The following is a 56331-nucleotide window of genomic DNA, read 5'->3' as shown; positions in this document are numbered from 1 at the left end:
TCCTCGCGCATCGATTCCGGATCCTGCCAGTTGTTGGTCGGGCCGGCGTCTTCTTCGCTCTCCGAACAGATGAAGGTGCGCGACTCGACCCGGGCGACGTCGCTCGGCGCGCTGCGGGCGAGGTAGCTGTTGGGGCGCCATTCCGGGTTGAGCTTGATGAGCTTGCCCTCAGTCACCATCTGCTTGGTCAGGAGGTCACTCTCGCGCTTCGAGCCGGTGCACCAGACGACGGAGTCCGGCTGGGCGAGCGCAGCAATGGAGTTCACCCATCCGCGCAGTTCCTGGAGCGGGTCGGATGCCACTGGCGGTGCGTCGGGCGCTGCGGAGAAGGGGGTGACGCGGCTCTCAGCCATCTCGGTGTCGCGGTCGATCTCTGCGATGCTCATGTCGTCCTGGCTCCTCTGCACTGGGGTACTGACTTCAGCCTGATGCAGAAATAGCGAGACCTTCGACCGACTTCGCCGTTAAGAATCGCTGAATTTACGATATTGTGAAGGAATGAACCGAACCGGCTCCGACCTCTCGACCCTCGGGCATCGCATCCGTCACTTTCGGACGTCGCAGGGTCTGACCCTCGACGACCTCGGCGAACGCGTCGACCTGGCGGGGAGCCAGCTCTCACTGATCGAGAACGGCAAACGGGAGCCGAAGTTGTCTATGCTGCAGTCGATCGCCGCTGCGCTCGGCGTCGACCTCACCGACCTGCTCGCGGCCGAACCGCCGAACCCGCGCGCGGCACTGGAGATAGAACTCCGGCAGGCGCAACAGCGACCGCTGTACACCGAGCTCGGCCTGCCGTCGGTGAAACCGACCAAGGGGATGAGCGATGAGGCGCTGACCGCTCTCGTCGGCTTGCATCGCGAATTGCAGCGCAAAGCGGCCGAAGCGATCGCGACACCGGAGGAGGCCAGGCGCGCGAACACCGAGCTTCGTGAATGGATGCGTGAACGCGACAACTACCTGCCCGAGATCGAGGAGCTCGCCGAAGAGAGGATTCACGCCGCCGGTCACGTTCGCGGCGCGGTCACACACCGTACGGTAAGCATCATGGCCGAGCAGCTCGGCCTCGACCTCATCTATGTGAATGACCTGCCGCACTCCGCGCGCAGCGTCACCGATCTTGAGAACGGCAGGATCTACCTGCCACCCGCATCCATTCCGGGCGGCCACGGCCTGCGGTCGATGGCCCTGCAGGCGATGGCACACCGGCTGCTCAAGCACACCCGGCCGACGAGCTACGCGGCGTTCCTCCGCCAGCGCCTCGAGATCAATTACTTCGCGGCGTGCTGCCTGATGCCGCAACGAGCGGCTGTCGATTTCCTCACCCAGGCCAAGAAGGACCGCAACCTCGCGGTCGAGGACTTCCGGGATGCCTTCGGTGTGACGCACGAAGCGGCCGCCTTGCGGTTCACAAACCTCGCGACCCACCACCTCGACATGCCGTTGCATTTTTTGCGGGTGTCTGAGGACGGCTCGCTCGCCAAGGGCTACGAGAACGACGGGCTTCCCCTCCCGATGGACGTGACCGGATCGATCGAGGGGCAGCTGGTCTGCCGCAAGTGGAGCGCACGGAGCGCGTTCGAACGCACGAACCGCACCACCGAGCTGTACCAGTACACCGACACCCCCGCCGGAACATACTGGTGCGCGACCCAGACCGGCACGACGAGCACCGGAGAGTTCTCCATCTCGGTTGGTGTTCCGTTCAACCAGGCCAAGTGGTTCCGCGGCCGCGAGACAACGACGCGCGCCGTGTCATCGTGCCCCGATCCGTCGTGCTGCCGTCGGCCGCCGAGCGACCTCGCTGAACGCTGGCTCGGCAAGGCCTGGCCGAGCGCACGGCTGCACGCCCACGTGCTGTCACCGCTGCCGAGTGGAACCTTCCCCGGTGTCGACGACAACGAGGTGTACGACTTTCTCGAGCGGCACAGCGACGGCTGATCCCGCATCGGGCGTTTACTCACGGTGCTAGGGTCACGTCATGGCTGAGAAATCCCATCAAGAGAACCGTCACGACCAGCTGACGAGCGCGCCGGAGTCCACCGAAGCAGACGCCGCTCCCCGCATCGAGGTCAGCGAGGGCGAGAGCGGTGCGACGCGCGTCGACATCCGTGACGATGCTGAGGTCCGGCCGAGCGACCCGACGGACTAATCCTCTAACTCCCCAGTGCCCACATGGCGACGGCGCTGGCCGCCGCGACGTTGAGTGAGTCGATGCCATGCTTCATCGGGATCTTCACCACGCTGTCGGATGCCGCGATCGCGGCATCCGTGAGCCCGTCACCCTCCGCACCCAGCACGAGGGCGAGCCGTTCGTGGTCGGCGCTGTTCACGTCACGCAAACTGACGGCATCCGGGGTGAGGGCGAGCGCGGCGACGTGGAATCCGTGGCGGGTGAGAAGTTCACGGGTCTCGTCCCAGTCGCCGACGCGTGTCCACGGCACCTGCAGCGCGGTGCCCATCGAGACACGGATCGACCGGCGATAGAACGGGTCGGAGCAGCGGGGCGTGACCAGGATGGCATCGGCCCCGATCGCCCCGGCTGACCGGAAGATCGCGCCGACGTTGGTCGGGTCCGCGACGTCCTCGAGGATGACCACGCGGCGAGCGCCGGCCAGGAGCTCGTCCGGGTCGGGCAGCGGCGGACGGTGCATCGATGCGATGAGTCCGCGGTGCAGCACGTACCCGGTGAGTTCGGCGAGCAGGTCGCCCGGTCCGACGAACACGGGAACCTCGATGTCGCCGAGCAGGTCGAGCGCGTCATCGACGGTGGCCCCGAGCGCGAGGACCGAGCGCGGCCGGTGTCCGGCGCGCAGGGCCCGCTCAAAGACGAGGAGCGACTCCGCGAGGTACAGCCCGTGCTCGGTACCGCGAGCCTTCTTCAGGGCGACGTCGGTGGCGTGGGCATAGTCCGCGAGCCGCGGATCAGCCAGGTCGGAGATCTCGAGAACGGGCACCGGGGAAGTTTACCGAGCGAAAACTCCGGATACGGCGCTAGACTTCCCCCGTCAACAGCACGACGCTGGTGCGCTCGGAAAAGGGGCGCTGGACGATCCGACGGCGGGTCGCGAGACATATACGGATTCCATCTCCCTATATGCACTCGAAGGATCACCATGACCACCGTTGTCGCCCGTATTGCCGACGCTCTCGCACCCTCCGTATCCCACGCTTTCGGCGTGATGGGCAACGGAAACGCCCATGTCATCGACGCCCTCAGCCGTACTTCCGTGAGCTATACCGCCGTGCGCCACGAGGTCGCGACGGTCGCAGCGGCTGACGCGTTCTTTCGCGCGAGCGGCAGGCTCGCCCTCGCCACCGCCACCTACGGCGCCGGTTTCACCAACACCATCACCGCCCTGGCGGAGTCGGTTCAGGCGGCGATCCCCCTCGTCCTTCTCGTCGGCGACGCCCCCACCACCGGCGCACGACCGTGGGACATCGACCAGCGCGCGCTCGCGGCATCGGTCGGTGCCCCCACCTTCACCGTGGGTCGCGCGGATGCCGGTCGGGTCACGATCGCTGCGCTCAGTCACGCGCTCACCCGCCGCACTGCGGTCGTGCTCGCATTGCCATACGACCTCGCGACAGCCGAGGCGGAGGACGAAGGAACTCTCCCTGAGCCCACGCGTGCGGAGCGGATGCAGCCGGGCCGATCGGCGATCGCGGCCGCGGCATCCGCTCTGTCCCGTGCCGAGCGACCGGTGATTCTTGCCGGCCGTGGCGCGTGGCTCGCCGGCGCAGGCGCTCTGCTTAGCCGTCTCGCCGACGCGACCGGTGCCCTCACGGCGACGACGGCGCTCGGCCGCTCACTGTTCGAGCGTTCCGAGTTCAACCTCGGTGTCGTCGGCGGGTTCGGGCAGGACGCTGCCATGGAACTGATCGGCCAGGCCGACGTCGTGCTCGTCGCCGGCGCTGGGCTCAACCAGTTCAGCACCCGATTCGGCACCCTGTTCGCGCCGGACGCGACAGTGATCCGCATCGACGACCGCACCCCTGAGGCACACCCGGCGGTCACGATCCCGGTGCACGGTGACGTTGCCCTCGCCGCCAACGCCCTGCTCGGCGCCCTTCCGCCCACTGGCAACAACAACCCCGGCTGGCGTGAGACGCTGACGGCGGATGCGGCCCGGTTCCGTACCCGGGAGGACGGCGTCGGCATCTGCGACGACGGCCGCCTGGACCCACGCAGCGTCGCCCAGCACCTTGCCTCCATCCTTCCGAACGACCGTGTCGCGGTCTCGGACGGCGGGCACTTCCTCGGCTGGTCGAACACCTACTGGGATACCGCCTCCCCCAACCGCTGGCTGATGGTCGGCACCGCATTCCAGACCATCGGGCTCGGATTCGGCAGCGCCGTCGGCGCCGCGGCTGCCCTTCCGGGTTCCACCGTCGTACTCTCCACCGGGGACGGCGGCGGGCTGATGGCGCTTGCTGACCTCGACACCGTCATTCGCACGACCCGAAAAGGCGTCATTGTGGTCTGGAACGACGCCGCCTACGGCGCCGAAGTCCACGTCTACGGGCGGATGGGAATCGGCACAGGACCCATGCTCATCGACGAAGCCGACTTCGCCGGGATCGCGCGATCCCTCGGCGGCCGAGCCGACGTCATCCGTTGTCTCGACGATTTCGCCGGGTTCGAGGCGTGGCTGGCTTCAGGAGAAGACGGTGTGTACCTGCTCGACTGCCGCATCTCCCCGACGGTCGTTGCCCCGTACCAGGAGGAGATCTTCGACCACGCGATGGAGCGCTGTCGCAGGGAATCGGTTCGCCCGGGGCGGTGAGGGTCCGATATGGTTCGTATACGATCATCGGTGATCTCCCGGGCCTGCCCCGGAGGGATCCACATCCCGAAAGGCCTGGCGCATGCTTGAAAAATCCATCATCGACGGTATCGCCAACGATCTCTACGACGCGGAGCAGTCGCGATCGACGATCCCCCGGCTCACCGCCCGGTATCCCGACATGACCGTCGAGGATTCCTACGCTGTGCAGAACGTGTGGAAAGAACGCGGCCTCGCCGCCGGGCGCCGACTGGTGGGGCGCAAGATCGGCCTCACGTCGAAGGTTATGCAGGTCGCGACCGGTATCACGGAACCGGACTACGGCATCATCTTCGACGACATGGTCTACGAGAACGGTGCGGTGATTCCCCACGACACATTCTCGAACGTACGCATCGAAGTGGAACTCGCGTTTGTGCTCGGCAAAGACCTGTCCGGACCGAACTGCACCCTCTTCGACGTGCTCGATGCAACCGACTACGTGATCCCGGCCCTCGAAATCCTCGACTCTCGAATCGAAATGCAGGGCCGCACGATCGTCGACACCATCTCCGACAATGCCGCAATGGGCGGCATGGTGATGGGCGGCAACCCCGTGCGAATCGGTGACGTCGACCTACGCTGGGTCTCCGCCCTGCTGTACCGCAACGAAACCATTGAGGAGTCCGGCGTCGCTGCCGCTGTGCTCAATCACCCCGCAGCGGGAGTGTACTGGCTCGCCAACAAGCTCGCCCAGCACGGCACGAGCCTCCGGGCTGGCGAAATCATCCTCGCCGGGTCGTTCACTCGTCCGATGTGGGTCGAAAAGGGCGACTCCGTCCACGCCGACTACGGGCAGTTGGGATCCATCACATGCCGCTTCAGCTAGCTCCCACCTTCCGCGACGATCTGGCCGGCTCCGACCGTCCGCTCGTCGGCATGTGGGTCTGCTCAGGCAGCCCCCTCATCGCCGAGATCTGCGCCGGGTCCGGCCTCGACTGGCTTCTCATCGACGGCGAGCACAGCCCGATCGGTCTCGAGTCCATCCTCGCCCAGCTGCAGGCCGTCGCCGGCTACCCGATCACGCCGCTCGTCCGTGCGCCGTCTGGCGATACTGTGCTGATCAAACAGTTCCTCGACCTCGGCGTGCAGAACCTGCTCGTTCCGATGGTCAACACGCGCGAGGAGGCTCGCCACGTGGTCTCCGCCGTCCGGTACCCACCGCGCGGGGTCCGCGGCGTCGGCAGCGCCCTCGCACGCGCCGCCCGGTGGAACCGCGTCGACGATTACCTCGGCCGTGCCGACGAGTACGTCTCGCTCTTCGTCCAGATCGAAACGGCGGATGCCGTGGCGAACGCTGCCGAGATCGCAAGCGTCGACGGTGTCGACGGTGCGTTCGTGGGACCATCCGACCTTGCGGCGTCCATGGGCTTGCTGGGGCAACAGGAGCACCCTGACGTCGTCGCCGCTGTCGAAAGCGCCATCCGCGTCGTCGTCGAGGCCGGAAAACCGGTGGGCGTCAACGCCTTCAACCCGCGGATGGCTGAACGCTACCTCGCCGCGGGAGCGACGTTCGTCCTCGTCGGAGCAGACGTTGCCCTGCTCGCCCGCAGCTCAGAGGCACTCGCGGCGCAGTACATTCCCGCGTCGACCGAGGGCTCTCCGCGCGCCAGTTACTGACCGCGCCAGTTACTGACACTGCGGCACACCAGAAGGGAGGGGCAGCCGCGCGGCTGCCCCTCCCTTCTCGTATGGATCAGACGGTGGCCTTCGACCCGTGGAAGTGCCCGACTTCCTGCGTGGCCTCGTGATCGTGGCCGAGCGGGATGCCCGTGCGGTCTCGCAGGATCAGGGTCGCGGCAAAAGCGACGACGGTGACGCCGGCGATGTAGAACGCGACCGAGATGGACTGCCCGGTCGTCTGTACGAGGTAGGTCGCGATGGTCGGCGCGAACGCGCCACCGAGGATTGCACCGATCGCGTAGGTGATCGACACCCCGGAGTATCGGATCGACGCCGGGAACAGTTCCGCGAAGTACGCCGCCTGCTGCCCGTAGGTGAACCCATTGCCGATCGTGAAAAGTGACAGCCCGAGGAACAACAGCCACACGTTGCCGGTGTTGACGAGCGGGAACAGCATGAACACCGTGATCAGCTGAACGATCCAGCCGATGATGTAGGTGTTGCGTCGTCCGATCCGGTCGGAGAGACCACCGGCAATCCAGGTCATGATCAGCCACACGACTGCGGACCCCGAGACCGCGAGGAGCACGGGAGTGCGCTCGAGGCCCACGAAGCCGTTGGGGTCGGTCGCGTAGTTCTGGATGTAGCCGCCGGTCGTCATGTAGCCGGCGGCGTTGTTGCCGGCGAAGGTCAGGGCGGCGAGGATCACGAGGAGCCAGTGCTTCCTGAAGAGCTGCACCGCAGGCATCCGTGACTGTTCCTTGCGGGCAGCGATCTCCTGGAAGACGGGGCTCTCATCGATCGTGCGACGCACGACCATGCCGACGACGACGAGCACAACGCTGAGCAGGAACGGCACGCGCCAGCCCCACTCGAGGAACGCGTCACCGGGAGAAATCACGCCGGTCATCAGCGCGAGCGTTCCGGATGCCAGGAGCAGACCGATCGGCACGCCGATTTGCGGGAACGAACCGGCGCGACCGCGGCGGTCACTGGGCGCGGTCTCGACAGCCATGAGCACGGCGCCGCCCCACTCGCCACCCGTCGACAGTCCCTGCAGGATCCGGAGAAGAACGAGCATGATCGGCGCAGCGATGCCGATCTGCTGGTAGGTCGGCAGCAGACCGATGATCGTGGTCGCCGCCCCCATCAGGATGAGGGTGATGACGAGCATGGCCTTGCGCCCGACCTTGTCGCCGTAGTGACCGGCGAGGAAGGCGCCGAGGGGGCGGAACAGGAAGCTCACTCCGACGGAACCGAACGACAGCAGGATCGCGATCTGCGGCCCCGCCGGCTCGAAGAACAGCGTCGCGAAGACAAGGCCCGCCGCACTCGCGTAGAGGAAAAAATCGTACCACTCGATGGTGGTCCCGATCACGGTGGCGAGGGCCACCTTGCGTCGTTCGGCCGCCGTTCGCGGGTCGACTTGCCTGGGTTCTGTAGACATCGCTGAATGACTCCTTCGTCATGAATTCGCGCGGATTGGCGGGGTAAATACCCCCACTCCGGGATGATAGACCATATCGTATATCTTTGTAAGGGCTGATATCTGACCTGTTGCAATCCCGCCTTGATTGTATATGATTTGTTATACCGAGCTCGGTTCCACTTCAGACAAGGATGTCGATGACTTCTCCAGCCAGCCCGCTTCCCGGCAAGATTGTCGCCGTGCACCTCAACTATCGGTCGCGCGCCGAGCAGCGAGGACGCATCCCCTCCTTCCCGTCGTACTTCTTCAAGCCGTCGTCATCGATCGCCACGACGGGCGGCGAGCTCGAGCGGCCCGCCGGTACCGAGCTTCTGGCCTTCGAGGGTGAGATCGCGTTGATCATCGGTGAGACCGTCCGCAGGATCTCGCCCGAGCAGGGCTGGGCAGCGATCAGCGGAGTCACCGCCGCCAACGACTTCGGCCTCTACGACCTGCGCACGGCTGACAAGGGTTCGAACGTCCGCTCCAAGGGTGGTGACGGGTTCACCCCGCTCGGCCCTGAGATCCTCCCCGCCGATTCGGTCGACCCTGGTGCCCTCCGCGTGCGCACCTGGCTCAACGGGGTTCTCGTACAGGAGGACACCACCGATGGGCTGCTGTTCCCCTTCGGCCAGCTCGTCGCCGATCTCTCGCAGCTCATGACGCTCGACAAGGGCGATGTCATCCTGACCGGAACCCCGGCCGGGTCATCCGTCGCCCAGCCCGGTGACGTCGTCGAGGTCGAAGTGGATTACCCGAGCGGCGAAGGCTCACCGACGACGGGACGCCTCGTCACGACGATCACGCAGGGTACGGATGCCTTCGGCGATTTCGGGACCCGCCCAAGCGTCGACGACAAACAGCGTGAAGAAGCATGGGGAAGCCGCGAGGAAGCGGGGCTGGCACCGAATCCGGTGTTCGACCTCACCGACGAGCTCAAGGACCAGATCAACTCGGTGGGTACGGCGACGCTGAGCTCGCAGTTGCGCAAGCGCGGCCTCAACAATGTGTCCATCGACGGGCTGCAGTCCACGAAACCGGGCGTCCGCCTCGTCGGACGCGCCCGCACGCTCCGCTACATCCCGAACCGCGAGGATCTCTTCGCGTCGCACGGTGGTGGGTACAACGCGCAGAAACGCGCCTTCGACTCCCTCGGCCCCGGCGACGTCCTCGTTATGGAAGCTCGCGGCGAGCGTGGAACCGGCACCGTCGGCGACATTCTTGCGTTGCGCGCGCAGGTGCGTGGTGCTGCCGGAATCGTCACCGACGGTGGCGTGCGGGATCTCGCGGCCGTCGCTGCCCTCGACATGCCGACCTATTCCGCCGGCGGGCACCCCGCCGTGCTCGGCCGCCGCCACGTTCCCTGGGACATCGACATCACCGTTGCCTGCGGCGGCACCTCCGTCCAGCCCGGCGACGTCATCGTGGGTGACGACGACGGGTTGATCGTGATCCCTCCAGCCCTCGTCGAGGAGGTCGTCCGCGACTCGATCGAGCAGGAGCAGGAGGAGACGTTCATCGCAGAACAGGTCGCTCACGGCGAAGGCGTCGACGGGCTCTACCCGATGAATGCAGACTGGAAATCCCGATACGCCGACTGGAAGGCATCCCGCGAATGAGCGTCGCCCCCGCTACCCGCAGCAAGTCCGAACTCTCCTACATCTGGATCCGGGAAAAAATCGAGGGCGGCGCGTTCGTTCCCGGCTACCGCCTCGTTCTCGGTGCGATCGCCAAGGAACTCGACGTCAGCGTCGTTCCCGTCCGTGAGGCCATCCGCAGGCTGGAGGCAGAGGGGCTGGTAACGTTCGAGCGCAACGTCGGTGCCCAGGTCGCCATGCTCAACGAGACCGGGTACGTCACGACGATGCAGACGCTGAGCATCCTCGAGGGTGCCGCGACGATGCTGTCAGCCCCGTTCATCACGGAGGACGACATCGCCGCAGCTCGCGCCGTGAACTCGAGCATGGCGGACTGCCTCGAGAACTTCGACCCGCACCGGTTCACCGAACTCAACCGCGAATTCCACTCGATCCTGTTCGAGCGCTGCCCGAACGACAACCTGCTCGATCTCGTCCACCGCGGCTGGAACTCCCTCAACATGCTGCGGGACTCGACCTTCAGCTTCGTCCCGGGGCGCGCGCACCAGTCGGTTGCCGAGCACGAAGGCATCCTGTCGCTTCTCGAAAACGGCGCAGACAGCCTCGAGATCGAGTTGGCCGCTCGCGCGCACCGCACGCGCACGCTCGATGCGTTCACCGAGTACCAGTCCACCCACAAACGTCCCCCCGTCCAGCCATAACTGCATCGGAGCATCCACCATGGCCCACTACATTCCGGAGAACCTTCCGACCCGCATCCAGCATTACATCGACGGTGAATTCGTCGACAGCATCTCGGGCGACACGTTCGACGTGCTCGACCCGGTGTCGAACAGGAACTACGCCACGGCAGCATCGGGCCAGAGCGAAGACGTCGACCGCGCCGTTGCCGCCGCGAAGCACGCCTTCGAGACAGGCCCATGGCCACGGATGCTCCCCCGCGCCCGGTCACGCATCCTCAACAAGATCGCCGATGCCGTCGAGGCCCAGGACGCGCGACTCGCAGAACTCGAAACGTTCGACACCGGCCTGCCCATTACCCAGGCACTCGGCCAGGCGCAGCGCGCCGCCGAAAACTTCCGGTTCTTCGCCGACCTCATCGTGGCGCAGGCCGACGACCACTACAAGGTTCCCGGCCGCCAGGTCAACTACGTCAACCGCAAGCCCAAGGGTGTCGCGGGCCTGATCACGCCGTGGAACACGCCGTTCATGCTCGAGAGCTGGAAGCTCGCGCCCGCTCTCGCCTCCGGCTGCACCGTCGTGCTCAAGCCCGCGGAGTTCACTCCGCTGTCGGCGAGCCTGTGGGCATCGATCTTCGAGGAGGCCGGGTTGCCGAAGGGCGTGTTCAACCTCGTTCACGGACTCGGTGAGTCCGCGGGCGATACCCTCGTCAAGCACCCGGATGTCCCCCTCATCTCGTTCACCGGCGAGTCGAGCACCGGGCAGACGATCTTCGCCAACTGCGCCCCGCACCTCAAGGGCATGTCGATGGAACTCGGCGGCAAGTCGCCAGCCGTTGTCTTCGCAGACGCCGACCTCGACTCCGCGATCGACTCGACCCTGTTTGGTGTTTTCTCGCTCAACGGCGAGCGCTGCACCGCCGGAAGCCGGATCCTCGTCGAGCGCCCCATCTACGACGAGTTCCTCGAGCGTTATGCCGCGCGGGCGAAGAACATCGTCGTCGGCGACCCGCACGACCCAAAGACCGAGGTTGGAGCGCTCGTCCACCCCGAGCACTACGACAAGGTCATGAGCTACGTCGAAATCGGCAAGAGCGAGGGCCGGCTCCTCGCCGGCGGTGGACGGCCGGAGAATCTTCCTGACGGCAACTACGTCTCCCCGACGGTCTTCGCCGATGTCGCTCCGGATGCCCGGATCTTCCAGGAGGAGATCTTCGGCCCGGTCGTCGCGATCACCCCGTTCGATACCGATGAGGAGGCGCTCGAGTTGGCCAACGGCATCCGTTACGGTCTTGCCGCGTACATCTGGACCTCGGATCTCACGCGGGCGCATACCTTCGCCCAGTCGGTGGAGGCGGGCATGGTGTGGCTGAACTCGCACAACGTGCGCGACCTGCGTACCCCGTTCGGCGGAGTGAAGGCATCCGGACTCGGACACGAGGGCGGCTACCGCTCGATCGACTTCTACACCGATCAGCAGGCCGTGCACATCACCATCGGTGACGTGCACACCGCCCGTTTCGGCGCTAAAGCTCCCGAAGACGTCGCGCCTGTCGTCACCCCCAACCCGTGAGCGCGTCTCACTCCTCTTCACTCGTCTCACTCACGCAAGGAAGCTGACATGGACCACAACCCGAGCCCCAATCCGGAGCCACACGCGAAGATCAACCCGAACCCCAACCCGGTTTCGACCCCGAATGCCACGCCGCCGGACATTCTCCGCTGCGCCTACATGGACATCGTCGTCACCGACCTCGCTGCTTCGCGCGAGTTCTACGTCGACATCCTCGGCCTCGTCGTCACCGAAGAGAACGAGAACGAGATCTACCTGCGCTCGTTCGAGGAGTTCATCCACCACAACCTCGTGCTTCGCAAAGGCGATGTCGCCGCTGTCGCTGCGTTCTCGTACCGCGTGCGCGCTCCCGAAGACCTCGACCGCGCTGTCGAGTTCTACACCGAACTCGGCTGCCGGGTCGATCGCCGGCCCGAAGGCTTCACGAAGGGCATCGGCGACTCCGTTCGGGTCGAGGACCCGCTCGGGTTCCCGTACGAGTTCTTCCACGACGTCGAACACGTCGAGCGCCTGGCCTGGCGTTATGACCTGTACGGGCCCGGCGCTCTCGTCCGTCTCGACCACTTCAACCAGGTCACCCCGGATGTTCCGCGGGCTCGCGGGTACATGGAGGACCTCGGTTTTCGGGTCACCGAGGACATTCAGGACGAGGACGGCGTCACCTACGCCGCATGGATGCGCCGCAAGTCCACCGTGCACGACACGGCGATGACCGGGGGTACCGGGCCGCGGATGCACCACGTCGCGTTCGCGACGCACGAGAAGCACAACATCCTCTACATCTGCGACAAGCTTGGCGCTCTCCGCAAGTCGGACCTGATCGAACGCGGCCCCGGACGCCACGGTGTGTCGAACGCGTTCTACCTGTACCTGCTCGACCCGGACGGCCACCGGGTCGAGATCTACACGCAGGACTACTACACGGGCGACCCAGACAACCCGGTCGTCACGTGGGACGTGCACGACAACCAGCGCCGCGACTGGTGGGGCAATCCCGTCGTTCCGAGCTGGTACACCGAGGCGTCACTCGTGCTCGACCTCGATGGCAACCCGCAGCCTCTCGTCGAGCGCGAGGAGCCGAGTGAGATGGCGGTCACCGTCGGTGCCGACGGGTTTTCCTACACTCGCGAGGGTGACGTCGACAAGGGATTCAAGCTCGGCGACACGCTGTAGCCCGCGATGCGGCATCCGCTCTGTGCTTTCGGGCCGGGCGGATGCCGTTCGTCGTCTCGGCGGAATCGATCAGTCCCGAAGGGCGACCCCCGGTGCCCGCGAACCGCCCTTTCGTACCGATCGATCGCTGCAACGACCCTTTGGGACCGATCTGTGAGCGCTCTGGCTCAGTCTGCGTCGCTCCCGACGAGGACAGCGCCCGCGTGTCCCATCTCGGCGAGTGCCGCATCGCTGGTTTCGCGCGCGACCCCTGCGATGAGGTCCGTGAAGACGCGGACATGCCTGCCGTGTTCGACAGCATCGAGAACGGATGCCCGCACGCAGTAATCGGTGGCGATCCCGGCGACGTCGACCTCGGTCACGCCGTGCGCCTCGAGCACTTCGGTAATGGTTGCACCGTCGGACGCTCCGCCGTCGACGTGCCCGTCGAAGATCGAGTACGCCGGTTCACCCTGGCCCTTCTTCACGTGGAGCGTGATGCGGGACTGGTCGAGCGCGGGGTGGTAGTCGGCTCCCGGAGTACCGGCAACACAGTGCACGGGCCAGGTGTCGAGGAAGTCAGGTTCGTCGCCGAGGGGAGCGAAGTGTCCACCGTTGTCGCCGTCCGGACTGTGCCAGTCGCGCGATGCGATCACGAGGCTGTAGGTGTCTGCCGCCCGCTCGAGATATGAGGTGAGGTGGGTGGCGACGGCGGTTCCCCCGTCGACTCCGAGCGCTCCGCCCTCGGTGAAGTCGTTCTGCACGTCGATGATGAACAGTGCCCTGGTCATGATGCCTCCCGGTGTTGCGATCGCCTTTCAGGCTACCGTCGCGGCTCCCGCGGCGCTGCCCCCGCCGTTTCGCTCCTGCCCGGGTCAGTTGTTCGAGAGATTGCTGCCGCACCGGTAGAACGCCGTGGTCAGCGTGTCGATCGCTGTTCGGGCGTTCCCACTGACATTCCCGGTGGCGAAGATCGCGAAAATCAGCGTCGACCCGTCGGCAGCGTCGATCATCCCGGTCAGTGTGTACGCTGACGAGATCGATCCTGACTTGGCGCGCACCTTCCCACGGGCCACGGCGTTATCGCCGAAGAACCGGTTCGAGTAGTTGAGCGTTCCGGATTCACCGGCGACCGGCAGCCCGTCGCGGACGATACCGAGGTTCCCCTCCCGCGCATTGATCTTCACGAACAGGGCCGTGAGAGACGACGGGGCGACGGCATTGTTACGACTCATACCGGAGCCGTCCGCGATCCGCAGCCCGGACGTATCGATCCCGTAGACCTTGAGCGCCTCCGGAATAGCCGTCGCAAGCGCGTCGATCGTGTTCCCCGCACCGAGGGCGATCGCCACGTGCCTGGCAATCATTTCGGCGAGTGTGTTGTCGGACGGAATGAGGAACTGCGGGATCAGCGTCGACAACGGCTGCGAAGAAACGGATGCCAGTTCGGCTGCTCCCGCAGGCGCCGCTCCTCGTTCGACAGAAACGCCGCCGAAGTACTGCGCGAACGCCGCCCCCGCCCGCCCGACCGGGTCATCGCCGCGTTGCGAGAGGAACACGCGCGGATCCGCCCGGTCCGCGTCAACCTGCAGCGCTGTGATGTGGGAGAGCCATCCGGTTCCACGTTCGGTGGGCGGCCAGGTGTCGCCCCAGGTCGTCCCGCCGAAGTAGTTGGAATCGAGAACGATACGGGTGATCGGGGTGCCGGGGAACCGGGACTCCCACGCAGCTCTCGCCTTGCCGGCGAGATCATCGAGGTGCGCTGCGCCCGTGTAGACCGGCTCCTGGCCGGAGGGCAGGCGGGTCAGGGTGAGGTCTCCCCCGCCGACGAGCACGATCGTGCCAGGCTCGGCACCGGCGACGACTCGCGTTGTCGCCCGGAAGTCCGCTCCGAGCACGTTGAGTGCGGCGGCGGCCGTGAGCACCTTCATCGAACTCGCGGTCTGCGACGCCGTCGCCGGGTCGCGTTCGAACAGCAGTTGCCCGTCGGAGGTGAGGACCTGGGCCTGGAGCTTCCCGAACCGCCCGTCGTCCAGCAGCCAGGCGACCGAACAGGTGCGGAGAGGTGACGCCGCTTGCTCGATCGTCGATACCGGCCGGGGCGGCGGGGTCGTCGGCGTCGGGGTGGTCGTCGGTGTCGCCGCAATGGGTGCAGGCGACGGCGCTGTCGCGGCTCCGAGGGCGACGGCACCGCTTCCGAGCACAGCGAAGGCAGCAACGGATGCCGTGACCAGCCACGCAAAGCGGTGACGGCTCAGAGCGGCCCCGATGCCCCCGCGCCGGTGAGCGGTCGAGTGGCGTGCTCGCGCGCTCGACGCGGTATCCGTCCCGATCGCCGGGCTGGCCGGCCCGCCGCCGCCGGACCCGTCGAGCGTTGCGTTCTGCACGAGTCGATAGTAGCCCGGGCGCTGATTCTTCTGCGGTACTCAACCTCCGGTTGGGATCCAGACCCGCATCACCGATGGGCCACGCTCCGCCCACGAGTGGTACGGCGTCAACTCCGCTGAGAATGCGTCGTCCTTTCCCGCCACCGTGGCGCCGTCGACGTATGGCCATGGCTCGTCCCCGAGCGCACGCACACGGAGCGACACCCGCACCTTGTCACCGGCGTTCACAGGTTCCTGCGAAGCATCGATCTCGAGCCGGCTGAACACGTCGACGCCCCCAGGCACGTCCGTCGATTCAACACAGAAGACTTCCGGTCCCCGCTCCACAGCGACGCTCCCGCGGATCGCGTCGATACGCGAGTCAGGCCTCGTGATTCTGGGGTCGACCGGGATGCTCAGCCTCACCACGTCACCTGCTGTGAACTCACGATCAATTTTCACGTAGCCGGGCTCAGCAGCCTGCTCCTCCACGACTCCCTCGGCAGTTTCGATCGTGACGCGCGTGCCGGCTGCCCATGACGGCACGCGAAAGCTGAGTGTGATCGGGGCATCGGGGGCGTCGACGACGGAGAGCGAAACAGCGCCAGACAGCGGGTAGTCCGTCGAGAGTTCCACTGCGAGCTGACCTGCTGGCAGGGTGGTGGTGATGGTCGCCGCCGCATACTGGTGGATCTGGAGTCCCCGGCCGTCACGGGTGGCGACATACGCAGACAGGCTGGCGAGCGTTCGGGCAACGTTGGGCGGACAGCAGGACACGTCGAACCATGGCGCGCGCACAGACGATGACGCTCGGGGCGAGATCTCGTCATCGGTCGTCACCTCACCGGGTGTGCGTTGATGCAGCGTGTTCGCGTAAAAGAAGGCGTCACCGCGGGCGGACGGCGACGTCGCCACAACGTTGAACAGGGTGCGTTCAATGAGATCGGCGTATCGCGCGTCACTCTCCTGCAGCAACAGTCGCCAGCTGAACATGATGGAGGCGATACCAGCGCACGTTTCGGAGTACGCCCGGTCCGACGGCAACTCCCAGTCATCTCCGAACGCTTCGTCCTGGTGATGTGATCCCTGCCCGCCGGTCAGGTAAGTGCGACGAGCGACGGTGCGCTCCCACTGGCCGCGGAGCGCATCGAGCAGGCCCGTGTCGCCCCGTTCGACAGCGACATCCATCGCCCCCGCGGCGAGGTAGTTGGCCCGAACGGCATGCCCCCGCAACACCGACGCGTCACGCACGGGCACGTCATCCTGAAAGTAGGACCGGCCCCACTCGATATCCGCAAGGGTTCCGTGGCCACGGCGCTCGGTGAAGAGAGCCGCGAGGTCGAGATAGCGCTGCTCACCGGTAAGCCTGCCGAGTTCGGCGAGCCCCACCTCTACCTCGGGGTGCCCGCATACCGACTCGATCCCACCGGGACCGAAGACGTCGCAGATCAGATCGGCGGCGCGACGCGCGATATCGAGAAGGCCGTCATCCGCGCCTGGCGTGGCTCGTTCACGCGCGACCGCCGCCTGAAAGAGGTGGCCGAGGCAGTAGAGCTCGTGGCCCCATTCGAGATCAGACCAGCGCGCGCCCTGGCCCGCTCGACCGAAACGGGTGTTCAGGTAGCCGTCCTTCTCCTGCGCCGCCCGCACCCTCTCGACGACGGCCAGGAACCGCCGCTCGAGCGACTCGTTCCCGCCGACGCGTCCGATCTCCCATGCCACGGCCTCGAGATATTTGTAGACCTCCGAATCAGAGAATTCCCGCCCGCGTCGTCCCGCGGGGAGATCACCGGACGCGGCGAGGTCGAAGTTCCGCAGCCATCCCTCTCGCTCGAGCCAGTGTTCGATGTGGTCGAGGGTGACCGTCCCATTGGTGCGCTGGCGTTCGCCCCAAAAGCCTCCGGTGATTCGCACCTCATCGACACCGAGGGGAACGAGAGCGCCGACGGAGGGAACCACGGGGGCGATGACGGTCTGAGAAGTTGTGTTCATGATTACCCCTTGAAGGCGCCCGACATGAAGCCGCGCACATAGTGACGTTGGAGGATGAGGAAGAGGATGATGCATGGCAGCGCCAGGACGACGACGCCGGCTTCGGTGGCGCCGTAGTCGACAACACCCTGTACCTGCCCACGAAGATTCGACACGGCGAGAGGCAGCGTCATCTTCGCCGAGTCGTTGATGAGGATAAGCGGTGCCATGAAGTCGTTCCACGCGGCCAGGAAGGCAAACAAGCCCACGGTGATCAGTCCCGGTTTGACCGCTGGCACAAGTACTCGCCACAACACCGTCCAGGAGTTGCAGCCGTCGACCATCGCCGCTTCGTCGAGTTCCCTGGGTATCGATTCGAAGGCGATCCGCATCATGAACGTAGAGAACGGGAGTTGGAACATCGTCAGCACCAGCGCGACGCCGACGAGGGAATTCGAAAGCCCAACGGTGTTCAGCAAAACGTAAAGCGGGATCAGGAGTGTTGCGTACGGCACCATCAAAATGGCGATGGTCGCGAGAAAGAGCACGTTCTTTCCCCGGAAGTTGAACCTCGCGAACGCGTAGCCGCCGAACAATGAGATGCCGAGGGTCAACACCACGGTGAGAAGCGAGACGAACAACGAGTTTCCGATGTACTGCAGGATCCCGTCCTGATAGTTGGCGAGGGTCGTGTAGTTGCCGAAGCCCCATCCGTCGGTCTGGTTGGTTCCGGCAAGAGGCGACACGGACGAGACCGTCGTCCATACCAGCGGGTAGAGGAAGATGACCGCCAGCGCCGCGGTGAAAACCCAGAACGGCATCCGGATCGCAATGCCAAGAAAGCTGGTTGTCCCCGGTGTTCTGCGGCGGCCGCGGACCCCGCGACCGTGCGGAGCCGCAGCAGGCGACACGGGTGGTTCGATCGTGGTGGTCATGCTCAATCCTCGACTTTCCTGCTGAACGCGCGGATCTGCACGATGTTGATCACGATCAAGGCGGCAAGCACGATGACCGAGAGAGCACCGGCCACCCCGAGGTTGTTCGGGCCCTGGAATGCGACGCTGTAGATGAGCTGCACAACCGTGATCGTGCTGTTGTCCGGGCCGCCCTTGGTCAGGATGTAGAACTGTTCGAATGCGAGGAGCGACCCGGTCACGCACATCACCGTTGTGAGAGCGAGCGTCGGCTTGAGGAGCGGCAGGGTGATCGTGCGAAAGATCTGCGAACGTGTGGCACCGTCGATCCGTGCTGCTTCGTAAATCTCCTCGGGGATGCCTTGCAGCCCGACAAGCATCAGCAACATGTAGAAACCGGCGAATCGCCAGACGATGAGAAACACCGTCGACCAGAGGGCGGCATCTGGTGTTCCGAGGAAGGTGAATCCCAGCGACCGGGTCAGCTCGGCGAAAGGACCGGCGATCGGCGAATACAGCACATAGAACAGCAAAGACGCCGATGCAAGGCCGAGGGCACTCGGCACGAGGAAGGCGGTGCGAAGGAACCCTTTCCACCTGCTGGACTCCTGAACGAGCAGCGCCAGGCCGAGACCAAGGCCGATGAGAAGAACGGTCGCGATGACCGTGTACTTCACGGTGAAGATGACCGAGTCAAGGAAGAACCGGTTGTCGACCGCTTCGGGGAAGTTTTCCGGAAAGTTCCAGCCCTGGTTCCCGCCGAGCAGAGGCCAGTCGGAGCCGGCCATCTGAAAAACAAGGCCAAGCGGAACAAGGAACAGGACAACCACGAACACGGCGGTCGGCAGGGCGAAGAGCCAGCCGACGAGAGCGTTCGACATTCGCCGCTGACGTCGGGTGCCGAGACGTGCGGCCGAGAGGGTGGTGCTCATTGAAGGAGCCTTTCGATCCGTTCAGATGACGCCGGTGTTTGAGGACCGGCGGGCTGGGCCGGCGACCCCGCCCATTGGCGTGGTCACCGGCCGTGCCTGCTACTGGGAGAGCACCTCGGTGATGGCGTCGTTGTCGGCGTCGACAGTGTCGGAGCCTTCGATAACGGCGTTCCGGATCAAGGTCAACCAGGGGCTGGTCGGCGAGTTGAACGCCTCCTGGAAGTTGAGAGACACAGGGGTGTCTCCCTTCGACGCGACCTCGTTGATCGTGACCAGTCGCGGGTCCTCGCTCGAGTACTCGTTTTCAGCGAGATCCGAGCGCGAAACGACGTCGCTGTTCTTCGCGAGCACTCCAACCTGGGCTTCTTCCGACATCATCCAGCTGAGGAAGTTCCACGACTGCGCGGCCTTCTTCGAGTCCTTTGAAACGCCGATTCCGTCGCCCCCGACGAACGTCGAATCCCCACCGTTGGGGCCCGGGATTCCCGAGACGCCGACGTCGAACGGCGTCGATGAGAGGAGGGTTGCCGGGTACGGCATGAGGCCGACCTTGCCCTCGGTGAACCCCGCTGTCCAGGTGGGCCCGGCCTCGTCCTTCGATGACGGCAGGACCGCTCCCGAGCTCCAGAGATCGGCCCACGTGCTGTACACCTCCTGTGCCGTGTCGCTGGCGAGGAGGGACTCGGTGCCGTCGTCATTCATGACCTGCTCGCCGTCTGCCCAGACGCTGGGGAACCAGGTGAAGACGAGGCATCCGCCACAATTCAGGCCGGTTGCCGTGCCATAGGTGTCCGCCTTGCCGAGCGCCTGGATGGCCTTCGCGTGGTCAGCGAACTCCGCGAGATTCGCCGGGCCGACTTCCGGGTCCAGTCCGGCTTCGGCATACAACTCCTTGTTCCAGAACAGCATCGAGAGGTCGAGTACAAACGGGAGAACGTGTTCCTTGCCGTCCGAGGTCCCTGCGGCAAGGTGGCCTGTGTTGATGGTGTCCTTGAACGGCAACTCGCCGATGCTCGCGGAGAGGTCCTGGAACAAGCCCTGCTCCACCCAGTTCGGCACATAGACGATGTCAGCGGCGAACAGATCCGGGAGGCTGTTCGACCCGGCGGCCGCACCGACCTTCGCGACGTAGTCGTCGTTCGGCACGACCGTCAGCTTCACCTGGTTCTCGTGGCTGGCGTTGTACGCCTCGACGAGAAGCTTGGCCTGCTTCTCCAGCGGTGCGCGAGTCCACAGCGTCAGATCCGTCCCGTCGTCGACACCCTCCTGTCCAGCGTCGGCGAGCGAGCTCTCTTCGCTTGCGGCCGCGGAGCAGGCCCCCAAACCAAACAACAGGACACCTGCGGTGAGCACGCTCCCGATCCCTCGCATCCGTTTGCTGACGGTGCTGTTCATCATGATCTCCTCTAACTCGTCATTGAGTGGACCGGCCGGCCCTGCGGTACATGAGAGGATTCCGAAAGCTTCGAAATGCCTTTCGGTCAAGTTATCCGCGAATAGTGACTGGTGTCAAGAGTGTATCCTGTAGCGTTTACGGCACGAGGAGGAGTCTCATTGGACAAGGAAACCGCTGGCACATCCACCCGCGCCACCACGCTCAGCGACGTGGCGCGCCTGGCTGGCGTTTCCGTCGCCACGGCCTCAAAGGCCATAAATGGGCGCGGAGACGTCGCCCCGGCCACGCGGCAGCGTGTCCTCGCTGCGGCGAAGAAGATCTCTTTCACACCCAACGAACTTGCCCGGAGCCTGATCAACGGCCGCACGGGTACCGTCGGTTTGCTGACCAGCGACCTCGAAGGCCGATTCGTCATTCCCGTCCTGATGGGTGCCGAAGACGCGTTCGGCGCCGGCCAGGTCAACGTCTTCCTCTGTGACGCCCGCGGAGATTCCATCAGGGAGCAGCACCATCTCAACGCGCTTCTCACGCGTCGCGTCGATGGCATCATTGTGGTCGGCCGGACCACGGACCCTCGACCGTCGCTCGGTCACAACCTTCCCGTACCCGTCGTGTACGCGTACGCCCCCTCGGACGACCCCACCGACATTTCGATCACACCCGACAACCGCGCCGGTGGCCGCCTCGCGGTCGAGCATCTGATCGCGTGCGGGCGCTCGCGCATCGCCATGATCAGCGGGGAGCCGGAGTACGCAGCAGCACAGGACAGGGCGACGGGAGTACACGAGGCCCTGGCAGCCGCCGGGCTAGACCTCGTCGGCGCACCGCTCCTTTCCGAATGGACTGAACACTGGGGTCGCGACGCGTCCGCGCTGCTGCTCCGCCAGCATCCGGAGATCGACGGAATCGTTGCCGGGTCCGATCAGATCGCCCGGGGAGTCCTCGACACGGTCCGCGATCTGGGGAGGGACGTGCCGAATGACGTAGCTGTCGTGAGCTTCGACAACTGGGAGATCCTCGCGACCAATTCGCGTCCACAACTCACGACCATTGATCCCAATCTGCAGCAGGTCGGGCGCACGGCCGCAACGCGGATCTTCGAGGCCGTCGAGGGCGTCCAGGTCCCAACCGGTATCGAGTACCTGCCCGGAAAGCTTGTGATCCGCGGCTCCACTATCCCGCGCCGCTGAGCCGCCTACTACTCTCCCGGGTAGACGAGGCCGATCTGCGCGCGGATGTCGTCGAGCGTCGCGAGGATCGACACCGTCTCGGCGTGGGGCAACAGCGCGGATTCGAGCTCACCGGTCGCGACGAGCCGTTCGAGCTCGAGCGCCTGGAACTGCATGCCACGGCCGACGACGTTCGAGGTGAACGTCTCGATGACCTCGTCGGCATTGTTGTAGACGGTGAACGAGGTCGGTGTGTACCAGACGGCGTCGATGTCGATGCGCCCCTCGGTGCCGATAATGCTCGCGACGTTCGGCCCGTGGGCGTTGCTCGCCGAGAACGTCGTCGCGACGCGGGCGTCACCATAGGTGAAGATCGTGGCGACGCTGGCGTCTGCCCCGGTTTCGCGGAACGTTGCGGATGCCGTCACCTGCGCGGGAGTTCCGAACACGGCGCTCGAGAAGGAGATCGGGTAGATGCCGAGGTCGAGGAGGGCGCCGCCGCCGAGCTCGAGTGCGTTGAGACGGTGCGACGGGTCCGACGGAAGGTGCTGGGTGTGATCGGCGAGGATCGAGCGGAGTTCGCCCAGGGTGTTTTCGGCGAGAATCTCGCGAATGCGCGCCATGTGGGGCAGGAAGCGGGTCCACATCGCCTCGAGGACGACAAGTCCGAGCTCGCGTGCGCGGACCGTGACGGCCTCGGCCTCGCGCGCGTTGAGGGTGAACGGCTTCTCGACGAGCACGTGTTTGCCGGCTTCGAGCGCGAGGAGAGCCTGCGACGCGTGGAACGGGTGCGGCGTGGCGATGTAGATCGCGTCGACCTCGGGGTCGGCGACGAGGTCCTCGTAGCTCGAGTGCACGTTCGGGATGCCGAACTTCTCAGCGAAGGCGGCGGCCGTCTCCGCGCGGCGGGATCCGACCGCCTGCAGGGTGAGTCCGTTGAGGACGAGGTCGTTGGCAAATGCCTGGGCGATGCCGCCCGGCCCGAGAATGCCCCAGCGGAGCCCAGTTGTAGTCACCGGTTTAGACTACTGGCGACGACAGCCGGGAGGCGACATATGACGGGATCTCAGCATCTCATCCTCACGCCGATCGGTGCAGCGGGTTTGCGCGCGCTCGGCGCCGGGGACCTTACCGAAGCGTCCAGGATCACCGGCTTCGACCTGCCCGAGGAGTACCTATCCGCATCGTGGTTGTGGCAGCTGCGGCTGGAGCAACTCGAGAAGACGCCGGCCGATGAACCGTGGGTCGCGTGGATTGTCGCCCATGCCGAGGACCGCCGGGTGATCGGGCGGTCGGGATTCCACGGCAGCCCTGACGCCGACGGCATGGTCGAGCTCAGCTACGAGGTGTTGCCGGAGTTCCGGAGGCAAGGCTTCGCAACAGCGATCCTCGGGAAGATCGTGGAGCGGGCGAAGCAGCATCCGGATATCCGTGTCCTTCGCGCGACGATCAGCCCCGACAACCCCGCCTCACTGGCGACCCTGATGAAGTTTCCGTTCCGCCACGTGGGTGAGCAGATGGATGAGATCGACGGGCTCGAGCTCATCTACGAACTGCCTGTCGGCTAGACCGGCCCGGCGGGCTACCGTCCCGCCGCGACCAGCTGGCGGGCGGGCATCCGACGATCGGCGTCACGCCGCCCCGGATTCTGGGGTGCCGGTGCGCGCGAACCCCGCTGCGGCACCCGGTGAGACGGCGCATCCGGTCGGAGGCGAGCGGATGCCGGCGGCGGCTTCGGTTTGGTCAGGGGCTGTGGCTGGCGCGCGGTTCCCCCTCCCGTCATGAGGAACTGCGGCGGCAGCGACCGCTCGAAGAGGCCGTACACGTTCCGCACGGCTTCTTCGGCCGAACCCCAGTAGCCGACGAGCTCACGCTTCGCCGGGTCGGCGTTCCAGGTCACGGCGCGGAAGTACAGCTCCCGCTCGGCGCCGAGCCGGAGTCGCCTGACGATCGCGATGGGCTCCTTGGCCGCCGAGTGCGTGACGACCCATTCCACCGGGGTGGTGACGTTCGACAGGTCAGGCATGATTGGAACGCTACGTGCAGCAGCCGACATTTCGGTCGAGTGGTCAGCCGGCGAGCGCCTCCGCGATGCGGGCGGCGATGGCGGCATGGCCCGTGTCATTGACGTGCGCGGCGTCGGGGAGGATCATCTCAGCGGTGAAGATGGGCGGGTCGAGGAGGCTGATGTGGCTTCCGCCGACCGATTCCGCTGCTTCCTTGACCGTTGCGTCGAATGTGGTCGAGGTGGGGCCTGCCGCTCTCGCAGCGGGAATCGACGGGCCGATGGCGATGATCCGCGCGTCCGGGAGCGCATCTCGAAGCGAGTCGTACGTGGCCTCGATCGCCGCACGCACGGCATCCGCATTTTCGGTGAACGTCGTGAAGTCGTTCTGACCGCCCGCGACGACAACGACATCCGGGCGACTCTTGACCGCTTCTGCCACCATCTCCTGATAGTTGGGGCAGTACTCTTTGCCGCAACCGTTCAGGCCACTCGTGGCCAGGTAGCCGGTACCGCCCCGACCGAGGTTGACGGCTTTCCAGCCCTCGCCGGAGGCGACCAGACTTGCCCACGCGAGGGTCGGTGTTGAGGCGCCATACCCGGAGGTATAGGAATCGCCGATGAACACCGCGACCGGCTGGCTCACTGTGGTCGGCGCCGGCGCTGAGGCTGCCGGGCTTGCGCACGACGACAGGCCCAGGGCAGCGCCGACGGCCACGACGAGGAGCCCCCGTCGGAAGCGACGTGCTCGGGTCGCACGGCTCGAATTCATGAAATGCCTCCAGACTGCTTGGAAGCCTAACGCGAGGGTTTGTCAGCTTCTCGCCCCAGTTCGAGGGCGAGCCATGCTGAACCAATATCGCTAACCACAAAACCCCCTCCGCGGAGGGGGTTGAATGGAGCCGCCTGTGGGAATCGAACCCACGACCTTTTCATTACGAGTGAAACGCTCTGCCGACTGAGCTAAGGCGGCGAGTGAAATCGCGGAACCCAGAGGTTCATGCGACGCACAGCTATCGATCTTACCCGGTGTTTGGAGCGGTTATGAACATTTCGGATCTGAGCTCGGAACGATTCCGTCGATCAGGAAGTCGTCAACGACCGAATTGATACAGTCACTGCCCTTGTTGTAAGCCGTGTGTCCTTCGCCCTCATAGCTGACGAGCACACCGCTCTCAAGCTGCGCCGCAAGGGACTCAGCCCACTCATACGGGGTCGCCGGGTCGTTCGTGGTTCCGATCACGAGGATCGGAGCGGCACCCTCGGCGGAGATCTCGTTCCGCTCGGCGCCGTCGGGGTGCGGCCAGTTCGCGCAGCTGATGTCGCCGTAACCGAAGTACGGGCCGATCACCGGTGCCGCCTCGGCAAGCTGGGCTGCTTCAGCCGCCATCCGGGCCGGGTCGGCGTCGTAGCTGTAGTCGCGGCAGTTGTATGCCGAGAACGCTTCGCTCGAGTTGTCGGCGTAGGTGCCGTCCTCATTGCGGCCGTTGTAGGCATCCGCAAAAGAGAACGCGTACTCAGCCGACCCGTTCATCACCGAGGCAAGCATCTCACTGAGCAACGGCCAGCCCTGCTCGGGCGAGTAGAGCGGGTAGATGATGGCGGTGAGCAGCGAGCTCGAGCCGAGCATCCGGCCGTCGGTGTTGCGGATCGGGGTCTGGTCGACGGATGCCATCAGCGCGCCGATCACGGAGAGCGCCTCCTCCGTCGTGCCTGTGAACGGGCAGTCGCGTGAACCGATGCAGTTGTCGAGGTAGGCCGCGAGCGCGCTTTCGAAGCCCTTCGCCTGGGTCTCGTTCACCTCGTAAATGCTTGAGGAGGGGTCGATCGCCCCGTCGAGGACGAGCCGCCCGGCCTTCTCCGGGTAGAGCTCGGCGTAGGTCGCACCGAGGAAGGTGCCATAGGAATAGCCGAGGTAGTTGAGCTTCTCGTCACCGAGCAGCGCACGCAGCAGGTCGAGGTCGCGGGCGGCGTTCACCGTGGTCACGAACTCCAGCGGATCCCCGGTGTTCGCGGCACAGGCGTCGCCGAACTCCTGCGCGCTCGCGGCAACCTCGGCGAGCCAGGCGTCGCTCCCCCGCTCGGACTCGGCGATGCCATAGAGGTACTCGTCCATCTCCTCCGGTTCGAGACAGGACACCGGAGTCGACCTGCCCACTCCCCGGGGGTCGAACCCGACGACGTCGTAGCTGGCCTGCAGCCGTTCGTCTGTGGCGAAGTCGACGGAGTCGGCGACGAAGTCGACCCCGGAGCCACCCGGGCCACCCGGGTTGAGGAGCAGTGAACCGACCGCGGTTCCCGTCGCGGGCTGCCGCACGAGAGCGAGTTCGATCTCACCGTCTTCCGGGTTCTCCCAGTCCATCGGTGCAACCGCCGTGGTGCACTGCAGGTCGTCGTTGCACTTCTCCCAGACCAGCTGCTGCTCGTAGAACGATCGAAGGTTCGCTGCGACGTTCTCCTCTGTCGGCACCGATGTCGCGACGGGCTGCTCGGGGAAGAACGCGGTGACGCACCCGCTCAGGGTGAGCGCGAGAGTCGCTCCCAGTGCGACGAGCGCCATCCGGGTGCGGCGGCGGATGGCCGGAATTGGTCGTGTCACGGATGGGTCTCCACTGGGTGATCGGAACAAAAGGGGTGCGCGCTATCGGATCGCGGTGACGAGCATGGCTTCGAGGGCAAGCGCGGGGGCGACGTTGCCTTCGATCCGCTGGCGTGCCTGCTGGATGGCATCCATCGTCGCCATCGTCTCGGCGGGAGTGCTTGCTTCCCCGGCCGAGGTGAGGGCGTCGGAGAGTTCGCGGTTGATGATCGTCTCGGAGCGGCCGAGCTGCAGCATGATGATGTCGCGGTAGAGCGAGAGCAGATCGACGAGGATCCGGTCGATACCGTCGCGCAGGCTCCGGGTGGCCCGGCGTTTCTGGTCCTCTTCGAGCGTGCGTATCTGCGAGCGCAGGGCCGGCGGCAGCGTCTGCCCTGGTTCAACGCCGAGCGAGCGCAGGGCATGCTCGCGTTCCTCCGCGTCGCGCTGTTCGGTATAGGCCTTCGCGTCGTCGCCGGCGATCGCGAGCATCCGCGCGGCGGCAAGCACGGCGTCGGACACGGAGCGGATGCCGAGGGCTGCGGTCAGCGTTTCGTCGCGCCTGGCGCGTGCACCGGCATCCGTCGCCAGCCGGTGGGCCATGCCGACGTGGGACTGCGCCTGACGCGCGGCGCGTTCGGCGAGTTCGGCGTCGACCCCGTCGCGGCGGACGATGAGGTCGGCGACTTCGGCGATGTCCGGCACCCGCAGCCGGATGGCGCGCACGCGCGAGCGGATGGTGGGAATGAGGTCGGCTTCACTCGGCGCGCAGAGCACCCAGACGGTGCGCTCCGGTGGTTCTTCGAGCGCCTTGAGCAGCACGTTCGAGGTGCGTTCAGCCATGCGGTCGGCGTCTTCGATCACCATGACGCGGTAGCGGCCGACGGCGGGCGAGAACTGTGAGCTGCGTACGAGTTCGCGGACCTCGTCGATCTTGATGATGACGTTCGGGGTCGCAAGTACCGTGAGATCGGGGTGGGTGCGGGCATCGACCTGAGCGGCGGTGACGGGATCGCCGTCGGGATCGCGGCTGAGCAGGGCGGCGGCGAAGGCGTAAGCGAGGTTCGACCGGCCGGAACCGGGCGGCCCGGTGATCAGCCAGGCGTGGGTCATGGCGCCGTGGGCATCTCCCCCGCGGTCGGCGGCGGCATCACGAAGCAGTGAGACAGCGTCTGCCTGCCCGATGACGTCATCCCAGGTGGCCATGGCCTCCAGCCTACCGGCAGCCCCCGACACGGCGGCGCGATCAGAGAAGGGAGGAGACCCGCGAACGGATGCTGCCTGCGAGCGTCGCGATCGCATCCGTCGCGTCGAGGACGAGGAAGCGCTCCGGGTCCGCGGCAGCGAGCTCGAGGTACACCTGCCGCACCCGGCGGTGGAACGTCGACGCTTCGTTTTCGAGCCGGTCGAACCGTGTGCGCGCCGAGTCGAGGCGCAGCCGGGCGGCATCCTCGTCGAGGTCGAGCAGCACGGTGAGGTCGGGCATGAGCCCGCCGGTCGCCCACGTCGACAGGTCGCGGACCTCGTCCATGCCGAGCTCGCGCCCGGCGCCCTGGTACGCGACCGAGGAGTCGATGTAGCGGTCCTGGATGACGACATCGCCGCGCCCGAGGGCGGGGCGCACCTTCGTCGCGATGTGGTGGGCACGGTCGGCGGCGTAGAGCAGGGCTTCGGCCCGCGGCGCGATGTCGCCGCGGTGGTGCAGGACGATCTCGCGGATCTCCACTCCGACATCGGTGCCGCCGGGTTCGCGGGTGCGCACGACCTCGCGGCCCTGGCCCCGAAGCCAGGACTCGAGTTCGGCGGCCTGCGTGGACTTGCCCGAGCCGTCACCACCCTCGAGGGTGATGAACAGCCCGGGATACGTCTGGCCCACTACTCCGCCGGCTTCGCGACCGGCTTCTTCGCGGCAGGCTTTTTGGCCGTTGCCGTCGAGACGCCGGCTTTCGCCGCTGCTGCAGATTTCTTGGCTGCAGCTGCCGTCGGCTTCTTCGCTGCTGGTTTCTTGACCGCCGCCTTCTTGGCTGGAGCTTTCTTCGCCGGTGCCTTCTTGCGCGGAGCCGCTGGCCCCTTGGCACGCTTGTCGGCGAGCAGCTGAACCGCACGGTCGAAGTCGACCTCCTCGACCGACTCGGCCTTGGGAATCGTCGCGTTGGTCACACCGTCGGTGACGTACGGGCCGAAGCGGCCGTCCTTCACCTTGATCGGCTTGCCGCTGACCGGGTCAGCCTCGAATTCCTTGAGCGCACTCGACGCACGGCGGTTGCCGTACTTCGGCTGGGCAAAGATCTCGAGAGCACCTGGCAGCTCGATCTCGAAGATCTGGTCTTCGTTTTCGAGCGAGCGGGAGTCCGTTCCCTTCTTCAGGTACGGACCGAAGCGACCGTTCTGGGCGGTGATCTCCTCACCGGATTCCGGGTCGGCGCCGACGACGCGGGGCAGCGACAACAATTTGAGCGCGGTGTCGAGGTCGATCGAATCGAGCGACATCGACTTGAAGAGGGATGCCGTCCGCGGCTTGACCGCAGCGGCTTTCTTCTTCGCAGGCGCCTTCTTCTTCGGCGCATCCGTCACTTCACCCGTGGCGAGATCGACGGCCGGTTCTTCGGCGACCTCGGGCTCGAGCTCGGTCACATAGGGACCGAACCGGCCGTCCTTCGCGACGATCTCCTTGCCGTTCTCCGGGTTCACGCCGATGACACGGTCGGTGAGCACGGGAGCGTCGATGAGTTCCTGCGCCTTCGCGAGCGTGAGCTCGTCCGGGGCGAGGTCCTCGGGGATGTTGATCCGGCGGGGAACGGCAGGTTCGCCGTCCGCCTGAGCCGGCGCCGAGGCATCCGTCACTTCGAGATACGGGCCGTACTTGCCGATCCGGATCGTCACCGTGTCGCTGAGCCGCAGCGAGTTGATCTCACGCGCATCGATCTCGCCGAGGTTGTCGACGACGGTGCGGAGTCCGCGGTGGTCATCTCCGCCGTAGTAGAAGGACTTGAGCCACGCGGTACGGTCCTGCTCTCCACCGGCGATGCGGTCCAGGTCGAGTTCCATCTCGGCGGTGAAGTCGTACTGGACGAGGTCGTTGAAGTGCTCTTCGAGCAGACGGACGACGCTGAACGCGATCCACGACGGGATGAGCGCCTGGCCGCGCGCGGTGACGTATCCACGGTCGGTGATCGTCGCGATCGTCTGCGCGTAGGTGGACGGTCGACCGATACCCAGCTCTTCGAGCGTCTTGACGAGGCTTGCCTCCGTGTAGCGCGGGGGCGGCGAGGTCTCGTGCCCCTTGGCGTCGACCTCGGTGAGGATGAGTGACTGCCCCTCGGTCAACGGAGGAAGCTTCGCTTCACGAGCAGCGTTGTCGGCCGCGTTGCGTTCCTCGTCCTGTCCCTCTTCATAGGCGTGGAGGAATCCGCGGAAGGTGATGACCGTTCCGGATGCCGTCAGCTCGGCGCGCTTGCCCGCAGCATCGGCTTCGATGGTCACCGTTGCGGTCGACCCCTTGGCGTCGGCCATCTGGCTGGCGACGGTGCGCTTCCAGATCAGCTCGTACAGCTTGAAGTCCTGGCCGCGAAGGCTTCCCGACAACGAAGACGGCGTGCGGAAGGTGTCGCCGGACGGGCGGATCGCCTCGTGGGCCTCCTGCGCGCTCTTGTTCTTGCCTGCGTAGAGCCGCGGCTTGTCCGGCACCGTTTCCGCGCCGTAGAGGGCGGTCGCCTGGTCGCGTGCCGCCTTGATCGCCTGGCTCGAGAGCGAGGGCGAGTCGGTACGCATATAGGTGATGTACCCGTTTTCGTACAGCGACTGGGCGACGCTCATCGTCTGCCGTGCCGAGAAGCGCAGCTTGCGCGCGGCTTCCTGCTGCAGGGTCGACGTGGTGAACGGTGCGGCCGGGCGGCGCGAGTACGGCTTCGACTCGACCTTGGACACGACGACGGATGCCCCGGGTGCGGCAAGGGCGGCGGCGATTGCCTCGGCGGACTGCTCGTCGAGCGGCACGGCCTTGCTGGTCAGCTTGCCGGTGTCGTCGAAGTCACGGCCGGTGGCGACGCGTTCGCCGTCGAGACGGACGAGGCGGGCTTCGAAGTGGGTGGAATCGGTGTCGGGAGCGGCCTGGGCGGTGAGTCCCCAGTACTCGGCGGCGGTGAAGGCGAGTCGTTCGCGTTCACGTTCGACGATCAGGCGGGTGGCGGCGGACTGCACGCGACCGGCCGAGAGGCTGGGGCCGACTTTGCGCCACAGAACAGGCGAAATTTCATACCCATATATACGGTCGAGGATTCGTCGGGTTTCCTGCGCGTCGACGAGGGCGACATCGAGGTCGCGGGTGTTGTCCTTCGCGGCGAGGATCGCGTCCTTGGTGATCTCGTGAAAGACCATCCGTTTGACGGGAACCTTGGGCTGCAGGACCTGGAGCAGGTGCCACGCGATGGCTTCGCCTTCGCGGTCCTCATCAGTTGCGAGGAGGAGCTCGTCGGCGTTCTTCAGCGCACGCTTGAGTTCGGCAACGGTTTTCTTCTTGTTGTCGGAGACCACGTAGTAGGGCTCGAAGTCGTTCTCGACGTCGACCGCGAACTTGCCGAACGCGCCCTTCTTGAGTTCAGCCGGGAGGTTCTTGGGTTCGGCAAGGTCACGAATGTGCCCCACGGAACTCAGTACCTCATAGCCGTCGCCGAGGTACCCGGCGATCGACTTCATTTTGGTCGGCGACTCTACGATGACCAATGTTTTTGTGCCTGGCACCCGACTCCTTTCGTCGTGCACACCATACACACCATTTACGCGTGTCCACCTAATCGCCGAAGCGTCGTCACATCAGCGCAGCCCTCTTGATAACACCGGGGGAAAGAGCAGAATGGGGGCTATGAGTACATCAACGGCACGGACCTACACGGCAAAGCTCACCGATGGGCCTCTCGAGGGCAAGACCCTGTCGGCCGACTTTCTGGAGTCGGGCGAACCACGCCCCACCGTTGACATCGCCGTTCAGGACAAGACGTATGTTTATGCGCGAACATCGGGCCAGGAGTTCGAGTCCGAGGACTCGGATCGCCCGACCGCCGTCAACTACCGGTACCTGACCACCAACTTCGACTGAGCTCAGCGCGCGCGCTCAGAGCCCGGGCTTTATCCGCGAGGAAGTGGCGGATGTGGCGGCGCTGCACGGATGTGCAATTCCGCCGCTTATGGTCGTCACCCCGGTGGTCCTGCACGTGATCCGACGCTGACAACAACTCCGAGCACCTGCCGGGTCACCGTGACCCGCACCTCCAGCCCGTCGACCGCGCACTCCCCCAGTTCGGCTCCGTTGAGCCGCGCCGCCTGCGCCGCATTGGCACAGGGATAGCCGGGAACGAGTCCGGATGCGGTGTCTGCTGCGGCGAGCGCCGCAGCATCCGCCGCGTTCGCTGCAAGCTGCCTCGTCGTGAGGGCCGCGTTGAGCGGAAGCGCGAGCCCCGCCAGCAGAAGCACCGCCGCAACGAGGGCGACCGCGAGCACCGACCCCGAGCCCCGATCTGAAGCGACGTCCCTGCGGGGAGCGTGCGGCCGCCCGCTGGACGGAACGAGGTACATCCGTCGCACGCTGCCCCCTTAGAGCCCGCCGGCGAGGGCGCATCCGGATGCGCTGACCCGCACCCCGGCGATCGCCGCCGGCCCGAACCCGGCCGGTGCGCTCAGGCGCACGCACACGAAATCACCGGTCGTCGACGTGCTCATCGTCGCCGCCGACACGATCCGGTGAACCCGCGCCGTCGCGACTCCGGGTGGATCGCCACGGGCAAGGGTCCGTGCCGCGTCAGCCGCGGCATCCGTCAGCCGTACTTGTTGGGAGGCGACCTGGATCGCGCCGAGGCAGCAGCCGAGCACGAGAACGACAACGGGAATCGCCACGGCGAACTCCGCCGCAGCGCTGCCGTCCTCGCGGCCGATGTTCTGCGCCCCGAAGGGTGCCCGGCGGCGACCGGCCCGAACCGAGCCACCGCCGGACGTGTGACGGCGCATGCTCAGCCGTTGACCGTGAGCGCTCGGCGAACGAGGTCGGTCAGGATCCCGCGGACCTCGTCGGATCGCATGATGACGACGAGCAGGCCGGCGAAACCGACCGCAGCCATGGTGGCGATCGCGTATTCGGCTGTCGCCGCACCGCTCTCATCGGCCAGACCGCTCTGTACTCGTTGAAATTGTTCTCGTAGTTGCGCCATGTCGGGTGTTCTCCTTCTAACTGAACTGCTGTGGTGATGGGTGGTGGCGCGAGGACTTCCATCGTCGCTGCGCGGTCGACCGGGAAACGGGCCTGCAGCGGTTCTGTGGGCATCTCATCCGATTCCCCGCACGGTGGAGGAGAGGACGCTGAGCATCAGAGGGGCGACCCCGACGAGTAGAAACGCGGGCAAAATGCAGAGTCCGAGTGGAAGCATGAGGCGCGTCGCGAGAGCCGCCGCCGCGAGTTGCGCTGCCGAGCGAGCATCTCGGCGGGCCTGGTCGGCTTCACCGCGGAGCAGGTCCACCGCGGGAACCCCGGCAGCCCGCGACAGCGTCAGCACCCCACCGATGGCTGCTGATTCGCCGAGGTCATCCGGCGCTCCGGTGACGGAGGCCCCCTCCGGCCGGAACGTGGCGAGCGCCGAGTCGACCACGGCCAGCGCGCGGTCGACGGATGCTCCGGACGACATCGCAATCGCCGTGAGGTCGATGGCTAGACCGGGAGCGGCCGAACGGGGCGTCGACCGTCTCACCATGGCGGCGGACCACCGCCACGCGGCGAGCATGAGCAGTGTTGCCCCGGTCAGGCACACGAGGCCGGGTGCTGTCCCGACGAGCGTGCCGATCGTGTCGAAGCCGAGCAGGAGACCGAACAGCAGACCGACGAGCGGCAGGACCATCACCAGCCGGGATGTGGACCGCGGACCCGCCAGCGCCGCGTCGATGTCGCGCTGCGCTTGCCCCAGCGATCGCTGGGAACGCGCGAGCTCATGCAGGCAGCCGGCGAGCGGTGCGCCGGTCTCGATCGCGACAGTCCAGGCGGCAGCGACCGAGAGCCAGGCATCCGTTGCCGGCGACGGGCGCGTCGATCGCCCGAAGCGCGGGCCCGCATGCTCCCGGGCCGCGGTCGCTATGGCACGCGCGACATCGTCTCCGGACCCCGCCGCCGCCGCAGCCGTGAGCACCGCTCGGACGTGAGCCGGGTCATGCTCGCGCCGCGCTGCGGGAGTGGGTGCGGAATTCGTGTGGTGCGGTCGACGGCGTGGCTTCGCTTCGCTCGAGCCAGCGGAGTGGGTGACAGCGGCGGTCTTACCGGAAGTCCCCGCGGCCAGATAGCCCCACGCCGCCGACGGCGGAACCCCGGCGGCAAGAAGCACGGCAAGCCGCTCCGTCACGGCGGCGACCCGTTCGATCGGCGGTGAGCGATCCTGCGAGCTATTCCTCCCGGTCATGGTGGAGTTCCCTCGACAGAAATCGTCAGCTTCCCACTCGGATCAAGACCGAACCGCCCGACCTGGGCCAGCCGACGGATTCCTCCCTCGCGCTCCAGGTGCAATACGAGGCCGATGGCGCTCACGGTCTGCCGGGCGACGGCATCCGCAGTCATCCCCGCGAGTGCGCCGAGCGCCTCCACCCGTGCTGGGACGTCCCGAAGCGAGTTGGCGTGCAGGGTTCCAGCGCCACCGTCATGCCCGGTGTTGAGGGCGGCGAGCAGTTCGCGCACTTCGGCTCCGCGGCACTCGCCGACGATCAGCCGGTCGGGGCGCATCCGCAAGGCTTCGCGCAGCAATCGTTCCAGCCCGATCGCCCCCGCTCCCTCGAGATTGGCTTGCCGGGACTCGAGCGACACGAAATGCGGATGCGGCACGCCAAGTTCGGCGACGTCTTCGATCGCGACGATCCGCTCGCCGGGTGGCGCCTCCGCGAGCAGCGCGCCGAGGAGCGTGGTCTTGCCAGACCCTCCTGCCCCCGTGACGAGGAGGTTGGTGCGGTCGCGCACCGCCGCACGGAGGCGATCGAGCACGGCGGCGGGCTCCGGGCCGAACATGTCGGCGGCTGCGAGATCGGCGAGCCCAAACCGCTGTACCTGCGGCACCCGGATGCTGAGGAGTGTGCCCGAGACAGAGACCGGTGGCAGCACAGCATGGACCCGAATTCCGCCCTGAAGCCGGACGTCCACGCACGGCGTCGCCTCGTCAAAGCCTAACTTTTGACATATTTCCCATCAGGGATTCTTCTCATTTATGTGCCGAGCGGCCACGATAGGCTCGCTAAGTGTTTGCCGTCACCCACGAGTCCGCCGTGGCCATTGACCCTGCACTCCTCGCCCCCCCGAGCAGCGATACTGTTGTGGTGTCCGATCCAGAAGGACTGTCCGCGCCCACAGGGTGCGCAAAGGAGATCGAATGTCGATGGCCGTGAATACGTCCGACGGGTTGGCAATTGCTGTCGGCCAGCAATTTACGACGGACCAGCGTGTGCTCGCGCTGATTGATCCAGAATCCTGCGAGAAGGCTGTCTCGGCATGGTGATGATGTGGGGCGTTCACAACGACACTCTTTCGACCGAGCTCGTCGAGGGCGGGTTCATCAGTATCGGCTGGGATGGGATTGGCGATCTGAGCGCCATCCCCGGTGGTCGTGAGGGCTTCAAGGGAGAACTATCACGGCTCTACCCCGATGCGAAGCCTCGGGCGATCGCAGGCTGGGCGGGAATTTTGGGTCGGATGCGTGACGAGATGCAGCCGGGCGATATCGTCGTTGCCCCATACAAACCCAATAGCACCATCAACATCGGTGTGATTACGGGCGGCTACGAATATGTCGCAGACTCCCCGACGCATCGGCATCGCCGAGCCGTCGACTGGGCGAAGACCGGTCTTTCCCGGACTATCTTCACGCAGCCCGCATTGTATGAGCTGGGTGCTTTCCTCACGATTTTCCGAATACGCAAGCACACTGACGAGTTCCTCGCCGCGCTCACTACGACCGAGGATGCAGTCGAGGCGGTCACACGAATCGTCGAGAAAGCAGCACAGTCGGAGCCCGACGAGGAGGCAGCTGACGAACCGCGGGCCTCGAGAATCGAGCGACATACGCGGGACTTCGTGCTTGAGACTCTCCATAAATCGCTAACGCACGCGGAGTTCGAAGAGTTCACGGCGGATCTTCTTAGAGCGCTTGGGTACCAGGCACGAGTAACGCAATACTCACAGGATGGCGGCGTGGATGTCATCGCTCACCGCGACCCTCTGGGCGTCGAACCGCCTCAAATCAAGGTGCAATGCAAGCACCTGACCGGAACGGTTGGCGCGCCCGAGGTGCAACAGCTGATCGGTACGCAGGGCCAAGGCGAGTACCTTCTGTTCGTGACTTTGGGGTCGTACAGCAGAGAGGCGGTTTCGATCGAACGCCAGCGTTCAGGGCTGCGTCTGGTCTCAGGAGAGGACGTCGTCAGCCTGGTGCTTGAGAACTACCTCAAGCTGCCCGAACGCTGGCGGACTCGCATCCCACTCACGTCCGTGCTCGTTGTCGCCGACGCCGCAGACATCTGACGTGCGAAGCCGGTGCTGAGAGAGAGATTCCTCGACGCCTGGGGCGCTCCGCCTTGTCGAGAAGCGTTGGTCCGATTCCTACGTCAACTAAGGCAGCAGCGTCGCTTTGGCGTCGTCGCGACTCATCTTTGACACATTTCTAATCAGGAATTTTTCTCAAATACCGGCGAATAGGCCTCCTTCTGCCAGCATAAGGAGCACCGGCGCGTTTGGCGCCGACATGGGGAGGCTGTGCGGTGCCAAGTTACGGATTCAAGTTGCTCGAAATCCAGCTGTTTCGAGGACGGGCCCAGACGGCTCTCGACTTCGGGGCGCCGGATGGCGAGGACAAGAAGACGCCGCATTACCTGGACCTGGTAGTGGCAGACTTCGCACCGGCTGAGGATGTCGAATCAGTCGATGCCGCTACACAGAGTGGTTCTTCGGAGTCAGCGGAGACTGCAGCAAACAACGATGAAGTTGTCGAAGCTGTGCCGATCGGGTCAGACGATGTGGTCGGGGAAGATCCAGACTCGGGCGTGCCTGAGGAGGAAGGCAAGAAGCAGCTCGCCGTCGTGCGCATCAGATCTGCCGAGCGATATCAGGGTGCCGTGCTGCTGGACACCGTCTACGGCATTGTCGGAGATCACGCCCTCGCTGTCGACCCGGCGGGGAAAGAGGACGATACAGACCTGACCAAACTTGCAACGACGAGGCACTACCGCGCTCTCCTGATCGCGCCCACGTCCGGCAAGAATGGTTTACTCGCCGTCGAAGTGGTGTCCAGATCACACGCGGGAAGTCGATTGCCTAGTCGCCTCCATGCTGGCGCCAAGGGCCACACTTTCAAGATCAGGACGTTTGGAGCGATAGCTGACGAAGAGTCAGTCCGAAACCTCATGAGGGACGGCCGAATTCGCGAGGTGAATTTGTTTCAGACCTTGCCGAGCTCAGACTCGAGTCAAAGTAACACGATTCCCGCAAAGATCACCTTCACGATCGGCGCCAATTCGGCCGAGGAGTCGAAGCTAAAGAAAATGCTCAAGCACTGGCTCCCGACGGAGGCGAACAAGGCGAAAAAGAAGAAGCCTGACGCAGCCAAGGAAGCAAAGGCGCTTGCTACATACCTATGGCCCAAACTCGCCAAGAGCGCGCAGTTTGAGACCGCTGAGGTCGTAATCGACGGAAGACAGCGAAAGAGACTCAAGCCTCTCGACATGGCCTCCGGATTCACATACGATCTCGGTGATGTCAGACCCGCCGACGATAATTTTGTATTACACGTTGCGGACGTCGTAAATAGCCTCGCAGCGACGAATCAGATTGATTTAGACAGCGACTGGGCATCGCCACTTTCTCCCTAAGGAGTGGAACACATGGGCACACCACGCTGGGCCGAAGGACTATCACGCTTGAACGTTTTCGCCCTTCTCGGCGATCAGTTCAAGTACCTGACTAGTCTCGCAACAAATAAACCCGAGTGGATCGTTCGTGCATCGGTGATCCTGGTCGCCCCCGCGGCGTTCTTTCTGTCGCTCTGGCTGGGTCTAAAGATGCAGACGGTAGGAGACCTCGTCGGAGCACTGGGGCTTCTCGCCGGTGTATTCATCTCGGCCTTCGCGTTAGTCTTCTCGATCCGTATGAACATCGCTGCAAGACCCACCAAGGTGCTCGAGCGCAGAACGGCACGCCTCGTAGACGAGAGTGCGCTGACGCTCCTCGCCGCTGGCCTGCTGTCGGGGGTAGACGCAATCTGGCTTGCGGGTGTGTCCGCTTCGATTCCCACGAGTGGCTATGTCGTGTCGGAGATTGCCACCGCAATCACGGTCGGCCTGAGTTCGCTGGTCGTGCTCTACTTCCTTTTGTCCGTGCGGCGCCTGCACAAGTTGTACACCGACACATTCGTGCCCTTCTGGCGAGTCAAGTCGGCAGTCGAGGGCCCCGCGCCCAGTCGCGATGCGGTTAGCGTCCGTGACCAGGCAGCAGAGGTTGACGCGCGTCGGAACAGCTAGCGGCGCCATCCACTGCTCCCATGGATGAGGATGACGAGTCGATCCGGACTGACCCGGACTGCCCGAATTGCGGAACACGTTGCTACCCGGACGGGCCCGCCTGGCGTTGTAGGAACTGCGATATCGCGGTGATCAACTGAAGCCTCGGAGCAAATTGCGAACTGACTCGAGGTCTTCGAGATGTTCCAAGCCTCCCGCACCAGCTTCAGCCGGTGGACCAGTACGCGCCCCATCGCTGTGTGCCCGGTTGAGCCCTCGTCATTCACCGGCCGGGCGCTCGGAAGGCCGGTGTCGTCGTCAAGCGTCCACCGCGAGGACCGCACAGAATGAGAGGCACGGTGCTCTTCGCAGCCCACACATTGCTCGATCACGAGAGTAGGGCTTTCACTGCAAGGCCGAGTCGAGCAGCCACTTCCGCACGAACCGCTCGCCGACTCACCCCTTCGCGGGCCTTCTGTGCCGTGTCGGTGTCGGTCACGTACGTTCATCGCGAAGAAGCGCATATCGTGCGGGAGACCGCCGGTCAGCGTCAGACGCTGAGACCACCACGAGGCGGCGGCACCGATCGGTGCCGGGTTCTCGATCAGGAGGCGCACTACGGCCTCGGCGCGAGGCCACCCCAGCTGCACTGAGCGCGTGAAGGGCGCTCAGCGCGGCTCCACACGGTGCAGGGCGACCGAACGGCCCTCGATCCACGCTGGGGCCCTCGGGTCCTCTTCGAAGAGCTCCTTGGGGCGCTCACGGAAACGGCATACGGGCGCAACGTGCCATCACGGTGCGGAAGGGGGGCCCTTTCAGGCGGGGGTACCGAATGCTTCTTGTGGCAACCGTACTACAGGTGCAAAATAAACTTGTAGGAAAGCTATAAGGAGAGAAATGACTACACAGAAGATGTCCGGCGGGACCCAGCCGATGATGCTCAGAAAGCGTCCCTCGGCCCACAAACACCAGCTCTCGCGGAGCGCACAGGCCACGCGCTCGTTGCGGCTCGCTGAGCGCCTCCGTGACGAGGGAAAGCGTGAGGAGTACCGCGCTGCCCTTTCGCAGCACTTCGAGGAGTTTGTTTCAACCCCGCGAGCGTGCCCCCTCCGATAAGGCTATTCTCCCGAGTGTCCAAGCAAGTGTCCGCTCGATAGCTTTTGGTGGGTGACACCCCGTAGCTGTCCAGTGTCCTGTGTCCTATAGGGAGAGTGTCCAAGGACACTCTCTCCCTGTTAGGACACGTGGCCACTGGAGGCTTACTCACTGTCGATGTCACTGAGATCGATCACGATTTCATCCTCATTGCCCTCCTCGGACTGCTCGATGGGCGTCCAGAGCTCGGCTCTGCCCTTGCCACCGGGACGGGACGAAACGAGCCCGGCGTCCCTGAGACGAAGCAGCGACTCCTTGTTGAGAATCCCGATTCGGCCCTTGCCTGTGAGGGCCGTGGTCAAAGAATCAGGCTTTGCGCACACCTTCTCGAGCATCCGTGTATCGCGTGCGCTCTGGGGGTCGCTCGAGGGCCCCTCGGCCGGGCTCTCCTTCGGAGCGTCGAGCTGCAACAGTCCGTCGACCCACCGAACACGAGTTTTCGTTATCGGCGTTCCGCCCTCGCGCGCCTGAACCTGAAAGAAGCGAGGGGAGATCGGATCGTCGGGCCGCGACTTGGTATAGGCCCACACTCCGTCTGGCCCCGCCATGGAGGCGGTCGCGTCATAGAGGTGATCACCTACGGCATGCCCAGTGGCGAGGGCGTTGGGCACATCGATGGACTTCATGAGCGACTTGAACGCTGCGTGAAAGTCGCTGTAGCTCTCCTGATTTCCCATAATCGCCGCAACTCCGTCGACAATCACGACGACCGGCGTCGAGAAATCATTGGGGCAATCGAAGCACTCCATAAGCTCGTTTTGCCACTCTCGGTACTTGACCTCCTCCGTCAGCTTGAACAGAGACGGTCCGCCGGAGTCGTCATCAAGGTGGTATACACGGATCCGCTCATCCTCAGGATCCACTCCGGCCGCGACTAATGCATTCTCGAAGTCTTCGGCAGGTGTCTCCGCGTTGATCACGACGATCCCGCGCTCACGTTCCTCGTCAGTGAGCGTCACACGGAACCGCCCGAGGAAGAGCCGTCCGGGATTCAGCAGCGTCGCCACGAGGTCGGCGACCACTCCCGTCTTTCCCGCTTTGTACGTGCCGGCCAGCATCGGGTAAGTTCCCCACGGCCACAGCCCTTCGATCAATTGCCTGCGACCCTCGGGGCCGCTCCGCCTCCGAAGACCGGTGCCCACACGCGGCGTGCCCGAGATGTGCCCAAACAGAAGATCGCGAGTCCACCGAGCTTCTTGGGCGCTGAGAGGCGTACCGTCGGAGCGCTGAAAACTGCCATCTTCGATGACTCGGCGATAGTGATCGGCTTCTAATTCGCTCCAGTAGCCCTTAGCGAAATTCTCCAGCCAGTCTTCCCCCTCGGGGTCGAATGGGTCGTAGCGCTTGTTCTCGTAAAGGATCGTCACGCGCCTGCTCATACCTCTACCGCCGGGTCTTCAAGGCGGGTGAGGCGCCGGTCCAGCGCCGCGAGGCGCTCCAAGTAGACCGCCACGCACTCGGCATAGATTGCGTCGCGCCGCTTGACCTCCTCCGGAGTTAGCGGTGGGGCCGCTGCTCGACGTCGAGCACTTGACGCCTGGGACTTTGCGCGCCCCGCGCACTCCCAGGTACAGAAACGACGCCGAGTTGACGGCCATGGGTAATACTCACGTTCGCACTGCTCGCACCTGGCTGCACTCTTCGATCGGGCCTCATGATTGGGATGACGGATGGGGTGAAGCCTTTCAGTCATCGTGAACCACCTGACACCAAAGTGGGAACGATACTGAGAAGCGCGGCGATGCGCGCAACTTGAGCGTCGGTGAGGGATGGGAGGGCCTGCGCGGCGGCGGTCGGCGTGACGGCGGTCGGCGTGACGGCGGCGCTCACCGGTCTGACCCGTCGATGTCGATTTCGGGACGAACCGGAAGAGCAACGATGCGTGCATTCTTGCCAAAGGTCTTGCGACCGTCGCGCATCCTCGGGTTGGTACGGAGTGCGGCCTCGAGCTCGTCCAGGTCGACGAGCACGCGCCGAGTCCGAGGGTCACGGAAACCGGTGATATAGCCGAGCCCGATCCAGTTCTGGATGGTCTTGGTGGTCTTCTGCACAACGTCGGCTGCGTGATCCCTGCTGACGAGGCGGCGAGTAGCACGATTTGCCCCCGAGATGCCTGAGGGGTCGGTGATGAAAACGACCTGACGGCCGTGAAGGGTGAACATGAGGTGTGTCCTTCGCAAGAAGTTGACACACAACCTCGGCTTCGTCCCGTGGTCGGTTTGCAGTCTCATGGCCCCGAGCGTTAGCTCGATCGCGTTCTGCCTGACGCCTACGTTCCTCCGGCCCCCGCAGTCGCTATACAAACGACCGGTGACCGGCTCCTTGATCGTGCAGTGCGCCATGCGCTTGGCGCTATGGCGGCTAGTTCCAATTTAGCAGTTTTCGAGGCAACGGGCGGATAAACTTCCGGGCTTCCTGGCGATGCGAACGGCCCAATGGGCCTATGCGCCTTTGTCCGGCCTTCTAGCTTTCTGATGAACCGATATGTCCCGACCGCGCTGATAGGCGCTGTGAGCTTGATTTCCCATCTACCGCATTATGCCGTCGACCACTCTTCAGACCCCGCCACGGCCTCCTTTGCCACCGGTTTTTCGCGCGTTGCCAGCGCGGCGCGCGAAAGACTCTGATCGCGACCGCTGCATGTCGTAGAACGCGCGCTCCTTCTCTCGACGGACACGGAATGGATCTGCCTCCCCGACAGCATCGTCGTAGGTCACGTCGGCGAGAGATTCGACCCGTGTGCGCACTAGCTCCATATCGCCCTCCAGAACGACGAACCATCCGTCTTCCCCGACGTGCATCTCAACGCCGTGGGCAGAACGGATGAGAGTCACGGCCTGGTTGCCGTTACGTCGTACTCGAAGAGCGCCTTATTCGAGTTTCGTTTGCGAATCGTCTCGACTCGCACGTTCTCGTAACCGAGTTGCCGAAGCATTTCCGCGTACCACTTCTGAACCGGCACCTCGTGACCATAAAAGGTGGAGTTGCCAACTATGTACGAAACCGAGCCACCTGGCTTCAGATGCTGCGTAACTCCTTGGAAGTGCTCCCACATGTCGTAGTGGTACTTGTGCACGTAGGCACCGAGCACTCGACCGTTCTTGTCTCCGTCGCGGACTATCGCTTCACAAACCTTGAGGAGCTCGCCGTCGACCGGTGTTGGGTAGTCCGCAGCCCAAGTGGAGAGTTTCGACGTAGCGGTGCCCCAGGTTCCGCCGATAGCCTTCCAATCGAGCTCACCTGCGTCGGACGCTTCGTCCAAGTAACGCATCCAATACATGTACGGCCGTAGCTCGCGAATGTAGGACATGCGGTTGCAATACGGTGGAGAGGTCAGAATGATGTCCGCCGGACGCAACGTAGTTTCGCCCCCGGTTCGCGAGTCACCGTGGAGGATCACAGCCGACCCTGCGAGGTCGACGGCCGCGGACACAGCGAGCTGACGCACCTCGCTGAGGAATGCTTCCCTGGCTAGCTCCGCTTCCGCCATATCGAACCTCTTCCGCGGACCTACGTCGTTGAAGCTCATACTTTGATGGTTGAAGGCCGCTGACGAGACGTCGATAAGCGTTCGGCAGAACGCGATCTCGAGTAGATCCCGAACACTGCCCTCGTGCTTGTCGATCGCCGCGCGAAGGGTGCGGAGCGCGTGAAGCGTTCCTGGGCTCCACCACCGCTCGATACGGTGCAAGCGAGGCTGCCACAGTCGATCTCGCGCGGTATAGGAACGGGAGACACCTAGAACGTCCGCAGCGGCGTCGATCAGATCCTCGGAGATGCTTGCGTCGTAGTGGCGGGTCTTGGCCGTTCCGAGCCAGATAAGGAACGGATTCACGTCTACAGATTGTCCGAAGTGTCCCAGTTCGGCGGCCGCAAGGGGAGTTGTGCCCGTTCCCGAAAATGGATCGGTGACAATCGACCCCTCGGGAAGCCGCTCGAGCTTTTCTCTCACAAGCCTTACGCCGTAGGCCGGAGTCAGCCGCAACCAGCCGTGCCTCCCCACCCCGGCATTCGCCTTGAACGTCATGTGCTCATTTCGAGCGAGGATATCGGTCAACGTGCTTCCAACAACTGCTTGAGGGTTTCGTGAACTTCGGTCCGAAGCACGTCATGGTTGCGCTCAAAGAACGCCGCAAGGTCATATCCCACGACGTCGCGCAAGAAGGCGAAAGTGGAGGTCATCGGGTCATCCGAGGTCGTCCCGGAAAGCACAGCCCAGCGTCCGATGATGTACCGCTGACGAACCGCGGCGTTTATCTGGGTACTCATAATCGTCAGTACAGGCAGATAGCCGTGTCCGACGGCCTGCACCGAGGAAGCGAGATCACCGTTCTGTCGCTTAGAGTCGGCAGATTTGTATCCCTGGCGGACTTCTAGAACTGCCCCTCGCAACGGTACAGAGATCTTGAGAGCAGTCTGCTGTGCCTTGATCCATTCGGTCAGGCGAGCACGCGCCGCTGCGTCTTGGACAGCGTCCAACTCAACCCGTCCGTCAAGAGTAATGAGACGGACCGCGCCGCCGTACGGAAACTCGTAGCTCCATCGCACCTGTTCATTGGTCAGCGATAGCGAGTCGCGGAGCACTGCGCGAACGAGGCGCTCGCATCCGATGCCCAGCTGACGGTAGAGGGAAGTCATGCCTCCGGCGGCCTTATGAGCGGCAAACATGAGTGGTGAGTCGAATCCCAGCCAGTGGTAGAGAGGGTCAGCACCATAGAGTGCGGTGAAACTCGTGAGGTCCACCTCACCTGTACCGCCCATCTTCGGCAGATATGAAGCGCTGGTACGAAGAGGCGAGAGGATCAACTCGCGGTATTGTGCGTCGCGAGCCGTATTCATGGTTTCACCTTACCGGGGGGCCTCTGTCATTCAGCCGGACACCCCGAAGCTCGGGGCATGCAGGACCTAACCTTCCCAGCCTGCTTCCCTGAGCGGCTTGCGATTGATCACCGTCCCGTTCTGCATGATCCAGTATGAATACCCGTCGAGGTCGACGGAGCGATATTCCCGGCCGTGCCAGCGGCGAATGTAGTGGTAGTCGCGGAGCAGCAGGTAGAGGCGCTCGTGGAGCAGTCCCATCCCTGCCTGCTGGGCGCCACGGCGCACCAGCAGCAGGTAGAGGCGCTCGTGGAGCAGTCCCATCCCTGCCTGCTGGGCGCCACGGCGCACGGCGTACCAGTGGGGATTGTCGGCCATCGTTGAGGCGAACGTCCACGTTGCGCAGCTTATGTACTCGCGGGCAGACTCGACCATCCAGTCCGGAGCGCCTGACCGGTAACGGTCGGGCGGGGTGGGCTCTGGCATGACTTCTCCTCTCGTGACGTGCAGGCACGCCAATGAGCGCCGCCGCGGGTGCGGGACGCGCTGGTCGGTGACGGTCGGCTAAGCGACCGGAGTCAGGCGCAGCCTCTCGGGGGTCCAGACAGTGCCGCGGTGCGCCTGCGGCACTACCTCGACGCGGAGCACCGTCGCGAGAACGGCGCGCTGTACATCGATAGGGGCTTCGAGAAAGGCAACACCCGGGTCAGTGGCGCGGAGTACGGACGAAGATGCCGACCGGCGCAGCGACTTCGCCAGGCGAGCGTCAACCTCGGCAAGCTCTGTGTTCACTGCAGAAGTGGCCTTCTGCAACTGCGCGCCGGTGATGCGTCCGAGGGCATAGTCCGCCTCAAACGACTCGAGGCGGACCGACAGCATCGTCCTACGCTCACGGTCGGCGGCGAGGTGGCCATCGCCGGGGTGCATTGCTGCCACCACTCGAGGATCACGGACCATCTCAGCCACGACGCCGCGTACGTAGTCGTCGGTGTAGCCCGCCGCGACGGTCAAGTGTGCGCTCGCGGTGCAGCGGTAGAGGTACCGGCGCTCGTACTGTCGCATACGAGTGCCGCCGTGCGGCGCCGTGCGAAGCGGAGCACCGCAGACAGCCGGGGTGCCATCGTCGTCAAACTCTCCCGTCGGTACACAACACCGGTATAAGCCAGAGCCAAGCCAGCGCGGCTCAGTGCTCTGATTGCGGCGGCGGGAGGGGTCGGTCAGCAGCGCGATAAGTGTCCGCCACTCGTCTTCGGGGACAATCGCAGGCCATGCTGCAGGGCCGATCACGTCGCGATCGAACGACCAGTCTGGTTCACTCTGCCGACGACCCTTCCGGCCTGGCAGCCCATGAGCCAGCAGGCCCGCGTTCCGCGGCCGCAGCAGCATGTCGCGGAGGTTGTTGTAGGCCCACGGCTTGCCCCGCGTGCCGGTCAGTCCGCGGTCGTTGAACTCGCGCGCCAGAGCCGCAAGGGTTCTGCCGGAGAGCAGTGCCTTGGTCGCCTCGCGGATCGCTGCCGCCTCGTGCTCGCGGACGGTGATTCCGTCCTTCTCAAAGCCAAACGGCCTTGGACCACCGCGGTACTTGCCGTCTAGCGCGGCCTGATCCTTCGCGCGCTTGACCCGCTCGCGAGAGTGCTCCACCTCGTGTTGCGCCATGCTTCCGAGCACCCGGGCGAGCATCCGGCCCGAGGAGGTGGATAGATTCACATCGCCGCTCGTGACGGTCTGGATTTGCAGTTCGTGGGCCTCCACAATCGTGACCAGTTCTTCTAGGTCGGCCAGCCGACGATGCAGCCGGTCAGTATGCCACGCGAGGACTCCCTTGACCTCGCCCGCCCTCACGGCCTCAAGCATCGCCCGGTACTGAGGCCGTGGGGCTCCGGAGTAGGCGCTGATGTCATTGTCGACGAATACGGCCACGACGTCCCAGCCGAGGCTCTCTGCGAGCGCTCGGCAGTCCGCCTCTTGACGGTCCACGCCGAGCCCGGCGCCCTCCCGGTCGCGGCTGATGCGTGCATAAATCGCGGCGGGGTGGGTGGCGGGCACCTTCGGCTTTTCCATATGTCAATTCTACTGTTTTGACTCGTCGATATGCCGTCCGCCGAGCGCGATCAGCCGCACAGCGAGTTCCCGGAGCGGACGCTCAGCCATCGACCAGGCCGCATCGCGCTCGAGACCGGCGCCCCGGTCGACCCAGAGCCCGCTCTCGCCGTTGACAAAAAGGTCTGTGACGTTCGCACCCACGAGGTAAGGGGCGAGTGGGCCGAACTCGGCCGCCATCCGCATCCGGACCATTCGCGCGTCGGCGAGTGCAGCAGTACCGGTGGGGATCGCCGGGTCGGCTGAGCGGCTCGCGGACATCGGTCGCCCGGCGTCATCCTGAGCGGACACCGCGGATGCTCTGTCGCGCGATCGCGAGGGTACGGGCCCTCGCGCCGAGCCCCGGGCGAGCGACACCGACGCGCTGCTCACCGCTGGCTCGGTGAGCAGCGCACCGAGCGTCGGTTGGGCAACGAATCGATCCGTCATGCAGCCACGGTAGAAAGGAGGTGCGACAAAGGAACGAGCCGGATGGCATCCGTGGAGAATGCCGGAACCATCAGCCGGTGTGGAGGAATCGGGGCCGCAAAGGCCCCGGAAAAGTTAGAGGGCGACACCCATTGGGGGGAATGGATGCCGCCACACGCGACGCTCGATTGGGGGGAATCTATACGTCGCACGCACGAATTAAGAATTCGGCCGAGGCCAAGTGTACGCGGAAAAGATGCCCGTGCAAGCCCTGAGGTCCCCCATCTGGTCCCCCAAAGAGTGGACACGCGAAATTTCGCCATTTTCGCTTCGTGGACACCCCACAATTGGGGTCCGACCGATCAGAGTACAGTCTGTATGAGTCACACAGTGGTGACACCGTGAACCAGTCGCGAAGGAGCGAGTAGACACAAGATGAATACCCAAATCGACAATCTCCTGCACGAATACCGCAAGTTTCCACCGAGTGAAGAATTCTCCCGAGAAGCCGAGGTGACGACGGGTCTCTACGACGAGGCGAAAGCCGACCGTCTCGAGTTCTGGGCCAAGCAGGCGCGCGAGTTGCTGCACTGGGACACTCCATTCACCCGCACCCTCGACTGGACGAACCCTCCGTTCGCCAAATGGTTCGACGACGGCAAGCTCAACGTGGCATACAACTGCCTCGACCGACACGTCGAAGCCGGCAACGGCGACCGCGTCGCCTTCCACTGGGAGGGCGAGCAGGGCGACACCCGTACCGTCACCTACGCCGAACTGACCCAGGAGGTCAAGCGCGCGGCGAACGTTCTCGCCGGGCTGGGCATCGGCCAGGGCGACCGGGTCGCGATCTACCTGCCGATGATCCCCGAAGCGGTCATCTCGATGCTCGCTGTCGCCCGGCTCGGCGCCGCGCACTCCGTCATCTTCGGCGGATTCAGTGCTGACAGCATCCGTTCACGCGTCGACGACGCGAGCGCCAAGCTCGTCATCACTGCCGACGGTGGTTGGCGCAAGGGCAAGGTCTCAGCGCTGAAGCCAGCGGTGGATGCCGCGCTCGAAGCCCGCGGCGACCTCGGCCCCCAGGAGACGGTCACCAACGTCCTCGTCGTCAAGCGCGGCGAGAACGAGGTCGACTGGACCAGCAACCGCGACCTCTGGTGGCACGACGAGATGGCCAAGGCGAGCGCCGAACACGAGGCAGAGGCGTTCGAAGCGGAGAACCCGCTGTTCATCCTCTACACGTCCGGCACCACCGGAAAGCCGAAGGGCATTCTGCACACCTCGGGCGGTTACCTCACCCAGTGCGCTTTCACCCACAAGGCCGTCTTCGACCTCAAGCCGGAGTCCGACGTGTTCTGGTGCACGGCAGACATCGGCTGGATCACCGGCCACAGCTACGTTGTCTACGGTCCGCTCGCGAACGGCACCACGCAGGTGCTGTACGAGGGAACGCCTGACACCCCGCACCCCGGTCGCTGGTGGGAGATCATCGAGAAGTACAAGGTGACGACCTTCTACACCGCGCCCACCGCCATCCGTTCGTTCATGAAGCTCGGTCGGAAGATCCCGAAGGCGTTCGACCTGTCGTCGATCCGGCTGCTCGGCTCGGTGGGCGAGCCCATCAACCCCGAGGCATGGATGTGGTACCGCAAGGTGATCGGCGCGAAGGCTGCGCCCATCGTCGACACGTGGTGGCAGACCGAGACCGGCGCGATCATGATTTCGGCGCTCCCCGCTGTCACGGAGACCAAGCCGGGAAGCGCGCAGGTGCCGATCCCCGGCATCGAGATCGCTGTCGTCAACGAGGCAGGCGAACCCGTCGGAGCCGACAGCGGCGGACTGCTCGTGGTCACGGAGCCGTGGCCGGCGATGCTGCGCGGCATCTGGGGAGACCCGGAACGCTACAAGGAGACCTACTGGGAGAAGTTCGGCGACAAGTACTTCGCCGGCGATGGGGCCCGCCTCGACCACGAGGGCGACATCTGGCTGCTCGGCCGAGTCGACGACGTGATGAACATCTCCGGCCACCGTCTCTCGACGGCGGAGATCGAGTCGGCGCTCGTCGCCCACCCGTTCACCGCTGAGGCGGCCGTTGTCGGTGCGAGCGATGAGACGACCGGGCAGGCTGTCGTCGCGTTCGTGATCATCAAGGAGAGCATGCTCGAGGAATCCGCCGCGGTGGAGGACATCGCCGCGGTTCTTCGGGCGCACGTCGGAGAGCAGATCGGCCCGATCGCCCGCCCGCGCGACGTGTTCGTCGTCAACGAGCTGCCGAAGACCCGGTCCGGCAAGATCATGCGGCGACTGCTGCGTGATGTCGCCGAGGGCCGTGAGGTGGGTGACACAACGACGCTCGCCGACACGACGGTGATGCAGATCATCACGGGTCAGGTGACGGCGAAGTAACCGCTACAGGGGATCGTACGATTCGCAGGATGCTTTCAAGCTTTTCTCCCTGCAGATCGTGCGATCTCCTGTTTAACGTGCGACACCTGCGAGCGGATTCCGCGTCACGCAGCCAGGTGCAGCCCCTGGGCCATAGCTGAAAGTATCGTCGACTCGACGTAGGCCCAGTTCCCCACGATCTGCGCGTAGTCGAACCTGAGAACCGTGTAACCCATCAGTGTGAGCCGCGCGTCTTGACGGAGGTCCCGTCGGCGTTGCTCCGCGCTGGAGTGCGGCCCGTAGCCGTCGACCTGAAGAATCAAACGCTCCCCGATGAGGCCATCGACCGGGTGGTCATCGATGATCACTTGCTGTCGCAACACGACACCGATTCGCGCGAGCCTCAATCGCGGGATGGTCTCGATTCCGGAATCCGAGAAAGCCGTAGCGGCGGCGCGCGCAGCCCGGAACCGCGTCGATCTCGTGGCTATTCGCTCCAGATGACCGGCAGTAATCTTCTTCAGCCGAAGCGCCGAATCGAGAACAACAACGGCGGATTCGAACGGCTGGCACTCGGCCACCCGCACCAGAACGTTCTCCAGCGGTTCTGAGAGCCATGGACCGCTCGCGGCGACCGGGCCCACCGCCCAGTGAGCCACGGCATCCGTTGGGATGTTGAGCCGGCTGGCGTGAGCGGGGACCGCGAGGTGAGTCGCGGCGTCCGCAGCAACCCAGAGGCCGAGACGTTGAGCTGCGGTGTGACACGTCAGCCGAGCGCCGGAACGGGCAGCGAGCAGCAGCTCAGGGTCGCAGTCAGGCAGAGCAATCCAGTCCCTGCGCACTCGCATCAGCGGACCGGATGCTGTCGCCGTTCGAATCCCGTATCTCGTCGCACCGGCCCGGATGATGTCGCTCGAATGGGCGATTCGCCCGTGCCGTCGAACCCAATCTTCGATGCCCATCGTCCGACACTGGCGGATTCCAGCGGTCGGCAGGATGCTCAGGGCGAGTAGGTGGATAGTCCGACACCGGGTCAGCCTGTGGAGGGAGCCGAGGCCGAGCGCAAAACAGGAGATCGCACGGTTTACAGGAGGAAAAGCCCGAAAGCATCCTGTAGATCGTGCGAACTCCTGTAAGGGTACGACGGGCTACGCGAACGCGACCACGAGCTCCACTTCGACGGGCGCATCGAGCGGAAGCACAGCGACGCCGACGGCGGAGCGCGCGTGCACACCCGCATCGCCGAAAATCTCGCCGAGCAGGGTGGATGCGCCGTTGACGACTCCGGGCTGGCCGGTGAACGACGTATCGGATGCCACGAAGCCGGTCACTTTCACAACCTGGGTCACGCGGTCGAGCGAGCCGATCACGCTCTCGACGGCAGCGAGCGCGTTGAGTGCGCAGGTCGCCGCGTAGCCCTGGGCGTCCTCAGCCGACACGGAGGTGCCGACCTTGCCCGTGGCCGGCAGGGATCCGTCCACGAACGGCAACTGGCCGGACGTGTAAACGAGGTTGCCCTGCACGACGGCGGGCACATAGGCGGCGACGGGTGCCGCGACGGTGGGGAGGGTGAGTCCCAGCTCAGCGAGCCGATCTGCGATGCGCGACATCAGGCATCCGCAATAGGGCGCTTGAGGTAGGCGACGAGGCCACCTTCAGGGCCGGTGATGACCTGCACCAGTTCCCAGCCGTCGTTGCCCCAGTTGTTGAGGATCGCGGCGGTGTTGTGGATCATCAGCGGTGTGGTGATGTACTCCCAGCGGGACATGTTTTCCTCTTGTTTGTGCGGGTGGGGGCGGTTTTACAGATTTGTCACTTAAACTCGATCCTATGCCTGAACAAAAACGCACGGGTAGAGGTGTGCTCGGGGGCTTCCTCGGGTTCATCGGCCTGAGTGCTGCCGCCGGACTCCTCGTCACCGCCGCAGTCACACCTGCCCTCGCCGTCACCGGTATCACCGCCAACAACGCCATCAGCGTGTTCGACGGGCTGCCCGACTACCTCAAGGTCGGACAGACCATGGAGAAGACGAACATCTGGGCGACAAAGTCCGATGGCGTGCCCTCCCTCTTGGCCTCGTTTTACGACCAGAACCGTGAAGAGGTTGCGTGGGAGCAGGTTTCCCAGTTCGCCAAGGACGCCGCGGTATCGGCAGAGGACCCACGCTTCTACTCTCACGGCGGTATCGACGTCATGGGCACAACGCGAGCGATCTTCAAGACCTATGTCGTCGGCGGGACCACCCAGGGCGGCTCTTCGATCACCCAGCAGTACGTGAAAAACGTCCTCATTCAGCAGTGCGAGATCGAATCTGTCGGAGATGAGGAACTTCAAGCGTGCGCGACGGATGCCACCACAGCAGTGGGCGCTGACGGCGCCAGCCGCAAGCTCAAGGAGATGCGGTATGCCATTGGCGTCGAGAAGGACTACTCGAAGGATGAGATCCTGCTCGGCTACCTCAATATCGCGAACTTCGGTTCTCGCACCTACGGAATTCAGGCTGCGTCAAAGTACTACTTCGGTGTCACGGCAGCAGATCTCACAGTCGAACAGGCCGCGACGCTCCTTGCGATCGTCAACTCCCCGACGGCCCTTCGGATCGACCAAGCGGACAGCGAGTCGAACGGCGCCGCCAACGGTTACGAGAAGACCAAGATCCGTCGTGACTATGTGATCACCAAGATGTTCGAAGAGGGCAAGATCACCGAGGAACAGCATGCAGCAGCGATCGCTGTACCGATCACACCCAAAATCACCCCACCCAGCAGTGGATGCCAGAGCGCCAATGCGACAGGAAACGCATACTTCTGTGACTACGTCACTCGCATCGTCAAGACTGATGAGGCCTTTGGTGCAACCCCGGAAGAGCGCGCGGCCAAACTGAAGCGCGGCGGACTTCAGATCTACACGACAATCGATCTCGATCTCCAGCGGGCCAGCACCGAGTCGATCGACGCGTACATCCCGAGGTCTATGGAGACGGTCAACATCGGGGCAGCTGCGGTGACCGTCGAGCCAGGCACCGGGCGCGTCCTGGCGATGGCGCAGAACAAGACCTATAGCAACGACGCCGCCCAAACTTCGCCCGGCGGGGAATTCACCTCGATCAATTACAACACCGACTACAAGTACGGGGGGTCGACCGGATTCCAGGTCGGATCAACATTTAAGGCGTTCATCCTCGTCGACTGGCTGAAAAACGGGCATTCCCTGCGCGAATCGGTGAGCGGGTCCACGCGCACTTTCTCGAAGTGGAACTACAACAGCTGCGACGGCGGAACGCAGACCATTCCTTACACTCCGAAAAATTACGACGGAACAAGCCCGGGCTCAGTCACGCCCATCGACGCGACGAGACGCTCCGTGAACACTGCCTTCATTGCGATGGCCCAGAAGCTCGACATCTGCGAGATCTTCAAAACGGCTGACGATCTCGGCGTTCACCGGGCAGACGGCAAAGACATGGACAAATTCCCGGCAACGCTCCTCGGTGCAAACGAGATCGCTCCGCTGTCTCTCGCCACGGCCATGGCCGGTATCGCGGCTCAGGGCGTCACGTGCTCTCCTGTCGCGATCGATAAAATCCTCGGGCCAGACGGTGAAGAAATCGCCGCGCCGAAGAGCACCTGCAACCAAGCGATCACGCCGGAGGTCGCACGAACCGCGGCGTACGCGATGCAAACCGTCTTCCGCGGCGGTGGAACTGCGCAGAACGTGGGCGTTGGAGGTGCTCCAATCATGGGGAAGACCGGAACCGCTGACGACGCCGTTCACTCCTGGATCACCGGCGGAACCACGGAGGCCGTCACATCCCTCTGGGTGGGCAACGTCCTCGGCGACTCGAGCATGTACGACGTTCAGGTCAAACGGGGAGTTACGGGGTTCGGCGCGAAATTCGGCATCTTCCGCGGGATTCTCCAGTCATCGGTTGACCAGTACGGCGGAGAGAGCTTCGGCCAGCCAGACGACGCGTTGATCCGTGCCAAGCAGGTCCGGGTTCCCGATGTCGCCGGCCAGTCGGTCGAGTCAGCTGAAGCGACGTTGCGGCAAGCCGGTTTCGGGACCCAGGTGGGCTCCCCGGTCGGGTCGAGCGTTGAAGCAGGACTCGTGGCGTCGACCAGCCCCGGAGCTGGCTCATCCGTCTCCACCGGGTCGACGATTACCTTGCGCCCGTCCAGCGGTAAGCCCGAGCCAGTATTGCCCAATGTCGTCGGATCGGCTCCTGATGCGGCGGTCAGTGCACTGGCCGGAGCCGGCTACACGAATGTCAAACAGGCGTGCGCCCCGGACAGCAATAGCGCAGCCGGGCCCGGCGAGGTGACGGCCCAAAGCCCTGCCGCAGGGACCCCTGCCGATTCGAGGACCGAAGTGACGATCACCGTCACGAAGAAAGACTGCGGTTGATCCGCTGGTCCGGCGGCCAGAGGGTCGGGGCGCTCCTCGGCACCCTGGCCCTCGCTGGCGCCGCGACGTTCGCCTGGGGTTCCCTGGTGGAACGCCGACTGTTCACCCTGCGTCGCGAGACCGTTCCCGTGTTGCCGAAGGGCGCGGCATCCGTCACGATCCTGCACCTCAGCGACCTGCACATGGCGCCGTGGCAGAAGGACAAGCAGGAGTGGGTGCAGTCCCTCGCACTGCTCAAGCCTGACCTCATCGTCGACACCGGTGACAACCTCGGGCATGCAGACGCCATCCCCGGTATCGAGCGCGCATTTGCCGACTTCGGCGGCATCCCCGGACTCTACGTGCACGGCTCGAACGACTACTTCGGCCCGATGCGCAAGAACTGGCTCAACTACCTGACGGGCCCGTCGAGCGCCGGCCGCGGCCCCGAGGCGCCCCGCAAGCGCAACCTCGACACGGATCGCCTCGACACCTTCTTCACGGATGCCCTCGGCTGGCAGAACCTGAACAACGCGGTTGGCAGCGTCACCGTCAACGGCACTCGCTTCGACGTGTTCGGGGTGGATGACCCGCACATCGGAGCCGACCGGCTCGACCTGCTCACCGGACTGATCGACAACCAGCAGGACGACGAGACGCTCGAGACAGCGGATGCCGGCCTGCAGCACGTCGTGAACATCGGCGTCGTCCATGCCCCGTACCAGCGCGTGCTGAATTCGTTCGTGAACCACGGTGCCGACCTGATCCTCGCCGGCCACACGCACGGCGGTCAGGTCTGCGTGCCCGGCTACGGCGCGCTCGTCACCAATTGCGACATCCCCCGTGACCAGGTCAAGGGGCTCAGCCTGTGGCGCCACGCCCTGCGTTCGGCATTCCTGCATGTGAGCGCCGGCCTCGGCACCTCGATCTACGCTCCGGTGCGCTTCGCTTGCCGGCCGGAGGCGACGTTGCTGACGCTCGTGGCTCGCGACACGAAGTAGGCCTTCTCCTGCAGTTCGGTCGGATGCCGTTCAGCGCGAACAAACGCGCAACAAAAAGACCGCCCGGTTCCTGATGGAACCGAACGGTCTGACTGTCGGGGTGGCGGGATTCGAACCCACGACCTCTTCGTCCCGAACGAAGCGCGCTACCAAGCTGCGCCACACCCCGATTGGCCCGGAGGCCTCAATAAGAATAGCCGATAAATGCGGGGGCCGATGACAGAGGGTCAGCGGCGCCCGAGGCCACGGTAGGTCCAGCCCGCTGCACGCCAGACGTCAGCATCGAGTGCGTTCCTGCCGTCGACGACGAGCGGACGCGCAACGGTTGCGAGGAGCGCTGACGGGTCGAGGGCGCGGTAGTGCTTCCACTCGGTGAGCAGCACGACAGCATCGGCCGACTCGAGCGCCTCCTCGAGCGTGCCGAAGGTGAGCTGAGGATGCAGGCGGCGCGAGTTCGGGATCGCCTCCGGGTCCGTCGCGACGACGTCCGCGCCCAGTCCGTTGAGCTGCACCGCGACGTCGAGCGCCGGGGAATCCCGCACGTCGTCGCTGTCCGGCTTGAACGCGAGCCCCAGCACGGCGACTTTCTTGCGGAACACGCTTCCGCCGAGTTCTTCGACAACGACGTCGACGGCCCGCTGCCTGCGCCGGAGGTTGATCGCGTCGACCTCCTTGAGGAACGCCACGGACTCTCCCCTGCCGAGCTCTTCGGCGCGTGCAGTGAACGCACGGATGTCTTTCGGCAGGCAACCGCCACCGAACCCGACGCCGGCGTTGAGGAACCGGCGGCCGATCCGGGCGTCGTAGCCGATGGCATCCGCCAGTTGGGTGACGTCGGCGCCGGTCACTTCGGCAATCTCGGCCATCGCGTTGATGAAGGAGATCTTGGTGGCGAGAAAAGCGTTCGCCGCGACCTTGACGAGCTCTGCCGTGGCGTAATCGGTGACGACGACGGGGGTGTCTGCTGCGACAGCGGTGGCGTACACCTCGTTGAGAAGGTCGACGGATGCCTCCTGGCCGGCCCCGATTCCATACACGAGCCGGTCGGGAGCAACCGTGTCCTTCACCGCGTAGCCCTCGCGCAGGAACTCGGGGTTCCACGCGAGCATCGCGCCCGTTGCCTCGACGGACGGGGCGAGCCGGGCAGCGGTCCCCACCGGGACCGTGGACTTTCCGACGAGAAGGTCCCCCGGCGCGACGTGCGGAAGGAGCGCGGCGAACGCGGCATCGACGTAGGTGAGATCGGCACCGCCGCTGGTTTTCAGCTGGGGAGTGCCGACCGCCACGAAATGCACCCGGCTGCCGGCAGCATCCGCGATGTCGGTACTGAAACGCAGACGCCCGGCCTCGAGGCCGTCGAGAAGGAGTTGCGGCAGGTCCGGTTCGAAGAAGGGTGCACGGCCGGCCGACAACGCCTCGATCTTTTCGGCGTCAACGTCGATTCCGACGACATCGTGCCCGAGGGACGCCATGGATGCCGCGTGCACGGCGCCGAGATAGCCGCAGCCGATCACAGAGATCTTCATGACTCGAGCCTAGTGAGCGGGAATGAACGGCCGGTGTCATCCGCGCGATCAGCCCCGTACGCAGACCGCGTAGACGCCCGTGCGGAGCGGAACGTCGGCGCACGCCGACTCGAGCGCTGCGTCGAACGCGGCGAGCCCCTCCTCTGAGCGGTCATAGTTCGCGTACACGCGCGTCGTCTCGGCGAAACCCGGGGCATCGGTGAGGGCGGCGCGCGCTCCGGACAGCACAACGATGGATATCTCCGGCCCCCAGGAGCTCGCGAATTGCTCTTCGCCGAGTTCCGCGATGTCCGCGGCGGCCTCGCGCTGCGCGCCGAGCGTCTCGCCATACCGCACATGGTCGGCGATGCCGAGGTGCCCCCGCACCTGCACGGCGAGCGTCGTCGCCAGCAGGACGGACGCCAGCACCGCAACGACGCGCAGTCCGATTCGCGCCGACCGAGCAACAGGAGTCGCGCGCCAGATCAGCCGGATCCCCAGCACGAAGAACGCCGCGAGCACGGGCACGAACGCAAACAGCCCGGGCGACGGATGCCGGATCCACACAGGCAGGTGACTCGACACCATCCACCAGCCCAGCCAGGTCGCGAGGCCCACGAGCGTCGCCGACAGCAGCACGAGAAGTTCCCGTGCGGATGCCTCGGTGGCGGCAGCGGAAGGCGCGTTCCGCTCCGGGGCGAGATCCCTCTGCCCGGCGACCGGCAGCATCCGCCGACGCGCGAGCACAAGGACGAGGACACCCACAGCGACGAAGCCGGCAACGACGAGGACCGTCAGCGCGACCGGCGAGAACCAG

53 protein-coding genes and 2 tRNA genes (2 of these 55 only partly in view) are annotated in these 56331 nt (G+C 64.9%); 19 read left to right on the top strand and 36 right to left on the bottom strand.

From position 1 onward, the window contains the following. Positions 1-386, bottom strand: partial view of a phosphoenolpyruvate carboxykinase (GTP) gene (locus ACWA1Q_RS03255; protein WP_463759486.1) — the start only. 1486 nt of this gene lie to the left of the window's left edge; the window shows 386 of its 1872 coding nt (coding positions 1-386); the start codon lies at positions 384-386; the stop codon falls past the left edge of the window. Positions 387-498: 112 nt separating this feature from the next. Here ACWA1Q_RS03255 and ACWA1Q_RS03250 point away from each other — a divergent pair, with 112 nt between their 5' ends. Together ACWA1Q_RS03250 and ACWA1Q_RS03245 are read left to right on the top strand one after the other, a co-directional pair. Then, on the top strand, positions 499-1941 hold the full coding sequence (locus ACWA1Q_RS03250; RefSeq protein WP_463759485.1) for a helix-turn-helix domain-containing protein: 1443 nt from the start codon (positions 499-501) through the stop codon (positions 1939-1941). 40 nt (positions 1942-1981) lie between these two features. After that, positions 1982-2152 carry a hypothetical protein gene (locus ACWA1Q_RS03245; RefSeq protein ID WP_463759483.1) on the top strand — a complete coding sequence of 57 codons (171 nt, stop codon included), beginning with the start codon at positions 1982-1984 and terminating at the stop codon, positions 2150-2152. Between the two features lie 4 nt (positions 2153-2156). Here the strand turns inward: ACWA1Q_RS03245 and ACWA1Q_RS03240 are convergent, their stop codons facing one another. Next, positions 2157-2957 (bottom strand): TrmH family RNA methyltransferase, encoded by an 801-nt coding sequence (locus tag ACWA1Q_RS03240; RefSeq protein ID WP_463759481.1) that lies wholly within the window; start codon positions 2955-2957, stop codon positions 2157-2159. Positions 2958-3116: 159 nt separating this feature from the next. Here ACWA1Q_RS03240 and ACWA1Q_RS03235 point away from each other — a divergent pair, with 159 nt between their 5' ends. From ACWA1Q_RS03235 to ACWA1Q_RS03225, 3 genes are all read left to right on the top strand, one after another. Further along, positions 3117-4787, top strand: coding sequence for a thiamine pyrophosphate-binding protein (locus ACWA1Q_RS03235; RefSeq protein ID WP_463759479.1), 1671 nt, complete (start codon positions 3117-3119; stop codon positions 4785-4787). 82 nt (positions 4788-4869) lie between these two features. Next, the gene (hpaH, locus tag ACWA1Q_RS03230; protein WP_463759478.1) at positions 4870-5655 is read left to right on the top strand and encodes a 2-oxo-hept-4-ene-1,7-dioate hydratase; all 786 of its coding nucleotides are present in this window, start codon (positions 4870-4872) and stop codon (positions 5653-5655) included. Next, positions 5640-6446: an HpcH/HpaI aldolase family protein gene (locus ACWA1Q_RS03225; RefSeq protein WP_463759476.1), complete on the top strand. Its 807-nt coding sequence runs from the start codon at positions 5640-5642 to the stop codon at positions 6444-6446. The genes hpaH and ACWA1Q_RS03225 overlap by 16 nt, the downstream gene beginning before the upstream one ends. Positions 6447-6522: 76 nt before the next feature. On the opposite strand, the gene ACWA1Q_RS03220 is transcribed toward ACWA1Q_RS03225, so the two are convergent. After that, entirely contained in the window at positions 6523-7896 is a 1374-nt protein-coding gene (locus tag ACWA1Q_RS03220; RefSeq protein ID WP_463759474.1) for an MFS transporter, read from the bottom strand. A gap of 179 nt (positions 7897-8075) precedes the next feature. On the opposite strand from ACWA1Q_RS03220, the gene ACWA1Q_RS03215 reads away from it, so the two are divergent. Genes ACWA1Q_RS03215 through hpaD form a run of 4 tightly spaced genes read left to right on the top strand, consistent with a single transcriptional unit; the run spans position 8076 to position 12941 of the window. Beyond that, complete coding sequence (locus ACWA1Q_RS03215; protein WP_463759473.1) at positions 8076-9536, top strand: fumarylacetoacetate hydrolase family protein; 1461 nt, start codon at positions 8076-8078, stop codon at positions 9534-9536. Further along, a complete protein-coding gene (locus ACWA1Q_RS03210; protein WP_463759471.1) occupies positions 9533-10216 on the top strand; it encodes a GntR family transcriptional regulator in 684 nt (227 codons plus the stop codon). The genes ACWA1Q_RS03215 and ACWA1Q_RS03210 overlap by 4 nt, the downstream gene beginning before the upstream one ends. 19 nt (positions 10217-10235) lie before the next feature. Beyond that, on the top strand, positions 10236-11768 hold the full coding sequence (hpaE, locus tag ACWA1Q_RS03205; protein WP_463759470.1) for a 5-carboxymethyl-2-hydroxymuconate semialdehyde dehydrogenase: 1533 nt from the start codon (positions 10236-10238) through the stop codon (positions 11766-11768). Positions 11769-11816: 48 nt separating this feature from the next. Continuing rightward, on the top strand, positions 11817-12941 hold the full coding sequence (gene hpaD, locus ACWA1Q_RS03200) for a 3,4-dihydroxyphenylacetate 2,3-dioxygenase (RefSeq protein WP_463759468.1): 1125 nt from the start codon (positions 11817-11819) through the stop codon (positions 12939-12941). 167 nt (positions 12942-13108) lie between these two features. Here the strand turns inward: hpaD and ACWA1Q_RS03195 are convergent, their stop codons facing one another. From ACWA1Q_RS03195 to ACWA1Q_RS03170, 6 genes are all read right to left on the bottom strand, one after another. After that, positions 13109-13711, bottom strand: a complete 603-nt coding sequence (locus ACWA1Q_RS03195) for an isochorismatase family protein (protein ID WP_463759467.1) — start codon at positions 13709-13711, stop codon at positions 13109-13111. Positions 13712-13795: 84 nt separating this feature from the next. Then, positions 13796-15307: a D-alanyl-D-alanine carboxypeptidase/D-alanyl-D-alanine endopeptidase gene (gene dacB, locus ACWA1Q_RS03190; RefSeq protein ID WP_463759465.1), complete on the bottom strand. Its 1512-nt coding sequence runs from the start codon at positions 15305-15307 to the stop codon at positions 13796-13798. A 39-nt stretch (positions 15308-15346) separates the two neighbouring features. Next, complete coding sequence (locus tag ACWA1Q_RS03185) at positions 15347-17278, bottom strand: glycoside hydrolase family 127 protein (protein WP_463759463.1); 1932 nt, start codon at positions 17276-17278, stop codon at positions 15347-15349. Between the two features lie 2 nt (positions 17279-17280). Beyond that, positions 17281-18192, bottom strand: a complete 912-nt coding sequence (locus ACWA1Q_RS03180) for a carbohydrate ABC transporter permease (protein ID WP_463759461.1) — start codon at positions 18190-18192, stop codon at positions 17281-17283. A 2-nt stretch (positions 18193-18194) separates the two neighbouring features. Continuing rightward, complete coding sequence (locus ACWA1Q_RS03175; protein ID WP_463759460.1) at positions 18195-19103, bottom strand: carbohydrate ABC transporter permease; 909 nt, start codon at positions 19101-19103, stop codon at positions 18195-18197. A gap of 99 nt (positions 19104-19202) precedes the next feature. After that, complete coding sequence (locus tag ACWA1Q_RS03170; RefSeq protein ID WP_463759458.1) at positions 19203-20501, bottom strand: ABC transporter substrate-binding protein; 1299 nt, start codon at positions 20499-20501, stop codon at positions 19203-19205. A 156-nt stretch (positions 20502-20657) separates the two neighbouring features. Between ACWA1Q_RS03170 and ACWA1Q_RS03165 the strand changes: the two genes are divergently transcribed. After that, positions 20658-21689 carry a LacI family DNA-binding transcriptional regulator gene (locus ACWA1Q_RS03165; RefSeq protein WP_463759457.1) on the top strand — a complete coding sequence of 344 codons (1032 nt, stop codon included), beginning with the start codon at positions 20658-20660 and terminating at the stop codon, positions 21687-21689. An 8-nt stretch (positions 21690-21697) separates the two neighbouring features. On the opposite strand, the gene ACWA1Q_RS03160 is transcribed toward ACWA1Q_RS03165, so the two are convergent. Beyond that, positions 21698-22684, bottom strand: a complete 987-nt coding sequence (locus ACWA1Q_RS03160; RefSeq protein WP_463759455.1) for a Gfo/Idh/MocA family protein — start codon at positions 22682-22684, stop codon at positions 21698-21700. A gap of 39 nt (positions 22685-22723) precedes the next feature. Here ACWA1Q_RS03160 and ACWA1Q_RS03155 point away from each other — a divergent pair, with 39 nt between their 5' ends. Then, positions 22724-23236 carry a GNAT family N-acetyltransferase gene (locus ACWA1Q_RS03155; RefSeq protein ID WP_463759454.1) on the top strand — a complete coding sequence of 171 codons (513 nt, stop codon included), beginning with the start codon at positions 22724-22726 and terminating at the stop codon, positions 23234-23236. 14 nt (positions 23237-23250) lie between these two features. Here the strand turns inward: ACWA1Q_RS03155 and ACWA1Q_RS03150 are convergent, their stop codons facing one another. From ACWA1Q_RS03150 to topA, 7 genes are all read right to left on the bottom strand, one after another. Next, positions 23251-23694 (bottom strand): hypothetical protein, encoded by a 444-nt coding sequence (locus ACWA1Q_RS03150; protein ID WP_463759452.1) that lies wholly within the window; start codon positions 23692-23694, stop codon positions 23251-23253. Positions 23695-23737: 43 nt separating this feature from the next. Beyond that, positions 23738-24445, bottom strand: coding sequence for an SGNH/GDSL hydrolase family protein (locus ACWA1Q_RS03145; RefSeq protein ID WP_463759450.1), 708 nt, complete (start codon positions 24443-24445; stop codon positions 23738-23740). 125 nt (positions 24446-24570) lie between these two features. Continuing rightward, positions 24571-24646: transfer RNA gene (locus tag ACWA1Q_RS03140), tRNA-Thr, on the bottom strand. A 69-nt stretch (positions 24647-24715) separates the two neighbouring features. After that, entirely contained in the window at positions 24716-26272 is a 1557-nt protein-coding gene (locus ACWA1Q_RS03135; protein ID WP_463759448.1) for an alpha/beta hydrolase, read from the bottom strand. 42 nt (positions 26273-26314) lie between these two features. After that, positions 26315-27457 (bottom strand): DNA polymerase III subunit delta', encoded by a 1143-nt coding sequence (locus ACWA1Q_RS03130; RefSeq protein WP_463759447.1) that lies wholly within the window; start codon positions 27455-27457, stop codon positions 26315-26317. Between the two features lie 40 nt (positions 27458-27497). Next, complete coding sequence (gene tmk / locus ACWA1Q_RS03125) at positions 27498-28127, bottom strand: dTMP kinase (RefSeq protein ID WP_463759445.1); 630 nt, start codon at positions 28125-28127, stop codon at positions 27498-27500. Then, complete coding sequence (topA, locus tag ACWA1Q_RS03120; protein WP_463759443.1) at positions 28127-30991, bottom strand: type I DNA topoisomerase; 2865 nt, start codon at positions 30989-30991, stop codon at positions 28127-28129. The genes tmk and topA overlap by 1 nt, the downstream gene beginning before the upstream one ends. A gap of 121 nt (positions 30992-31112) precedes the next feature. On the opposite strand from topA, the gene ACWA1Q_RS03115 reads away from it, so the two are divergent. Continuing rightward, positions 31113-31346 carry a hypothetical protein gene (locus ACWA1Q_RS03115; RefSeq protein ID WP_463759442.1) on the top strand — a complete coding sequence of 78 codons (234 nt, stop codon included), beginning with the start codon at positions 31113-31115 and terminating at the stop codon, positions 31344-31346. 95 nt (positions 31347-31441) lie between these two features. Here the strand turns inward: ACWA1Q_RS03115 and ACWA1Q_RS03110 are convergent, their stop codons facing one another. From ACWA1Q_RS03110 to ACWA1Q_RS03090, 5 genes are all read right to left on the bottom strand, one after another. Beyond that, entirely contained in the window at positions 31442-31822 is a 381-nt protein-coding gene (locus tag ACWA1Q_RS03110) for an Rv3654c family TadE-like protein (RefSeq protein ID WP_463759440.1), read from the bottom strand. An 18-nt stretch (positions 31823-31840) separates the two neighbouring features. Next, on the bottom strand, positions 31841-32251 hold the full coding sequence (locus ACWA1Q_RS03105; protein WP_463759438.1) for a TadE family type IV pilus minor pilin: 411 nt from the start codon (positions 32249-32251) through the stop codon (positions 31841-31843). A 2-nt stretch (positions 32252-32253) separates the two neighbouring features. After that, a complete protein-coding gene (locus ACWA1Q_RS03100; protein WP_463759436.1) occupies positions 32254-32451 on the bottom strand; it encodes a DUF4244 domain-containing protein in 198 nt (65 codons plus the stop codon). A 114-nt stretch (positions 32452-32565) separates the two neighbouring features. Next, entirely contained in the window at positions 32566-33684 is a 1119-nt protein-coding gene (locus tag ACWA1Q_RS03095) for a type II secretion system F family protein (protein ID WP_463759435.1), read from the bottom strand. Next, complete coding sequence (locus ACWA1Q_RS03090; RefSeq protein ID WP_463759433.1) at positions 33681-34412, bottom strand: CpaF family protein; 732 nt, start codon at positions 34410-34412, stop codon at positions 33681-33683. Before ACWA1Q_RS03090 ends, ACWA1Q_RS03095 begins: the two co-directional genes overlap by 4 nt. A gap of 226 nt (positions 34413-34638) precedes the next feature. Between ACWA1Q_RS03090 and ACWA1Q_RS03085 the strand changes: the two genes are divergently transcribed. The 4 genes from ACWA1Q_RS03085 to ACWA1Q_RS03070 all read left to right on the top strand — a co-directional run bounded on the left by ACWA1Q_RS03085 (position 34639) and on the right by ACWA1Q_RS03070 (position 37777). Further along, a complete protein-coding gene (locus tag ACWA1Q_RS03085) occupies positions 34639-34764 on the top strand; it encodes a hypothetical protein (protein ID WP_463759431.1) in 126 nt (41 codons plus the stop codon). Next, the gene (locus ACWA1Q_RS03080; protein ID WP_463759430.1) at positions 34758-35786 is read left to right on the top strand and encodes a restriction endonuclease; all 1029 of its coding nucleotides are present in this window, start codon (positions 34758-34760) and stop codon (positions 35784-35786) included. Before ACWA1Q_RS03085 ends, ACWA1Q_RS03080 begins: the two co-directional genes overlap by 7 nt. A 236-nt stretch (positions 35787-36022) precedes the next feature. After that, the gene (locus ACWA1Q_RS03075; RefSeq protein ID WP_463759428.1) at positions 36023-37129 is read left to right on the top strand and encodes a hypothetical protein; all 1107 of its coding nucleotides are present in this window, start codon (positions 36023-36025) and stop codon (positions 37127-37129) included. Between the two features lie 12 nt (positions 37130-37141). Further along, on the top strand, positions 37142-37777 hold the full coding sequence (locus tag ACWA1Q_RS03070) for a hypothetical protein (RefSeq protein ID WP_463759426.1): 636 nt from the start codon (positions 37142-37144) through the stop codon (positions 37775-37777). Between the two features lie 1238 nt (positions 37778-39015). Here ACWA1Q_RS03070 and ACWA1Q_RS03065 read toward each other — a convergent pair. From ACWA1Q_RS03065 to ACWA1Q_RS03030, 8 genes are all read right to left on the bottom strand, one after another. Then, positions 39016-40278 (bottom strand): AAA family ATPase, encoded by a 1263-nt coding sequence (locus ACWA1Q_RS03065; protein WP_463759424.1) that lies wholly within the window; start codon positions 40276-40278, stop codon positions 39016-39018. A gap of 459 nt (positions 40279-40737) precedes the next feature. Further along, positions 40738-41073 carry a hypothetical protein gene (locus ACWA1Q_RS03060; RefSeq protein WP_463759422.1) on the bottom strand — a complete coding sequence of 112 codons (336 nt, stop codon included), beginning with the start codon at positions 41071-41073 and terminating at the stop codon, positions 40738-40740. A gap of 393 nt (positions 41074-41466) precedes the next feature. Continuing rightward, entirely contained in the window at positions 41467-41745 is a 279-nt protein-coding gene (locus ACWA1Q_RS03055) for a hypothetical protein (protein ID WP_463759420.1), read from the bottom strand. Continuing rightward, positions 41742-42968 (bottom strand): TRM11 family methyltransferase, encoded by a 1227-nt coding sequence (locus ACWA1Q_RS03050; RefSeq protein ID WP_463759418.1) that lies wholly within the window; start codon positions 42966-42968, stop codon positions 41742-41744. Before ACWA1Q_RS03050 ends, ACWA1Q_RS03055 begins: the two co-directional genes overlap by 4 nt. Further along, positions 42965-43750 (bottom strand): hypothetical protein, encoded by a 786-nt coding sequence (locus ACWA1Q_RS03045; RefSeq protein ID WP_463759416.1) that lies wholly within the window; start codon positions 43748-43750, stop codon positions 42965-42967. The genes ACWA1Q_RS03050 and ACWA1Q_RS03045 overlap by 4 nt, the downstream gene beginning before the upstream one ends. 66 nt (positions 43751-43816) lie before the next feature. After that, entirely contained in the window at positions 43817-44215 is a 399-nt protein-coding gene (locus tag ACWA1Q_RS03040; RefSeq protein ID WP_463759414.1) for a hypothetical protein, read from the bottom strand. Between the two features lie 78 nt (positions 44216-44293). Further along, the gene (locus tag ACWA1Q_RS03035) at positions 44294-45790 is read right to left on the bottom strand and encodes a recombinase family protein (protein ID WP_463759412.1); all 1497 of its coding nucleotides are present in this window, start codon (positions 45788-45790) and stop codon (positions 44294-44296) included. Between the two features lie 9 nt (positions 45791-45799). After that, a complete protein-coding gene (locus tag ACWA1Q_RS03030; protein WP_463759410.1) occupies positions 45800-46258 on the bottom strand; it encodes a hypothetical protein in 459 nt (152 codons plus the stop codon). A 414-nt stretch (positions 46259-46672) separates the two neighbouring features. On the opposite strand from ACWA1Q_RS03030, the gene acs reads away from it, so the two are divergent. Beyond that, positions 46673-48646, top strand: a complete 1974-nt coding sequence (gene acs, locus ACWA1Q_RS03025) for an acetate--CoA ligase (RefSeq protein ID WP_463759409.1) — start codon at positions 46673-46675, stop codon at positions 48644-48646. Positions 48647-48750: 104 nt separating this feature from the next. Here acs and ACWA1Q_RS03020 read toward each other — a convergent pair whose 3' ends face one another. The 3 genes from ACWA1Q_RS03020 to ACWA1Q_RS03010 all read right to left on the bottom strand — a co-directional run bounded on the left by ACWA1Q_RS03020 (position 48751) and on the right by ACWA1Q_RS03010 (position 50393). Continuing rightward, entirely contained in the window at positions 48751-49587 is an 837-nt protein-coding gene (locus ACWA1Q_RS03020; RefSeq protein ID WP_463759407.1) for an endonuclease domain-containing protein, read from the bottom strand. A gap of 186 nt (positions 49588-49773) precedes the next feature. Continuing rightward, complete coding sequence (locus ACWA1Q_RS03015) at positions 49774-50235, bottom strand: RidA family protein (protein WP_463759405.1); 462 nt, start codon at positions 50233-50235, stop codon at positions 49774-49776. Further along, entirely contained in the window at positions 50235-50393 is a 159-nt protein-coding gene (locus ACWA1Q_RS03010; RefSeq protein WP_463759404.1) for a DUF4177 domain-containing protein, read from the bottom strand. The genes ACWA1Q_RS03015 and ACWA1Q_RS03010 overlap by 1 nt, the downstream gene beginning before the upstream one ends. Before the next feature lie 62 nt (positions 50394-50455). On the opposite strand from ACWA1Q_RS03010, the gene ACWA1Q_RS03005 reads away from it, so the two are divergent. Beyond that, the gene (locus tag ACWA1Q_RS03005; protein WP_463759403.1) at positions 50456-53029 is read left to right on the top strand and encodes a transglycosylase domain-containing protein; all 2574 of its coding nucleotides are present in this window, start codon (positions 50456-50458) and stop codon (positions 53027-53029) included. Then, positions 53029-54009: a metallophosphoesterase gene (locus tag ACWA1Q_RS03000; protein WP_463760754.1), complete on the top strand. Its 981-nt coding sequence runs from the start codon at positions 53029-53031 to the stop codon at positions 54007-54009. Before ACWA1Q_RS03005 ends, ACWA1Q_RS03000 begins: the two co-directional genes overlap by 1 nt. Before the next feature lie 95 nt (positions 54010-54104). Here the strand turns inward: ACWA1Q_RS03000 and ACWA1Q_RS02995 are convergent. The 3 genes from ACWA1Q_RS02995 to ACWA1Q_RS02985 form a co-directional block, all read right to left on the bottom strand. After that, positions 54105-54178: transfer RNA gene (locus tag ACWA1Q_RS02995), tRNA-Pro, on the bottom strand. Between the two features lie 58 nt (positions 54179-54236). Beyond that, complete coding sequence (locus ACWA1Q_RS02990; RefSeq protein ID WP_463759401.1) at positions 54237-55535, bottom strand: UDP-glucose dehydrogenase family protein; 1299 nt, start codon at positions 55533-55535, stop codon at positions 54237-54239. Positions 55536-55583: 48 nt separating this feature from the next. Then, positions 55584-56331: the 3' end of an ArnT family glycosyltransferase gene (locus ACWA1Q_RS02985; protein WP_463759400.1), read on the bottom strand. The gene runs 890 nt beyond the window's last position; 748 of the gene's 1638 nt are visible here — the last part of the coding sequence; the start codon falls outside the window, past its right edge; it ends in the stop codon at positions 55584-55586.

It is taken from the genome of Mycetocola sp. TRD_SC_2 (assembly GCF_055361225.1).
This window is presented reverse-complemented; position numbering and strand designations above follow the sequence as displayed.

Coding starts and splice junctions, on each gene's coding strand:
- ACWA1Q_RS03250 (WP_463759485.1), top strand. CDS start 499: ATGAACCGAACCGGCTCCGACCTCTCGACCCTCGGGCATCGCATCCGT.
- ACWA1Q_RS03245 (WP_463759483.1), top strand. CDS start 1,982: ATGGCTGAGAAATCCCATCAAGAGAACCGTCACGACCAGCTGACGAGC.
- ACWA1Q_RS03235 (WP_463759479.1), top strand. CDS start 3,117: ATGACCACCGTTGTCGCCCGTATTGCCGACGCTCTCGCACCCTCCGTA.
- hpaH (WP_463759478.1), top strand. CDS start 4,870: ATGCTTGAAAAATCCATCATCGACGGTATCGCCAACGATCTCTACGAC.
- ACWA1Q_RS03225 (WP_463759476.1), top strand. CDS start 5,640: ATGCCGCTTCAGCTAGCTCCCACCTTCCGCGACGATCTGGCCGGCTCC.
- ACWA1Q_RS03220 (WP_463759474.1), bottom strand. CDS start 7,896: ATGTCTACAGAACCCAGGCAAGTCGACCCGCGAACGGCGGCCGAACGA.
- ACWA1Q_RS03215 (WP_463759473.1), top strand. CDS start 8,076: ATGACTTCTCCAGCCAGCCCGCTTCCCGGCAAGATTGTCGCCGTGCAC.
- ACWA1Q_RS03210 (WP_463759471.1), top strand. CDS start 9,533: ATGAGCGTCGCCCCCGCTACCCGCAGCAAGTCCGAACTCTCCTACATC.
- hpaE (WP_463759470.1), top strand. CDS start 10,236: ATGGCCCACTACATTCCGGAGAACCTTCCGACCCGCATCCAGCATTAC.
- hpaD (WP_463759468.1), top strand. CDS start 11,817: ATGGACCACAACCCGAGCCCCAATCCGGAGCCACACGCGAAGATCAAC.
- ACWA1Q_RS03195 (WP_463759467.1), bottom strand. CDS start 13,711: ATGACCAGGGCACTGTTCATCATCGACGTGCAGAACGACTTCACCGAG.
- ACWA1Q_RS03185 (WP_463759463.1), bottom strand. CDS start 17,278: ATGAACACAACTTCTCAGACCGTCATCGCCCCCGTGGTTCCCTCCGTC.
- ACWA1Q_RS03180 (WP_463759461.1), bottom strand. CDS start 18,192: ATGACCACCACGATCGAACCACCCGTGTCGCCTGCTGCGGCTCCGCAC.
- ACWA1Q_RS03175 (WP_463759460.1), bottom strand. CDS start 19,103: ATGAGCACCACCCTCTCGGCCGCACGTCTCGGCACCCGACGTCAGCGG.
- ACWA1Q_RS03170 (WP_463759458.1), bottom strand. CDS start 20,501: ATGATGAACAGCACCGTCAGCAAACGGATGCGAGGGATCGGGAGCGTG.
- ACWA1Q_RS03155 (WP_463759454.1), top strand. CDS start 22,724: ATGACGGGATCTCAGCATCTCATCCTCACGCCGATCGGTGCAGCGGGT.
- ACWA1Q_RS03150 (WP_463759452.1), bottom strand. CDS start 23,694: ATGCCTGACCTGTCGAACGTCACCACCCCGGTGGAATGGGTCGTCACG.
- ACWA1Q_RS03145 (WP_463759450.1), bottom strand. CDS start 24,445: ATGAATTCGAGCCGTGCGACCCGAGCACGTCGCTTCCGACGGGGGCTC.
- ACWA1Q_RS03130 (WP_463759447.1), bottom strand. CDS start 27,457: ATGGCCACCTGGGATGACGTCATCGGGCAGGCAGACGCTGTCTCACTG.
- ACWA1Q_RS03115 (WP_463759442.1), top strand. CDS start 31,113: ATGAGTACATCAACGGCACGGACCTACACGGCAAAGCTCACCGATGGG.
- ACWA1Q_RS03110 (WP_463759440.1), bottom strand. CDS start 31,822: ATGTACCTCGTTCCGTCCAGCGGGCGGCCGCACGCTCCCCGCAGGGAC.
- ACWA1Q_RS03105 (WP_463759438.1), bottom strand. CDS start 32,251: ATGCGCCGTCACACGTCCGGCGGTGGCTCGGTTCGGGCCGGTCGCCGC.
- ACWA1Q_RS03100 (WP_463759436.1), bottom strand. CDS start 32,451: ATGGCGCAACTACGAGAACAATTTCAACGAGTACAGAGCGGTCTGGCC.
- ACWA1Q_RS03095 (WP_463759435.1), bottom strand. CDS start 33,684: ATGACCGGGAGGAATAGCTCGCAGGATCGCTCACCGCCGATCGAACGG.
- ACWA1Q_RS03085 (WP_463759431.1), top strand. CDS start 34,639: ATGTCGATGGCCGTGAATACGTCCGACGGGTTGGCAATTGCTGTCGGC.
- ACWA1Q_RS03080 (WP_463759430.1), top strand. CDS start 34,758: ATGGTGATGATGTGGGGCGTTCACAACGACACTCTTTCGACCGAGCTC.
- ACWA1Q_RS03070 (WP_463759426.1), top strand. CDS start 37,142: ATGGGCACACCACGCTGGGCCGAAGGACTATCACGCTTGAACGTTTTC.
- ACWA1Q_RS03060 (WP_463759422.1), bottom strand. CDS start 41,073: ATGTTCACCCTTCACGGCCGTCAGGTCGTTTTCATCACCGACCCCTCA.
- ACWA1Q_RS03045 (WP_463759416.1), bottom strand. CDS start 43,750: ATGAATACGGCTCGCGACGCACAATACCGCGAGTTGATCCTCTCGCCT.
- ACWA1Q_RS03040 (WP_463759414.1), bottom strand. CDS start 44,215: ATGCCAGAGCCCACCCCGCCCGACCGTTACCGGTCAGGCGCTCCGGAC.
- ACWA1Q_RS03035 (WP_463759412.1), bottom strand. CDS start 45,790: ATGGAAAAGCCGAAGGTGCCCGCCACCCACCCCGCCGCGATTTATGCA.
- ACWA1Q_RS03030 (WP_463759410.1), bottom strand. CDS start 46,258: ATGACGGATCGATTCGTTGCCCAACCGACGCTCGGTGCGCTGCTCACC.
- acs (WP_463759409.1), top strand. CDS start 46,673: ATGAATACCCAAATCGACAATCTCCTGCACGAATACCGCAAGTTTCCA.
- ACWA1Q_RS03020 (WP_463759407.1), bottom strand. CDS start 49,587: ATGGGCATCGAAGATTGGGTTCGACGGCACGGGCGAATCGCCCATTCG.
- ACWA1Q_RS03015 (WP_463759405.1), bottom strand. CDS start 50,235: ATGTCGCGCATCGCAGATCGGCTCGCTGAGCTGGGACTCACCCTCCCC.
- ACWA1Q_RS03010 (WP_463759404.1), bottom strand. CDS start 50,393: ATGTCCCGCTGGGAGTACATCACCACACCGCTGATGATCCACAACACC.
- ACWA1Q_RS03005 (WP_463759403.1), top strand. CDS start 50,456: ATGCCTGAACAAAAACGCACGGGTAGAGGTGTGCTCGGGGGCTTCCTC.
- ACWA1Q_RS02990 (WP_463759401.1), bottom strand. CDS start 55,535: ATGAAGATCTCTGTGATCGGCTGCGGCTATCTCGGCGCCGTGCACGCG.